We start from the raw sequence: 54,170 nt of genomic DNA on the forward strand, positions 1-54,170 counted from the left end.
GGGGTGGGGGGGGTGCTGGGCTCCCCCGGGGGGCGGGGGGGGGGCGCGCGCGCGGGGGGGGGGGGCCCCGCCCCCCCCCCCCCGCGGGGCGGGGGGGGGGGGGGGGGGCGGGGGGGGGGGGGGGGGGGGGCGGCCCCCCCCACGCCCCTTCGTCATGCCGGGCACCCCCGTGTCAGGGGCGCAACGCCCCCGACTCCTCCGGCAGATGCGAGGTGACGACCCGCCCCGCCGACGCCGGCGCGGACTGGCGGCGGCGGTCGACCGCGTGGGCCACGCCCGCCACGCCCAGGCCCAGGACGGCCAGCACGGCGCCCGCGAGGGCCGGCGAGGTGACGTCGAAGCCGGCCGCGAGGGCGAGGCCGCCGATCCAGGCGCCGCCGGCGTTCGCGAGGTTGAAGGCGGCCTGGTTGGCGGAGGAGGCGAGGGACGGAGCCGCGGCGGCCTTCTCCATCACCGTCAGCTGCAACGGCGAACCGGTGACGAACGCCGCCGTGCCGAGGAGGGTCACGGCGACGGCCGCGCTCCACTCCGCGCGCATCAGCAGCGGGAAGAGGGCCAGGACCGCGGCCAGGGAGACCAGGCCGCCGAAGAGCGTGCCCCGCAGGGAGTGGTCGGCGAGACGGCCGCCCAGGAGGTTGCCCGCGGTGGCCCCCACGCCGAAGAGCGCGAGGAGCAGCGTCACATTCCCCTCCGCGAAGCCGGCGGAGTCCGTCAGCATCGGGGCGACGTAGCTGTAGGCGGCGAAGAGCGCGCCGAAGCCCGCCACGGTGGTGCCGAGGGCCAGCCAGACCGGCAAGGAGGTGAGGGCCGCCAGTTCGCCGCGCAGGCCGGTCGCGGGGGCCTGGGTGTGGTCGTGCGGAATGAGCAGGGCGAGCGAGGCGATCGCGGCGAGCCCGATCACGCTCACGCCGAGGAACGTGGCCCGCCAGCCGAGGTGCTGGCCCATCAGGGTGGCGGCGGGCACTCCCGCAATGTTGGCGACGGTCAGGCCGAGGAACATCAGGGACACCGAGCGGGCCTTGCGCTCCGGCGGCACCATCGCGGTCGCGACGACCGCGCCCACGCCGAAGAAGGCGCCGTGGGGCAGGCCGCTGAGGAAGCGGGCGGCCAGCAGGGAGCCGTTGCCGGGGGCGAACGCCGAGAGCGCGTTGCCGACGACGAACAGGACCATCAGGCCGATGAGGACCGTGCGGCGGGGCATGCGGGCCGTGACCGCGGCCAGCAGCGGGGCGCCGATGACGACGCCCAGTGCGTAGGCCGAGACGAGGTGCCCGGCGGCGGGGATCGAGATGTGCAGGTCGTCCGCGACATCGGGCAGCAGGCCCATCATCACGAACTCGGTGGTACCGATGCCGAAGGCGCCCACGGCGAGGGCGAGCAGGGCCAGGGGCATGAAGGGACCTCTCAGAGCGACAGTGCCGTACGGGGTGCGAGACGCGGTTCGAGTCTCGCAGTAAGTTCCCCGACGGAACAAATGCGCGCAGGCCCGGTATTCCAGCGGGTTACGAGCCTGTGTCCAGCTTCACACGGGCAGCCACCGGCAAGTGGTCGCTGCCCGTGCGCGGAAGCGTCCAGGAGCTCTCCGGCTCCACGCCCTTGACCATGATCTGGTCGATCCGCGCCATCGGGAACGAGGCCGGCCAGCTGAACCCGAAGCCGCTGCCCGCCGCGCCCTGCGTGGAGCGCAGCTGGGAGGTGACGGCGTTGAGCGAGCGGTCGTTCATCGTGCCGTTGAGGTCGCCGAGCAGGACGACCCGCGGCAGCCGCTCGTCGGCGATGGCCTCACCGAGCGCGTCGGCGCTCTTGTCGCGCTGCCGCGCCGTGAACCCGGCCTTCATCTTCACCCGCACCGAGGGCATGTGCGCCACGTAGACCGCGACCGGGCCCCGCGGGGTGGCGACGGTGGCACGCATCGCGCGCTTCCAGCCGAGCTTGATGTCCACGGCCCGTACGTCGGTCATCGGGTACTTGCTCCACAGCCCGACCGTGCCGACGACCGCGTGGTGCCGGTAGGTCCCCGCGAGCGCCTTCTCGTAGACGGGCAGGGCGGAGGCGGGCAGCTCCTCCAGGGCGAGGAGGTCGGCGCCGGACGCGGCCACGTCGGTGGCGGTCGCGGCCGGATCGGGGTTGTCCGCGTTGACGTTGTGGGTGGCCACCATGAGGTCGCCGCCGCTCGCCGTCTTGCCGGTGAGCAGCCCGCCGAAGAGGTTCAGCCACACGATCGCCGGGAGCAGGAGCGCGATGAGGGCGGTCGCCGACTTCCGGACCAGGGCCAGCACCAGCAGCACCGGCACGGCCACGCCGAGCCAGGGCAGGAAGGTCTCGGTGAGGGAGCCGAGGTTCCCCACCCGGTTGGGGATGCGGGAGTGCACCAGCATCACGAGGGCGAGCAGCAGGGCGAGCACGGCGAGGACGATGCCCCGCCGCCAGATCCGTGGATCGCCGCGCCACCCGTGCAGCAGCCTGTGCGCGAGGCGCCGAAGCCGGGATCCTGGTCGCTCGGGCCCCGAGCCGCCGTTGTCCGTCTCCGTCATGTACGCCTGCTGCGCCATACCGTCTGCCTCACTGCCTGCCGTGCACACCGTCCGCCCCCGTGCTCTTCCGACCCTAGGGGATGATCGGCTCCGTTCCGCCGTCCCGTGACGGCCGTACGGAAGACGATGACGAACGAAGCGGGGCCGGGAGTTCCGGTCACCCCCGTGGCACGCGTGGTCTGTGACGAAACGCGCACATTGATGCTACGAGGCTGTCGAGCTGACGGGTCGTAGGCCCGCGAGGACCGTGTCGACGATCCGCTCCGCGAGATCCTCGGGGAGTTCGCCGTCGGGACGCATGATGGTGCGCACCAGCATGGGGCCGCTGAACAGGTCGTTGGCCAGTTCCAGGTCGATGTCCGGCCGCAGTTCGCCGTTCTCCTGCCCGCGGCGCAGCACTTGCAGAGAGAGCGCGCGCCGGGGCGCGACGACACCGGCGTGATAGGCGGCCCAGATCTTCGGGCTGGACTTCATCTGGGCGTACACGTTGTGCAGGATGGCCGACGTGCGGCTCCTGAGTCCGCGCTGGCGCAGCGACTCCAAGAGGACGACGAGGTCGTCGCGCATGGAGGTGCCGGGCAGTTCGGGGTCGGGGGGTTCGGCGGCGCGCAGGACGTCGACGAACAGCTCCTCCTTGCCGCTCCAGCGGCGGTAGATGGTGGCCTTGCCGACGCCGGCCGTGCGGGCGACGCGCTCGATGGAGACCTCGGCGAGGGGCACGCCCTCCTCCAGGAGCTTCATCACGCCTTCCAGGATGGCGTGTTCCACGGCCTCACTGCGCGGTCGGCCCCGCGCGGGTGTGACCGGTCGCGTCCGGCCGTCGGCAAGGCTCACTCGATCCGTCCTCTCGATGGGCTGCGGGAATTGTCCCGCAGCCTCCTCCTTCCCCCGTGGAACCGCACCGGTGCTCAGTCCGCTGCGGCGACCAACTCCGATTCCTTCTCGCCCTTCTGACCGGCCGGCGGCTTGCCCGGCAGGAACAGGGCGGTCACCACGGCGCCGATCAGCGCGACGCCCGTGCCGCACAGGGCGGTGATGTGCATGGCGTGCAGGAAGGCGTCGTTGGCGGGGGTGATCAGGGCCCTGCCCTGCGGGCCGAGCCTGGCGGCGACGCCGAGGGTGGCCTCGATGGACTCGCCGGCGGTGTCGCGCAGGCCGGCCGGCAGCGCGCCGAGCTTGCCCTCGATGCCGTTGCGGTACGCGGTGGCGAGCACCGAGCCGAGGACGGCGATGCCGAGGGCGCCGCCGACCTGGCGGAAGGTGTTGCTGAGCGCGGAGGCGGAGCCGGCCTTCTCGCGCGGCAGGGCCTGCATGATGACGACCGAGGTCGGCGTCATGATGTGCGCCATGCCGGTGCCCATGAGGAAGAAGACGACCTCCAGCAGCCAGATCGGGGTGTCCGCCTCGAAGGTGGCGAACACGGCCAGGGTGGCCGCGATCAGCAGCAGGCCCGCCGTGGTGGTGGCCTTGTTGCCGAACCGCTCGACCAGCAGCCGGGCGCGCGGTGCGAAGATCAGCTGGGCGAGGGCGAGCGGCAGCATCAGCACGCCGGACTCCAGCGGGGAGTAGCCGCGCACGCTCTGGGTGTAGAAGACGCCGAAGAACGTGACGCCCATCAGCGCGAAGAAGACCAGCGCGATGGCGCTCATGGCGGCCGAGAAGACCTTGTTCTTGAAGTAGGTGACGTCCAGCGACGGGTGGTCGCTGCGCTTCTCGTAGACCACGAACGCGGCCAGGACGAGGAGTCCGGCGACGATCGTGGCGAGCACCTTGGCGTCGGTGAAGTCGGCCAGCTCGCCGCCCTTGATGATGCCGTAGACCAGCAGCACCAGGCCGACGACGGAGAGGACCACGCCGATCGGGTCCAGGCGGCCGGGGCTGGGGTCGCGGGAGTCGGGCACCAGCCAGGTCATCAGCACCAGCGCGACGATCACGATCGGCACGTTGACGAAGAAGACCGAGCCCCACCAGAAGTGGTCGAGGAGCGCACCGCCGGTGATCGGGCCGATGGCGATGGCGAGGCCGACACCGCCGGCCCAGATGCCGATGGCCTTGGGCTGCTCGTCGCGCTCGAAGACGTTCATGAGCACGGCGAGGGTGGCGGGCATGACGAAGGCGGCGCCGAGCGCCATCAGCGCACGGAAGGCGATCAGCTGCCCCGGGGAGCCGGACTCGGCGGCGAGCGCGGAGCCGATGCCGAACACGGCGATGCCGCCGAGCAGCACCTTCTTGCGGCCGACACGGTCGCCGACGAGTCCGGCGGTGAACAGCAGGCCGGCGAAGACGAGGGTGTAGGCGTTGATCGCCCACTCGATCTCGCTCTGGGTGGCGCCGAGGCCGATCGGCGCGGGGGTGGAGATGGTCTTGATGGCGACGTTCAGGATGGAGTTGTCGAGCACCACGATCAGCAGGCTCAGCATCAACACGCCGAGGATCGCCCAGCGGCGCCGGTGCACCGCTTCCGGTATCCGGGAGGCAGGGACGGGACTTGTCATGCGTCCGAGCCTAGGACCATTTCGATACGGAACCGTCTCGTATCTTATTTTCTTTACCAAGGTCTTACACGATTCCGGCCATGGGCGGGGATCACAGGGCCCCCTCTGGTCGTGACTGGCACGAGGTGCCACCATGGAGAGGATCCGGGGACGCCGTGAGGGCGCCTCGAGATGACTGAAGGAGCCGTTGCCATGACGCAGCTTTCGGCTGCCCAGAACAAGCCTTCCGACGGCAGCAAGGCGCTGTACGGGGGGAAGGGCACTCGCCGCATCACCGTCCGCGACATCGCCCTCGCCAAGGAACGTGGCGAGAAGTGGCCCATGCTCACCGCCTACGACGCGATGACCGCGTCCGTCTTCGACGAGTCCGGGATCCCGGTGATCCTCGTCGGTGACTCGGCGGGCAACTGTCACCTCGGGTACGAGACCACCGTGCCCGTCACCCTCGACGAGATGACCATGCTCTCGGCCGCCGTCGTACGCGGCACGACCCGCTCGCTGATCGTCGGCGACCTGCCCTTCGGCTCCTACCAGGAGGGCCCGGTGCAGGCGCTGCGCTCGGCGACCCGGCTGGTGAAGGAGGCCGGCGTCGGGGCGGTCAAGCTGGAGGGCGGCGAGCGCTCGCACGAGCAGATCCGGCTGCTGGTGGAGTCCGGCATCCCGGTGATGGCCCACATCGGCCTGACCCCGCAGTCCGTCAACGCGATGGGCTACCGCGTGCAGGGCCGGGGCGAGGAGGCGGCGCAGCAGCTGCTGCGCGACGCCAAGGCCGTGCAGGACGCGGGCGCGTTCGCGGTCGTGCTGGAGCTGGTGCCGGCGGAGCTGGCCGCCGAGGTGACGCGCGTGCTGCACATCCCGACGGTGGGCATCGGCGCCGGTTCCGAGACGGACGCGCAGGTCCTCGTGTGGACCGACATGCTGGGGCTGACCTCCGGCCGGGTGCCGAAGTTCGTCAAGAAGTACGCGAACCTGCGCGAGGTCATGGGGAACGCGGTCAAGGAGTTCGCCGAGGACGTCGTCGGCGGCACGTTCCCGCTGGAGGAGCACTCCGTCCACTAGACCACTGCGGCAACACCGCCGGCAGCCCGTCGATCTTCCCCCGTCGACGGGCTGCCGCCTTTTCCGGGGCGGGTCCGCGGGCCCGTCCGCAACCCTGTCGGCGGGCTGTCGGTGGGGTGTCGGCCGGCTGTCGGCGGTTTGTCGGCGGGCCCTGGCACCGTCTTCGGCATGACGCGAATCGATGACAACCCCGCCGGCGAGCGCCCCGCCGTGACCGTACGGGGGCTGGTCAAGCACTACGGCGAGACCAAGGCGCTGGACGGAGTCGACCTGGACGTCCGGCAGGGCACCGTGATGGGTGTGCTCGGACCGAACGGCGCCGGCAAGACCACCCTCGTGCGCATCCTGTCCACCCTGATCACCCCCGACGCCGGAGAGGCCGTCGTGGCCGGCTACGACGTCGTACGCCAGCCCCGGCAGCTGCGCCGGGTGATAGGCCTGACCGGCCAGTACGCCTCCGTGGACGAGAAGCTGCCCGGCTGGGAGAACCTCTACCTGATCGGCCGGCTGCTGGACCTGTCCCGCAAGGACGCCCGGCTGCGCGCCGACGAACTGCTGGAGCGGTTCTCCCTCACCGAGGCCGCCAGGCGCCCGGCGAGCACGTACTCCGGCGGTATGCGGCGGCGGCTGGACCTCGCCGCCTCCATGATCGGCCGGCCCGCCGTGCTGTACCTGGACGAGCCGACCACCGGGCTCGACCCCCGCACCCGCAACGAGGTGTGGGACGAGGTGAAGGCGATGGTCGGCGACGGCGTCACCGTGCTGCTCACCACCCAGTACATGGAGGAGGCCGAGCAGCTCGCCTCCGAACTCACCGTCGTGGACCGCGGCAAGGTCATCGCCAAGGGCGGCATCGAGGAGCTGAAGGCCCGCGTCGGCGGCCGCACCCTCAGGGTGCGCCCGGTGGACCCGCTCCAGCTGCGGCCGCTCGCCGGGATGCTGGACGAGCTGGGCATCACCGGCCTCGCGACCACCACCGTGGACAACGAGACCGGGACGCTGCTGGTGCCGATCCTCAGCGACGAGCAACTGACCGCCGTGGTCGGCGCGGTCACCGCGCGCGGCATCACGCTCTCCTCCATCACCACCGAACTGCCCAGCCTGGACGAGGTGTTCCTGTCCCTCACCGGCCACCGCGCCAGTGCCCCGCAGGACGCCGCGCCCGCCGAAGACCGCCAGGAGGTCGCCGTATGAGCACCGCCACCCTGTCCCCGGCCGCCGCGGCCACCGCGAAGGCCGACACGCCGATCCCGCTGCGGGCCCATCTGCGGCACACCGGCGCGCTGATCCGCCGCAACCTGCTGTGGATCCGGCAGGACCCGGAGTCGATGTTCGACGCCATCCTGTTCCCGGTCGTCTTCACCCTGCTGTTCGTGTACGTCTTCGGCGGCTCCATCGGGCAGTCGCTGGGCGGCGGCCAGGAGCGGTACGTCCAGTACGTCATCCCCGGCCTCATGGCCATGATGGGCATGAACATGGCCCAGGGCGTGGGCACCGGCTTCAACCAGGACTTCAACTCCGGTGTCATGGACCGCTTCCGCTCGCTGCCCATCGGGCGCGGCTCCGTCCTCTTCGCGAAGATCGCGGTGGAGATGATGCGGATGCTGTTCGCGACCTGCGTGCTGATGCTGGTCGCCGTCCTCGTGGGCTACGACATCAAGCACTGGGCCGGTCTGCTGGCCTCGATCGGCCTGTCCGCGGTGTTCGGCTCGGCGCTGATGTGGGTGTTCCTGACCCTCGGCGTGATGATGAAGAGCGCGCAGTCGGTGCAGGCCATGGGCTTCCTCGTGCTGATGCCGCTCCAGTTCGGCTCGTCGATCTTCGCGCCGACCGCGTCGATGCCGGGCTGGCTCCAGTCGTTCACCGACTACAACCCGCTGTCCGCCCTGGCCGACACCGCGCGCGGACTGATGGAGGGCGGCCCGGTCGCCCACGACCTCTGGGTCACCCTCATCTGGTCGGTGGGACTCACCGCGGTCATGGCTCCGGTCGCGATCCACAAGTTCCGCACCAAGGCCTGACCGGCCGGGACGGTCAGATCAGGGCGGTGGCCTCCGCGAGGGAGAGGCCACCGCCCTCGGCGTACGCGGCCTCGTACGCGGGGCCGTCGAGTTCCTCCCGGATCCGGGCCTCGGTCATGTCGTACAGCCGGCGCTCGACCCCGGACAGCCCGTGGCCGGGCGGCAGGAAACGCTCGGCGGCGGCCAGGCAGCGGGCCGCGTCGGCGGCCCGGACGCCCCCGTCGACGCGGGCCAGGGCCATCGCGGCGATCGTGAGGCAGATGGAGTTCATGTGCGGGGTGATGGCCTCGGACAGCGGGTCGGTGGCGAGCCGGAGCGCCTTGCGCACCCGGGGCAGCGCCTCCTCGCTCCGGTCGTCGAGGGCGTCCAGCCAGGCCTCCTGACCGAGGATGATCGCGTCGAACACGACGAAGTGCGCGATCTTGAACTCCTCGCGCATCAACCGGAGTTGCTCCCGCCCTTCGTCGATCCGCCCGGTCAGGCCGAGCCAGCAGGCGAGGAACAACCGAGCGGCGGGCATCGCCTCGTTGTGGATGCTGTCCTGGCTGGCGATGACCTCGCGCAGCAGGCGCTCGCCGCGCTCCAGCTCGCCCGACTCCATGAGCACGCTGCCCAGGCGGGAGCGCAGCACGGCCATCTGGGCGCGCGCGCCGAGGCGTTCGGCGTGGTCGATGGCCTCCTGGTAGTCGGCGGCGGCCTCGCGGAAGGCACCCTTGCGTTCGCGGGCCTCCCCGCGGGCGGACAGCGCCTCCGCGGTGCCCCAGTCGTCGCCGAGGCGGCGGTACATCCGCAGGGCCTCGTCCGCGTCCCGGGTGGCGTCGCCGGCCCAGGCGGTGCGGTTGGCGAGGAGGTTGGCCCGCATCTGCAGGGCGCCGGCCAGCTCCCACTCGTAGCCCGCGGTGTCCCGGCAGGTCCGCACGGCGGCGTCGATGATGACCCGCAGCCGTTCCAGGCCGTTGGTCAGCATCTCGGCGAAGAACCACAGCATGCCCGGGGCCCGGCAGGTCTGCGGCAGGCCCGGCTCGTAGACCTGGGTGATGACGCGGAGCCTGGCCTTCGCCTCGGGGGTCTGCCAGGCCTCCATCTCGGTGTCCATCATGGCGAGATGGGCCAGGTGGACACCGCGCCGGGCCTCCAGCAGGACCTCGCCCTCGTAGGGCGGCGGGGTGTCGGTGACGCGCCGCCACACCGGGCGGGCGCGCCGGACGGGTTCGGTGAACGGGTCCGGGCCGAGCGGCATCACCTCCTTGCACCAGGCGCGCACTTCGAGGCGCTGGTCGCGCATCTGCCAGAACCACTGGAGGGACAGTGTCAGGCACAGCGCCTCCTGCTCGTCGCGCAGGGCGACGGCGTGCCGCAGGGCGGTGCGCAGGTTCTCGTACTCCGTCTGGATCCGGTCGATGGCGGTGCGCTGCTCGGGGCCGCGCAGCAACGGGTCGGTGGTGCGGGCGAGTTCGCGGTAGTACGTGAGGTGGGCGCGCTCGGCACCGGTGCGCTGCCCGGCCTCGTCGAGCCGTTCGGAGGCGTACTCGGCGACGGTCTCCAGGAGCCGGTAGCGCATCCCGCCCCGGGCCATGGGGGCGGCCACCACGAGGGACTTGTCGACCAGGGAGCCGAGCGCGTCCAGGGCGACCGGGCCGCACACGGCCTCGGCGGCGGCGAGGTCGCAGCCACCGGCGAAGACGGACAGCCGGGCGAGCACCTCGCGTTCGTCCGCGTCCAGCAGGTCCCAGGACCAGTCCACGACGGCGCGGAGGGTCTGCTGGCGGGGCAGCAGGGTGCGGCTGCCGGAGGTGAGGAGCCGGAAGCGGTCGTCGAGCCGGTCGGCTATCTGCCGGGGGGTGAGCATGCGGAAGCGGGCCGCCGCGAGTTCGATGGCGAGGGGCAGTCCGTCGAGGCGCCGGCAGATCTCGGCGCACGCCTCGGGGTCGTCCTCGACGAGGAATCCGGGCCGGGCAGCCGCTCCGCGCTCGGCGAGCAGCCGCAGCGCGACGGGCTCGGGCAGCGGCTCCACGGGGCGCACCAGCTCACCGGGTACCCCGAGGGGTTCGCGGCTGGTGGCGAGGACGGTCAGGTCGGGGCAGCGGGCCAGCAGCCGCTCGGTCAGCCGCGCGGCGGCCTCGACGACGTGCTCGCAGTTGTCGAGGATGATCAGCATCCGGCGGCGGGCGCAGTGCTCCACGAGCCGTTCGAGGGGGTCGTCGTGCCGGTCGGAGACGGCGCGCATGGTGTCGGCGCCCGCGCCGTGCAGCACGGTCTCGCGGGCGCCGATCGCGGTGAGCACGGCCTGCGCCACGGCCTCCGGATCGTCCACGGGCGCGAGCTCGGCCAGCCACACGCCGTCCCGGACGGTGTGCCGCACCGCCTCGGCGGCCTCCTGGGAGAGCCGGGTCTTCCCGGCGCCGCCGGGCCCGAGCAGGGTGACGAGGCGGGCCGCGGCGAGGTCGGCGCCGATGGCCTCGATGTCGGCTTCCCGGCCGACGAAGGAGGTGAGGCGGGCGGGCAGGTTGCCGGGCCGCGCACCCGGTGCCGCGGCCGGCTCGGGGGGCGTCTCGTTCAGCAACTCGGTGTGCAGCGCGCGCAGTTCGGGTCCGGGGTCGGAGCCGAGCCGGTCCGCGAGCAGCCGTCGTACGTCCTCGTAGCCGGCGAGTGCCTGGGCCGGGCGGCCGGCGTCCCGCAGGGCGCGCAGCCGCAGCGCCTGCAGCGGCTCGTCCAGCGGGTGGCCGTCGCACAGGGCGGTCAGCTCGGGCAGTGACTGTTCGGCCTGCCCGAGGGCGAGGGCGGCCGTGTGCCGGGCGCGCAGGGCGTCGAGGCGGCGGGTCTCCCAGCGGGCCGCCTCGGCGGTGTGGCCGGGCAGGTCGGCGAGGACCGGGCCCTGCCACAGGGCGAGGGCGTCGTCGAGGACGACGGCGGCCTTGGCGGGGTCGTCGTCGGCGAGGGCGCGCAGGCCGTCGCCGGTCAGCCGGTCGAAGCGGGTGAGGTCGACGTCGTCGGGCGCGGCGGTGAGCCGGTAGCCGCCGTCCACGGAGGCGACGGCGTCCGCGCCGAGGACCCGCCGCAGCCGGCCGACGAGCGCCTGGAGCGCGCCGCCGGCGTCGGCGGGCGGGTCGGTGTCCCACACCTCGTCGACCAGGACGGTGACCGGGACGGTCCGTCCGGCCCGCAGCGCGAGCACGCTCAGCAGGGCACGCAGACGTGCCCCGCCGACCGGGACGGGCGTGCCGTCGGGGCGGACGGCCTGGGTGGTGCCGAGCAGGCGATAGCGCACGGGGTCCATTGTCTCCGGAGCGGTCAGGGGCGGTCACCGGGTTCGACCGGCGTGGCGTCGGGTGCCGGCCGGGGGAGGTCCACGGATCCCGTGGCGTCGAGTGTGACGAGGGCGCCCACGGTACGGCGGACCCGGTACGGCACCTGCCGCGGCGGCGGCTCCTCGTCCTCCTCGAACCACGTGGGGCAGGCGTCGACGGGCTCCAGCGTCCGGCCGTCGGGGACCTCCTCCAGGCGGCGCCCGGCGGGCCGCAGGACCAGCGTGCCGGGTTCCGGCTCGGGGTGGTCGACGGCGAGCGGATCGTGCCGGGCCAGGAACTCCTGGTGCACCAGCTCGATGGCGTGCACGCGGCCGGTGGTCGCCCGGTCGGGGCCGCCGTGGTTCTCCACCCACGCCTCGGCGCCGTGCCCGGCGTTCCGGCGGCGGTCCCTCCTGCCGTAGGGCACCAGCCGCCACGCGACCTCGTCGCCCACCGCGAACGGTGTGCCGCAGCATTCCATCTGCCAGTCCTCGTAGAACACCCTCATCCGTGGCATCCCTTCACCTTCCAGGAACCGGGCGGCCACCGCGAGACGTTTTCCCCATGTGTCCGCGGCCGGTACGGTCGCAGTCCCCGATCGTCCCCGCCCGGACAGGAGCTCCCATGACCACCGCCACCACCCGCCACGGCGAGCGACGGGTCAGCCCCGTGTTCGTGGGGATCCTGGCCGTGACGGCGGTGACCGGCTGGGCCACGTGGACGGGGTTCGCCGCGCAGCCGGGCATCGCGGTGTTCCTGTTCGTGACCGCGGCCTGGATCGTCTCCCTGTGCCTGCACGAGTACGCGCACGCGCGCACGGCCCTGCACAGCGGGGACATCACGGTCGGCGCGAAGGGCTACCTCACGCTGAACCCGCTGAAGTACACGCACGCGCTGCTGAGCATCGTGCTGCCGGTGCTGTTCGTGATCATGGGCGGTATCGGTCTGCCGGGCGGTGCGGTGTTCATCGAGCGCGGCCGCATCCGGGGCCGCTGGCGGCACAGCCTGATCTCGGCGGCGGGCCCGCTGACGAACGTCCTGTTCGCGGTGGTGTGCACGGCGCCGTTCTGGCTGCACGCGCTGGACGGCGTCCCGCGCGAGTTCCGGTACGCGCTGGCGTTCCTCGCGCTGCTCCAGGTGACGGCGGCGATCCTGAACTTCCTGCCGGTCCCGGGCCTGGACGGCTACGGCGTGATCGAGCCGTGGCTCTCGTACCAGGTGAAGCGGCAGGTGGAGCCGTTCGCGCCGTTCGGTCTGCTGTTCGTGTTCGCGCTGCTGTGGGTGCCGTCGGTCAACAGCGCGTTCTTCGACGTGATCGACACGATCCTGCGCGGGCTGGGCATCGACGTGCTCGACCAGTACTGCGGGCAGGAGCTCTACCGCTTCTGGCAGGGCACCCCGGAGATCTGCACGCTCAGCGGGTGACCGAGCCGCCCTGCCCACCGGCCCGGCCCCGCTTCACGTAGTACCAGGTCATGTTGGACGACAGGCCCGCCAGCAGCACCCAGACGATCCCCAGCCAGCTGCCCTGGACGAACGAGACGACCGCCGCGGCCACGGCCAGGACGCAGACGGCGAGGGTGTAGAGGGCGATGCGGGGCATGGGGCTCGGCTCCTTGCGGGGGACACTGCTTCGACGACCAGTGTCCCCCATGCCCCCCGATGCCCCGCCCGTGGCTCACACGTCGGTGACGCGGAGCCCGGCGTGCGCCTTGTACCGGCGGTTGACGGAGATCAGGTTGGCCACCAGCGACTCGACCTGGTGGGCGTTGCGCAGCCGGCCCGCGAAGACGCCGCGCATGCCGGGGACGCGCCCGGCGAGCGCCTGCACGATCTCCACGTCGGCGCGCTCCTCGCCGAGCACCATCACGTCGGTGTCGATCCGCTCGATCTCCGGGTCCTGGAGCAGGACGGCCGACAGGTGGTGGAAGGCGGCGGCGACCCGCGAGTCCGGCAGCAGGGCCGCGGCCTGCTCGGCGGCGCTGCCCTCCTCCGGCTTGAGCGCGTAGGCGCCCTTCTTGTCGAAGCCGAGCGGGTTGACGCAGTCCACGACGAGCTTGCCGGCCAGCTCCTCGCGCAGCGACTTCAGGGTGTCGCCGTGGCCGTCCCACGGCACGGCGACGATCACGATGTCGCTGCGGCGCGCGGTCTCGGCGTTGTCGGCGCCCTCGACACCGTGGCCGAGCTCGTCGGCGGCGGCCCGGGCGCGCTCGGCGGCCCGGGAGCCGATGATCACCTTCTGGCCGGCCCGGGCGAGCCGGAACGCGAGGCCCTTGCCCTGCGGTCCGGTGCCGCCCAGCACGCCGACGACGTACCCGGAGACGTCGGGCAGGTCCCAGGGGTCCTTGGCGGGGGCCTTCTGTGCGCTGTCGCTAGAGGTCATGGGCCCGACTCTACGTCCGCGTCCGGGCCCGTACCGGGTCAGGTCAGCCGGTGCACGGGGACCCGGCGGAAGGTGATCGTCTCGTAGGCGCCGAAGTCTCCCGTCTCGTACAGGAGCCCGACCGTGTCCCGGTCGACGCGGACCAGGTCGGAGTAGGCGGCGGGCAGCCCGTCGACGGTGAGCGCCGGGCGCCAGGTGGTGCCGCCGTCGGTGGAGGCGCGCAGGGTCATCAGGGCGCGGGCGGCGGGGTCGGCCGGGCCGGAGAACAGCAGCAGGTCGGGGTCGCGGAGCTGGAGGACGGAGGCCTCGCAGACCGGGGCGGCGAGGCCGGCCTGCGGACGGAAGGGCTTGACGAGGGTCCTGCCGCCGTCCCGGGAGTGGGCGTCGGCGCGGTTGCCGGGCGCGGGAGAGTCGTTGCGGGTGTTGAAGTAGACACGGCCGTCGGGGAGTTCGGCGGCGGTGGTCTCGTTGACGTTGACGTAGCCGTCGGTGTTCTCGTCCAGGTAGCCGAGGTACCAGCTCGCGCCGCGGTCGTCGCTGAGCAGGCAGTGGCCGCTGTTGTACTTCGCCTCCGCGCCGGTGTCGGTGCCGGTGGGCGGCAGGGTGTGGTTGGCCGGGACGAGGACGCGGCCGGAACGCAGCTGGAGCGCGTGCCCGGGGGTGGTGGCGTACCAGCGCCAGCCGGGCTTCTTCACACGGGCGGTGATCTCCCTGGGCGCGGACCAGGTGACGCCGTCGTCGTCGCTGTGCCGCACCCAGACCCGGCGTCCGTCGGCGTCCTTCACCTGTCCGCGCAGGATGGCGGCCTCGGTGGCGCCGGCCGCGGCCCGGACGTGCACGAGCAGGACGCGGCCGGTGTCCAGGACGACCGGAGCGGGGTTGCCGGCGAGGTTCCGGCCGTTGCTCGCGGCGACCCGCAACGGGCCCCAGGTGCGGCCGCCGTCGGTGGAGCGCTTCAGCACGATGTCGATGTGCCCGTGGTCGGCGGCGGAGTCCACACGGCCCTCGCAGAAGGCGAGGAGGGTCCCGGCGCCGGTGGCGACGACCGCGGGGATGCGGAAGCTCGCGTATCCCTCGCGGCCCGCGCGGAAGGGGACGGTCACGTCGGTCATCGGACGGCTCCTCATAGGTACGGCAACGGTCCGTCCCCCATCCCCGGGTCGGGCGAATTCGGGGTGAACTCCGCGTCACGAATGGCCGGTTGCGGCAGTATGCGGTCACATGGACGCCGTACGGGTCGCGTTGCTGCGGGAAGTGCTGGCCGGAACCGAGTGGCTGGGCGCCACCCGGCGGTTCGCGGGGGTGCTGCGCGGATCGGTGGTCGCGCACGGCGGTGGGCTGCTGCTGGTGGGCACGCCCGACCACGAGCCCTGGCACCTGGCGGCGCACCTGGTGGACGAGGCGGCCTGGTCGGGCACGCCCGAGCTGGCGCCCACGCTCGTGCGCCAGCGCGCACGTCCGTCGGACCCCGCGCACCTGGCGGTCGGGCCGGGCCGGATCGCGGCGGCGCGGCGCGGGGAGACCCTGCTGGTCGTGGCACCCGAGGAGCCGGCCGCGCTGCTGGAGCGGGTGCACGACGCCCGGCGGGCCGGGGTGACGGTGCTGGCGCTGGGCGCGGGCGGCGGCGAGCTCGCGGCGATGGCGCACGACACGCTGGCCGTGCCGGAGGGCGCGGAACTGGACCTGGACACCGTGCAGCACCTGGTCAGCGCGGCGGCGGGCGAGAACGCGGGCTCCCCGCGGCCCGGCCGGGGCCTGCGCGACCGGCTGTCGCGGTTGGCGGAGATCCTGACGGCCCCGCCGCCCGCCCCCTGGTGACGGTCCCGGGCCCCGGTGCGGGGAAAAAGCGGTTGCCCGGCGGTCCCGGTCGGCCGAGCATGCACCGGTGACCCGAGCTCTCCTCCCCGATCTGTCCCCCTGGAAGGCCTCCGCGGACTTCCGGCGGCTCTGGAAGTCCGGGCTGATCAGCAATTTCGGCAGTTTCCTGACCTTCGTCGCGCTCCCCGTCCAGTTGAAGGAGCTCACGGGGTCCGCGGCGGCCGTGGGTGCGGTCGGCGCCGTGGAACTGCTGCCGCTCGTCGTGTGCGGGCTCTACGGCGGCGCGCTCGCCGACGCCCTCGACAAGCGCGGGCTCATCGTGTGGACGGAGCTGGGCCAGGGCCTGCTCAGCGCGGTCCTGCTGGTCAACGCCCTGCTCCCGGGGCCCGCGGTGTGGCCGCTGTACGCGGTCGCCGCGCTCTCCTCCGCGCTGGTCTCCGTCCAGCGCCCCGCCCTGGACTCGCTGTGGCCCCGGATCGTCGCCCACGACGACATGCCGGCCGCCGCCTCGCTGAACTCGCTGCGCTGGACCGTCGGCGGGGTCGCCGGACCGGCGCTCGCGGGTGTGGTCGTCGCCTACGCGGGCCTGGGCTGGGCGTACGCGGCCGATCTCCTGACGTTCGCCGTGTCGCTGGCGTTCATCCTGCGGATCGCGCCCTCCCCCGCCTCCCACGAGGCGGCGAAGCCGAATCTGCGGGCCGTCGCGGAGGGCGCCCGGTACGCGTGGAGCCGCAAGGAACTCCTCGGCACCTACGTCGTCGACCTGGCGGCGATGTTCCTGGCCATGCCGCTCGCCGTGCTGCCGTTCCTCGCCGACGAACTGCACGCCGAGTGGTCGCTCGGGCTGATGTACGCCGCCCTGCCGGCCGGGGCCCTGGTGGTCAGCCTGACCAGCGGCTGGACCTCACGGGTGCACCGGCACGGGCGCATGGTGGTGCTCTCGGCGGCCGGCTGGGGGCTGGCGGTCGCCGCGGCCGGGGTCTGCGGCAACGTCTGGCTCGTCCTGCTCCTCCTCACCGTGGGCGGCGGCTTCGACATGGTGAGCGGGGTCTTCCGGGCGGCCATGTGGAACCAGACGATCCCGGACGAGCTGCGCGGCCGGCTCGCCGGGATCGAACTGCTCTCGTACTCGGTCGGCCCGCAGCTGGGTCAGGTGCGGGCGGGTGGGCTCGCCGCCTGGGCCGGGGTGCGGGCGTCGGTGTGGTCCGGCGGACTGGCCTGCGCGGGCGTGATGGGCCTGCTGGCGCTCGGCCTGCCCGGCCTCATGTCCTACGACGCGCGGACCAACGCCCACGCCGTACGGATGCGCGAGCGGCGCGCCGCCGCCGAGGTGTGATCGGCGCCCGTCCGCCACCCCGGACGGGCGGGCGGACGGGCGGCCCGGGATCAGCTCTCGTCGGCGTTCCCCCCGGCGGAGGCGTCGTGCCACCGCGGGTCGTTCTCCCACTGCAGGTTGCGCTCGGCGGCGGTCTCCATCGCGTGCCGCGCCTCCTCCGGGCTGGTGTACGGCCCGAAGCGGTCCTTGCCCGGGCAGTCCGGGCCCTCCTCGACCTTCTTGTGCTCCAGGCAGTAGTACCACTCGCCCGGCTTGCCGGCGGTGCGCTTCTTGAACAGGGCCATGGACAGCTCCTCTCGCCACCGACATGTTCCCCCATGTCCGCTGGATAGACTCGCTGGCATGTCTGGCCAGTCGCTGCTCGTACCAGGGGAGCTGTCCCCCACCCGTTCCGTGCCCGGAAACATCCGCCGGCCCGAGTACGTCGGCAAGCCCGCGCCGACGCCGTACACCGGGCCGGAGGTGCAGACCCCGGAGACCGTGGAGGCCATGCGGACCGCGGGCCGCATCGCCGCGCGGGCGATGGAGGAGGCCGCCAGGATCATCGCGCCGGGCGTCACCACGGACCAGCTGGACAAGGTCGCCCACGACTACATGTGCGACCACGGGGCCTACCCGTCCACGCTCGGCTACCGCGGTTTCCCGAAGTCGCTGTGCACCTCGGTGAACGAGGTCATCTGCCACGGCATCCCGGACTCGACGGTCCTGCGGGACGGTGACATCGTCAACCTGGACGTGACCGCGTACATCGGCGGTGTGCACGGCGACAACAACGCCACCTATCTCGTCGGCGACGTGGACGACGAGTCCCGGCTGCTGGTGGAGCGCACCCGCGAGTCCCTCGACCGCGCGATCAAGGCCGTGAAGCCCGGCCGGCAGATCAACATCATCGGCCGGGTCATCGAGTCGTACGCCAAGCGTTTCGGTTACGGCGTCGTCCGTGACTTCACCGGTCACGGCATCAACTCGTCCTTCCACTCGGGGCTGATCGTCCCGCACTACGACAGCCCGCACGCCACGACGGTCATGCAGCCGGGCATGACGTTCACGATCGAGCCGATGCTCACCCTGGGCTCCTACGAGTACGACATGTGGGACGACGGCTGGACGGTCGTGACGAAGGACCGCAGGCGGACGGCCCAGTTCGAGCACACGCTGGTGGTGACGGAGACGGGCGCGGAGATCCTGACCCTCCCCTGACCCGACCCGGTCCCCGGCCCGGCCCGACCCGGGCGGAGCCCGCTCCCTGCCGGGGGCGGGCCTTCTCTTGTACGCTTTTACCGACACACTGTCGGCAAAGTTACCGACACGAGGTCGGGAACGATTGACTTAGGTAAGCCTTACCTTAGAGGATGTGCTCATGGACTCCTTCTCGTCCCTCATCCGCACCGCGTCGCACGCACAGCACGTGGAGGCGGAGAACTCGACGTTCATGAGCGACCTGCTGGGCGGCCGGCTCGGCGTGGACGCGTACGCCCGCTACACCGAGCAGCTCTGGTTCGTCTACGAGGCGCTGGAGAGCGCGGCCGAGCACCTGACGGCCGACGCGGTGGCCGGGCCGTTCGTCCGGCCGGAACTGCTGCGGCTGCCCGCGCTGGAGCGGGACCTGGCGCATCTGCGCGGCCCCGGGTGGCGGGCGGGCCTGAGCGCCCTGCCGGCGACGCGGGCGTACGCGGACCGGGTGCGCGAGTGCGCGGAGCGCTGGCCCGGCGGTTACGTCGCCCACCACTACACGCGCTACCTGGGCGACCTGTCGGGCGGTCAGATCATCCGTGACCGGGCGGAGAAGACCTGGGGGTTCGCCAGAAAGGGCGACGGCGTCCGCTTCTACGTCTTCGAGGAGATCGCCAACCCGGCGGCGTTCAAGCGCGGTTACCGGGAGCTGCTGGACGCGATAGGGGTGGACGACCTGGAGCGGCAGCGGGTCGTGGGCGAGTGCAGGCGGGCGTTCGCGCTGAACACCGCCGTCTTCCGGGCCCTGGGCGAGGAGTTCACGCTGTCCGCGTGAGCCGCCGTCCGGCCGGGAGCGACCGGGCCCCCCTCGGCGCGAAGGGCGCGTGGGAGGGGGGGCCGGGCCCGGGTCAGCGCAGGTAGTCGCTGCAGTGGGCGCCGCTCCAGGCCACGTGGTTGGTGGCGGAGGTGAGTTCGCCGGCGTACGGGCTGCAGACGGCGTCGTCGTCTTCCGGGGTGTCGAGGCCGGCGGCGCCGGCGGCCGTCGCGCCGGTGGCGGCAAGGGCGGCGGCGAGGACGGTCGCGGCCAGGACAGAACGGATGCGCATGGTGCTCCTCTCGGGGAGGCTATGTGGTCAAGCCCAGAGGTCCCCGTTCGACACGGCGCGCACACGCTGGTCCACCCGAACGGAGCCCCGCACGATCACCCGGGCGCCGGCGCCGGTCAGCGCTCCAGGTGGACCCGGCCGCCGACCTCGATCCAGCCGTGCGGCTGGGGAGCGGTGAGGATCTGCGAGCCCCTGCCCTGGGTGATGTTCAGCGCCCGGCCGAGCCGGTCGGTGAGCAGCAGGGCGGCGGCGCCGGTCGCCTCGTCCTCGTCGATGCCGTCGTCCCGGCCGGGGAAGGCGCGGGCGCGGACCCGGCCGGCCGCCTCGTCCTCCCAGGCCCAGGCGTAGAGCCACTCCCCCGGTGGCGGCACGTCGAGCGCGTCGACCTCGGCGGCGCTCGCGTACCGGCGCAGGGTGCGCGGCGGGGCCCACTCCGCGCGGGCCTCGATCCAGCTGAACTCGCCGTCGAGACGGGCCCCGACCACTCCCGCGGGGGTGACCAGTTCGGGCACGTCGAGCAGCCAGGCGGTGCCGACGCAGGGGTGACCGGCGAAGGGCAGGCGCAGCGTGGGGGTGTAGATGTCGATCAGCCCGCGCTCGGGGTCGTCCACGAACACGGTCTCGCTGAAGCCGAGCTTGGCGGCCAGCTCCTGCCGGTCCCCCCGCTCGGGCAGCACCGAGCCGTCGCGGACGACGCCCAGCTCGTTGCCGTAGCCGCCGTTCGGTCCGCAGAAGACGCGGAGTACGTCGTAGTCAGTCACCGGTGCATTCAAACATCGTGGCCCGCGGGCGCCGTGTCGGTGATTTTTCCGTGAGAGCTGAATCACCACCCGCATGGGTAGTGGTGAGGTAAGCCTCATGTAAGTTAGGGCAGCCTCACCGAATCAGATCCTCTTGGAGCCTGCATGCGAGCCGTCCGACTGACCGTCACCGCCGCCGTCACCACGGCCGCTCTGACCGCCCTCTCGGCCTGCACCGCCAAGAGCGACGCCAAGGACGGCGACGCCATCCAGGTCACCGCCGCGGACAGCAAGTGCGAGACCTCCAGCAAGACCGTGCCGGCCGGGCACGTCACGCTGAAGATAGAGAACAAGGGGTCCAAGGCCACCGAGGTCGAGATCGTCTTCCCCGACGACCGGATCGTCTCCGAGAAGGAGAACATCGGCCCCGGCACCAAGTACACGCTGACCGCCGAGGTGAAGGCCGGTTCGTACAAGATCGCCTGCCGCCCCGGCATGAAGGGCCACGGCGTCCGGCAGAAGCTGACCGTGACCGGCTCCGGCAAGACCGCGAAGCGCGACCCCAAGCTCGACCAGGCCGTCGCCGGCTACCGCCAGTACGCCCAGGACCAGGCCGACCAGACCGTGCCGCTCGCCGAGAAGTTCGCCGAGGCGATCAAGGCCGGCGACCTGGAGGCCGCCAAGAAGGCCTACGCCCCCTCGCGTCTGGGCTGGGAGCGCACCGAGCCGGTCGCCGAGTCCTTCGGTGACATCGACCCGAAGACCGACACCCGCGCCGACGGCCTGGAGAAGGGCCAGAAGTGGACCGGCTGGCACCGGCTGGAGAAGGCCCTCTGGCAGGACAAGAAGATCGGCGCCGAGGAGAAGACCGTCGCCGACCAGCTCGTGACCGACCTCAAGGACTGGCAGAAGCGGGTCGGCAAGGCCGAGATCACCCCGACCTCCATGGCCAACGGTGCCAAGGAGCTGCTGGACGAGGTCGCCACCGGCAAGGTCACCGGCGAGGAGGACCGCTACTCGCACACCGACCTGGTCGACTTCAAGGGCAACGTCGAGGGCGCGCAGAAGGCCTACGAGCTGCTGAAGCCCGTCGTCGCCAAGAACGACCCGGCGCTGACCGGCGAGCTGGACAAGCAGTTCACGGCGCTGAACGGCCTGCTGGACAAGTACCGCGCGGACAAGACCTCGTACGACTTCGTCTCCTACGACAAGGTCACCGGGGCACAGCGCAAGGAGCTGCAGGACTCGGTGAACGCGCTCGCGGAGCCGCTGTCCAAGCTCGCCGCGGCGGTCGTGAAGTAACCGGGTCAGGGAGGGCGAAGCGATGACGGAGAACCAGGGCGGCAGCCCTTCGCGCCGGGCACTGCTCGGCTGGGGCGGGGCCGGGCTCGCGCTCGGCGCCGCCGTGGCCGGCGGTGCGGTCGCGATGGCCGAAGCCGGCAACGACATGGACCCGGCGGCGGCCGAGGCCGGCGGCGCGGTGGAGTTCCACGGCGCCCACCAGGCGGGCATCGCCACCCCCGTCCAGGACCGGCTGCACTTCGCCACGTTCGACGTGAAGACCGACGACCGCGACGCCTTCGTCCAGCTGCTGAAGGACTGGACGGCGGCGGCCCGGCGGATGACCGCGGGCAAGGCGGTCGGCGACGGCGCCTACGGCGGGCTCGCCGAGGCGCCCCCGGACGACACCGGCGAGGCCCTGGGCCTCAAGCCCAGCCGGCTGACCCTCACCATCGGCTTCGGGCCCTCCTTCTTCGAGAAGTTCGGTCTGCACGACCGGCGCCCCGAGGCCCTGGTGGACCTGCCGCAGTTCCCCGGCGACAACCTGGACAGGTCCCGCACCGGCGGCGACCTGTGCGTCCAGGCCTGCGCCGACGACCCGCAGGTCGCCGTGCACGCCATCCGCAACCTCGCCCGCATCGGCTTCGGCAAGGTCGCCGTCCGCTGGTCGCAGCTGGGCTTCGGCAAGACCTCCTCGACCACCCCCGACGCGCAGACCCCGCGCAACCTGATGGGCTTCAAGGACGGCACCCGCAACATCGCGGGCACCGAGACCGACCGGCTCAAGAAGTTCGTGTGGGTCGGCGAGGGTGACGGCGCGGACTGGATGACCGGCGGCTCGTACCTGGTCGCCCGCCGTATCCGGATGAACATCGAGACCTGGGACCGCACCTCGCTGCAGGAGCAGGAGGACGTCTTCGGGCGGGACAAGCGCGAGGGCGCCGCCGTCGGCAAGGCCAAGGAGCACGACGAGCCGTTCCTGAAGGCGATGAAGCCGGACGCGCACGTGCGGCTCGCCCACCCCGACTCCAACGACGGGGCCACGATCCTGCGCCGGGGCTACTCCTTCACCGACGGCACCGACGGCCTCGGCCGGCTCGACGCGGGCCTGTTCTTCCTCGCCTACCAGCGCGACGTGCGCAAGGGCTTCATCCCCGTGCAGCGCAGGCTGTCGGCGACGGACGCGCTCAACGAGTACATCCAGCACGTGGGTTCGGCGGTCTTCGCGGTTCCCCCCGGCGTCCGGGACTCCGGCGACTGGTGGGGCCGCACGCTGTTCTCGAAGGAGGCGTAGCCCGTGTTCTCCAACTACCTGATCGGTCTGCGCGAGGGGCTGGAGGCCTCGCTCGTCGTCTGCATCCTGATCGCCTATCTGGTCAAGACCGGCCGCAAGGACGCCCTGCGGCCGATCTGGATCGGCATCGGCATCGCGATCGCCATCGCGATGGGCTTCGGCTGCGCCCTCGAATTCGGCTCGCAGGAACTGACGTTCCAGGCGCAGGAGGCGCTCGGCGGCTCGCTGTCCGTGATCGCCGTCGGCCTGGTGACCTGGATGGTGTTCTGGATGCGGCGCACCGCCCGGCACCTGAAGTCGGAGCTGCACGGCAAGCTGGACGCGGCCCTCGCCATGGGGACGGGCGCGCTCGTCGCCACCGCGTTCCTCGCCGTCGGCCGGGAGGGCCTGGAGACCGCCCTGTTCGTGTGGGCGTCGGTGCACGCGGCCTCCGACGGCACCCCGCGCCCGCTGGTCGGCGTGGCCCTCGGCCTCGCCACCGCGGTGCTCCTCGGCTGGCTGTTCTACCGCGGCGCCCTGAAGATCAACCTGGCCAAGTTCTTCACCTGGACCGGCGCCATGCTGGTCGTGGTCGCCGCGGGCGTGCTGGCGTACGGCTTCCACGACCTCCAGGAGGCCGGCTGGATCCCGGGCATCAACAAGCTGGCCTTCGACATCAGCGGCACGATCCCGCCGGACAGCTGGTACGGCACACTGCTCAAGGGCGTCCTCAACTTCCAGCCCGACCCGACCGTCGTCCAGGTCACGGTGTGGCTGCTGTACCTGGTCCCGACGCTCGCGATCTTCTTCGCCCCGGTAGGGTTCGCCTCCGGGAAGGGGAAGGTGAAGGAGCCCGATGACCAGGGAACGCAGCCGTCGACGGCTTCGCAGGCGTAGCCGGAACGCACTCATAGCGGCCTCGCTGACCGCTTTGTCGCTGACGGCGAGTGGATGTGTCGTGGTGCACGGGGAGCGGGTGAGGCTTCCCGCCGCCACCCGCGCCGAGGCCGCCAAGGCGCTCGCCGCTTTCACCGACGCCTACAACAAGGCCGACAAGGCCTACGACAGCTCCCTGGACGCGCCCTACGTCACCGGCCCCCTGGCCGACATCGACGCCGCGCGGCTCAAGGCGGGCCACGCCAACAGCCCTTCGGGCAACGCGAACCACACGCCGCTGAAACTGACCGACGCGAAGTTCACGATTCCCCGGAAGGCCGGCTGGCCCCGCTGGTTCGTCGCCGACGCCCGCGGCAACAAGGGCGGCGACTTCCGCTGGTTGCTGGTGTTCACCCGGGACGGCCTCGGCGAGCGCTGGCGGGTGGCGTATCTGACGCTGGCCGCACCCGGTTCCGTGCCGAAGTTCACGACGGACGGGGACGGCTGGGCCGAGGCCGTGCCGGCGGACGCCGCGCGGCTGGCCGTCCCGCCGCAGGAATTGAGCCGGACGTACACGGCGTTCCTGCAGACCGGCGGGAAGGGTTTCGCGGACGGCCGCAACACCAGCGGACTGCGCGCGGACCGCAGGAAGGCGGCCAAGAGGCCCGGCCTGGTACGGCAGTTCATCGACGAGCCGCTCACCCACGGCGCCTACGCGCCGCTCGCGCTGCGCACCGCGGACGGCGGGGCGCTGGTGTTCTTCAGCACCCACCACTACGAGAAGCAGACCGCCGCCGCGGGGGCCGCGGTGCCCGCCCCGAACAAGGACGTGCGAGCCCTGACCAAGGGCGAGGTGAAGCAGTCCCTGACGCTGGAGTCCATCGCCAACCAGGTCGCCGTGGACCCGGTCGGCAGCGCTCCGGTGCAGGTGCTGGGGCGGGTGCAGGGGCTGACGGCCGCCGAGGGCGAGTGACCCGGCGGCCGTGCCTCAGTGGCGCAGCGGCCAGGCCGCGCCCGGCTGGTCGGCAGCCGCGCCGGCGTACCGGGCGCCGACGTCGGTGAGCACCTCCAGCAGGCTCAGCGGGTCGGGCAGCGGATGCTCCGGACCGCGCACCCAGCGCACCTCCCGGTCGTCACCGGGCAGCCGCGCGGGCGGTACGAGGACGTAGGAGCCGCGGCAGTGCCAGCGCAGCCCGGGGTGCTCGTCCATGGTCTCCGGGTGGCAGTCCAGCTCGCAGGGCCACCACTCGTCCTCGTCCTCGGGGGTGCCGCGGGTGAGGGTGAAGAACAGCATGCGGCCGTCGTCGCTCTCGGCGACCGGGCCGACCTCGACACCGGCGCCCAGCAGCCGCTCCAGGGCCTCGCGGCCGGCCTCCAGGGGGACGTCCAGGACGTCGTGCACCATGCCGGTGGCGGTGATGAAGTTGGCCTGCGGCTGGTGCCGGGCCCAGCGCTCGATCTGGCCGCGGTCGGTCGTGGACTGGGTCTGCCAGGCGAACGACACCGGGTGCCGGGCCGGGGTGGGGCAGCCTACGCGGTCGCAGGAGCAGCGGTAGCCCGGTGCGGGGTACGCGGCGGGCGCCAGGGGCAGTCCCGCCGCCGCAGCGGCGAGCAGCAGGGCCTCACGGCCGCCGTCGCCGGTGGCGTCGTCCTTCGTGCGCCGGCCGAGCAGCCACTGGGAGAGTCTGCCCTGCCGGCCGGGCCGGCCGCCGAACGTCGCGCTCATCTATCCCCTCGGTCTCGTCGTCGCCTCGCTGGTGTGCGGACAGCATGCCTCATGGTCCCACCTTTGTGTGCTTCGGGGGGTGGGTGGGCGGATAAGGGGGATGCGGGCGAGACGTGCCTCACAGGGCGGTGGGAGAGGTCAGCGCGCCGCGATGCCGTGCAGGGCGTACTCGACCAGGGTGTCCGTGTAGGCGTGGGTGATGGGCCCGGTGCGCTGCAGCCAGCGCTGCGCGAGGGGCGAGACGAACAGCTCCAGTGCGATCCGGGGATCGACGTCGGCCCGTACCTGCCCCGCGTCCCGGGCGGAGCGCAGCCGGGCGACGTACAGCTGGAGCTGGGGTTCGAGGAGCCGGGCCACGTACTCGCGGCCGAGCTGCTCGTTGACGAGCCCCTCGGCGGCCAGCGCACGCGCCGGGGTGTCGAAGCGGGGGTCGAGGAGCTCGTCCACCGTGGCCCGCAGCACCGCCTTGAGGTCGGCGGCGAGGTCACCGGTGTCCGGGACGGCGTCCGCGTCCTGGCCCGCCGCCCGTGCCGCCTGCTCGCCGAGGTCCAGGAACGCCTCCAGCAGCACGTCCGCCTTCGAGGCCCACCAGCGGTAGATGGTCTGCTTGCCGACGCCGGCCCGGGCGGCGATGCCCTCGACGGTGGTCCTGGGGTAGCCGACCTCGCCGACCAGGGCGAGGGCGGCGGCGTAGATCGCCCGGCGGGACTTCTCGCTGCGGCGGGTGGCGTCGGGGGCGGGCTTCTTGACCATGGGGTCGAAAGTAACAAGGAGCCGGGAGGGTCTACGACGCGGAACCGGCGGGCGGCCAGGCGTCGCCCCACTCGGCGTCCCGGGCCGCCTTGTACAGGTCCCCGTGGCGTTTGGTGACCGTGGCACGGCGCAGCTGTTCCTCGGCCTCGCACAGGTCGAGCAGCACCTGGCCCTTGCGGATCTGCGGGCGCCGGACCACCCGGGCGGGGGCAGGCTCGGCGGGCAGCCGGGTCGCGGCGACGTAGGAGAACTTCTCGTCCTCGTAGGCCAGCGAGCCGCCCTTGACCTGGCGGTGCAGGGAGGAGCGGCCGACCCGGGCGGAGAAGTGGCACCAGTCCCGGCCGGGCTCGATCGGGCAGGCGGCGCTGTGCGGGCAGGGGGCGGCGATCCGGAACCCGGCCTGGATCAGCCGGTCGCGGGCCTCGATCACGCGGGCGTACCCGGCGGGGGTGCCCGCCTCGACGATCACGACGGACTGCGCGGCGCCGGCGGCGGCGTCGACGAGGGCGGTGCGGTCGGCGGCGGACAGCTCGTTGAGGACGTACGACACGGTGACCAGGTCGGCGGGGTCCAGGGTGAGGCCGGCGCCGATGCGGGCGCGCTGCCAGCGGGCGTTCCCCAGGGCCGGGTTGGCGGCGGCGATCTCCCGGCCGAGGGCGAGCGCGGGCTCGGCCCAGTCCAGCACGGTGACGTCACGCTCGCCGGGCCAGGTGGCGGCGACGGCCCAGGTGGCGGCGCCGGTGCCGCCGCCGACGTCGAGGTGGCTTCCGGGTGTCCCGCCCGGCACCGTGTCCGCGAACGCGGCCAGCGCCGAGCGCACCGCCTCGAAGGTGGCGGGCATCCGGTAGGCGGCGTACGCGGCCACGTCGGCGCGGTCGCGCAGGATCGGCGCGTCGGTGGGGGTGTCGCCCCGGTAGTTGGCGATCAGCCGTTCCACGGCGGCGGCCACCTCCTTGGACGGCAGACCGTCGAGCAGCTCGGCCAGTGCGGTGCGGAGGGGGTCGTTCACCCGGCGATTCTAGGTCCTGCCGGGGGTCGCGTTCCCCGGCCCGGGCATCCGCCCGCCCCGGTGCGGACGGCGGACGGGGCGCGTGGTTCACGGGCCGCTCGCGCCGCACGGCGGCTTGGCGATCACCGCCCTCGCCAGCCGCGTGGCCAGCGCCGCCCGCGGCCCGCTGTCCGCCGGCCGGCGTCTGGGGTGGACGGTGTTGGCCAGCAGCACCAGGAACGTGTCGGTCTCCGGGTCCAGGACCAGGGAGGTGCCGGTGAAGCCGGTGTGGCCGGCCGCGCCCCGGCCGGCGAGCTCCCCCATGAACCACGGCTGGTCCACGGCGAAGCCCAGCCCCGGCGGGGTGAGGAGCAGCTCCACGAAGTCGGGGCCGAGGATGCGGGCGGGGCCGTAGGAGCCGCCCGCGAGCAGGGCCCGGCAGAACACGGCCAGGTCGCGGGCGGTGGAGAACAGCCCGGCGTGCCCGGCGACCCCGCCGAGCGCCCAGGCGTTCTCGTCGTGGACGACACCCCGCAGCATGCCCCGGTCGGCCTTGGCCCACGGGGTGCGCTGGTCCTCGGTGGCCGCCGCGCCCGGGCAGGGCCCGAAGGTGGTGGCGGTCATGCCGAGGGGCCGGGTGATGCCGTCCTGGATCAGGACGTCGAGGGCGCGGCCGGTGATGCGCTCCAGGACGAACTGGAGCAGGAGCATGTTCAGGTCGGAGTACAGGTAGGTGCCCGGTCGCGCGGACGGTGCCTCCGCGCGCAGCATGTCCAGCCTGGCCCCGTCGTCCGCGCCGTCGTACAGCGGGAGTTCGGGGCACAGCCCGGAGGTGTGGGTGAGCAGCTGCCGGACGGTGACGCCGTGGGCGGCGGCGGCCCGGAAGTCGGGCAGGTAGTCGCCGACCCGGGCGTCCATGCCGAGCGTGCCGCGCTCGATCTGCTGCACGGCGGCGACGGACGTGAAGAGTTTGGTGAGGGAGGCCAGGTCGAAGGGCGTGCCGACGGTGACGGGGACCCGGGCGGCGGCCGGCAGTTCGACGCCGGTGTCGGTCTCGGGGTCGTAGGCGGAGTAGCGGACCGCCCAGCCCGCGGCCTCGGCCACGGCGATCACGGGGCCGCGGCCGGCCAGCACGACGGCGCCGGCCGCCCAGGGGCGCTCTCCGGAGGTGAGGGCGTGCGCCTCGCCGACCAGGTGCCCGAGTTCCACGGGATCGAGCCCGGCCCGTTCCGCTGTGTCGGCGCGCAGTCTCGGTGCGCTCAGTTCTCGTCTCCCTCCGACCCCGCACGGGTGTTCCCACGCGTGCCCCAGGGACGGCACATTCCCACGAAGCAGGCCGCCGCGACCAGTGCTCCCGAAAGCTGGACCACCGCCATGGGTACGGCGGTGTGCTCACCGGCCACGCCGACGAGGGGGGAGGCGACCGCGCCGACGAGGAAGGAGGAGGTGCCGAGCAGCGCGGAGGCGGAGCCGGCGGCGTGCCGGGTGCGCAGCAGGGCGAGGGACTGGGCGTTGGGCAGGGTGATGCCCATCGCGGACATCAGGACGAAGAGCGCGGTGGCGACGGGGACCAGGCCGGCCCGCCCGAAGACACCGGCGGACATCAGCAGCAGGGCGGTCGCGGCCAGCACGATCACCGTGAGGCCGACGGCGAGCACCTTGTCCAGGCTGACCCGGCCGACCAGCACCTTGCCGTTGATCTGCCCGGCGATCACCAGGCCGACCGAGTTGAGGCCGAACAGCAGGCTGAAGGTCTGCGGGGAGGCGCCGTAGATCTCCTGGATCACGAACGGGGAGGCGCTTATGTAGGCGAACAGGGCGGCGAAGGCGAAGCCGCCGGCGAGCATGTAGCCGGTGAAGGGCAGGTCGGCGAGCAGGGTGCGCATGGCGCGCAGGGCCTCCCCCACTCCCCCGCGGTGGCGTTCGCCGGGCGGCAGCGTCTCGGGCAGCCGCAGCCGGACCAGTACCGCGAGCAGCACCCCGACCACGGTGAGGACGACGAACACGCCCCGCCAGTCGGTCACCCGCAGGATCTGGCCGCCGATCAGCGGGGCCACGATCGGCGCGGCCCCGGAGATCAGCATCAGGGTGGAGAAGAAGCGTGCCATGGCCGCGCCGTCGTGGAGATCGCGTACGACGGCCCGCGCTATGACGATGCCGGCCGCACCGGCGAGGCCCTGGGCCAGCCGGAACGCGACCAGCGTCTCGACGTTCGGGGCGAGGGCGCACAGCGCGGTGGCGAGGACGTAGACGGCGAGGCCGGTGAGCAGCGGGCGGCGGCGGCCCCAGCGGTCGCTCATCGGGCCGACGACGAGCTGCCCGAGCGCCATGCCGGCCAGGCAGGCGGTGAGGGTGAGCTGGACGGTGGCGGCGGGCGCGTGCAGGGAGCGGGTGACCTCCGGCAGCGACGGGAGGTACATGTCCATCGCGAGCGGGGGTGTCGCGGTGAGTCCGCCGAGGACCAGGGTGACGAGCAGACCGGTGCGGCGGGTGGTGGTGGCCGGCCGCGGTGCGGGGGTGGGTGGGTGCTCCGTCTCCGGCGTGGGTGCCGCCGCGTGCTCGGGCATCTGCCCCTCCCTCTCCGAGGTGTCCGGAACGATGGGCACCTATGCTCTCAGCTCGCACACACTGACGAGGCACACAGGAGTGGGGGCGGGGCCATGCTGGAGCGGAGCGTGCGCTGGGGGATCCTGGCGACGGGCGGGATCGCGGCGGCGTTCGCGGCGGACCTGGTGGATCTGCCGGACGCGGAGATCGTGGCGGTGGCCTCGCGCAGCCGGGAGTCGGCGGAGGCGTTCGCGGACCGGTTCGGGGTCGCCCGGGCGTACGGCGACTGGGCGTCCCTCGCCGCGGACGGGGACATCGACGTGGTGTACGTCGCCACCCCGCACGTGGCGCACCGGGCGGCGGCCGGGCTCTGCCTGGAGGCCGGGCGGAACGTGCTGTGCGAGAAGCCGTTCACGCTGAACCTGCGCGAGGCGGAGGAACTCGCCGCGCTGGCGCGGGAGCACGACCGCTTCCTGATGGAGGCGATGTGGATGTACTGCCATCCGCTGGTGCGGCGGCTGAAGGCGCTGGTGGACGACGGGGCGATCGGCGAGGTGCGCACCGTGCAGGCGGACTTCGGGCTGGCGGGGCCCTTCCCTCCGGCCCACCGGCTGCGGGACCTGGCGCTGGGGGGCGGGGCACTGCTGGATCTCGGCGTGTACCCGGTGTCGTTCGCGCAGTTGCTGCTGGGCGAGCCGGACGCGGTGACGGCGAGCGCGGTGCTGTCGGCGGAGGGCGTCGACCTGCAGACCGGTGCGCTGCTGTCCTGGGAGAGCGGCGCGCTGGCCACGCTGCACTGCTCGATCACCGGCGGTACGGGGGTCACGGCGTCGGTGACCGGCTCCCGGGGCCGGATCGACGTGCCGTCCGGCTTCTTCCATCCCGACCGCTTCGTACTGCACCGGGACGGCCGGGAGCCGGAGGAGTTCACCGCCGATCCGGCCGACGGGCCGCGCACCAGCCTGCGGCACGAGGCGAGGGAGGTCATGCGGGCTCTGCGGGCGGGTGAGAAGGAGTCCCCGCTGGTGCCGCTGGAGGGCACGCTGGCCGTGCTGCGGACGCTGGACGCGGTGCGGGAGCGGATCGGGGTGCGCTACCCGGGGGAAGCGGTGGCGGCCGTCCTGTCGTGAGGGGGGCGCCGGACGACCGTCGCCGTCGGTGAGCCGCCCACCGTCCATCCGTATGGCGGACGCCTGATTCCGCATGGCGGACTCGGCGCCTACGCTGCGGTGCCATGACTGACAGGCAATCGAAGATCGCGGTGGTGACCGGCGCCGGTTCGGGCATCGGGCGGGCCGTCGCCGTGGAACTGCTGCGCGCCGGCTGGTCGGTGGCCCTGGCCGGCCGGCGCACCGAGCCGCTGGCGGAGACGGCCGCGTCGGCACCCGGGGGCGCCTCGCTCGCCGTGCGCACGGACGTGTCCCGGCCCGAGGACGTGGAGGCGCTGTTCACGGCCACCGTGGAGCGGTTCGGGCGGGTGGATCTGCTGTTCAACAACGCGGGGACCTTCGGGCCGGGCGGGGTCCCGGTCGAGGACCTCCCCTACGAGGCCTGGCGACACGTCGTGGACACCAACCTCAACGGCGCGTTCCTGTGCGCGCAGGCGGCGTACCGGCGGATGAAGGAGCAGGACCCGCGGGGCGGCCGGATCATCAACAACGGTTCCGTCTCCGCCCACACACCGCGCCCCCACTCGGTCGCCTACACCGCGACCAAGCACGCGCTGACCGGGCTGACCAAGTCGCTGTCGCTGGACGGGAGGCCGTACGGCATCGCGGTCGGCCAGATCGACATCGGCAACGCCGCCACCGACATGACGGCCCGGATGCAGACCGGCGCGCTCCAGGCGAACGGGCGGACGGCACCCGAACCCGTGATGGACGTGGCCGACGTGGCGCGCACCGTGCGGCACATGGCGGAGCTGCCGCTGGAGGCGAACGTGCAGTTCGCGACGGTTCTGGCGACGGCGATGCCCTACATCGGGCGGGGCTGAGCCCACTTACACAAACGGAGTTTCAACATCCGCGGTATTGCGGCCGGTCGACCACATATGCTCAACTTTCCTCCACAAGAGCTTCACACTTGGAGCACGAGCATTCCGTGGCCACACCGAGGGGGGAAGGCGGCGGTCGTTCCACCGGGCCGGAGTTGGGGGTGGACCTCGCAAGGGACAGCGGGGTACACACCGGCCGGTGGAACGGCCGCCGCGAAAATCACCGGCGGTGCCTGCCCCCGCCCTCCTCGACGTCGGGCGCCGGCTCCGGAGCCGGCGCGACCGCCCCGGCCGCTCTGCGGCGTCGGCGCAGGGCCCAGACGCCGGCCCCCAGCAGCGCGAACGTTCCCGCCGCGCCCTCGGCGAGATGCAGGGGTGAGTCCTTGCCGGACGCCGAACCGGGGGCTCCGGCCGCCGCCCGGACCGTCCTGTGCCGTGGTGCCGGGCTCGCGCTCGCGCCGCCCTCGCTGAGCGGATCGACCAGCGCGCCGACGGCCCGTGCCGAACGCCCGTGACCGAAGCCCCAGTCGAGCAGCGCGGCCGTCTGCTCGTACACGCCGTTGCCGCCGGCGTCCGGGTGCATGACCGTGACCAGCAGCGTGCGCCCGCCGCGCGTGGCCGCGCCGGTGAAGGTGTTGCCGGCGTGGCTGGTGTAGCCGTTCTTGACGCCGATGAGGCCGTCGTACGTCTTCAGGCCCCACGCCCCCGTCAGCAGGCGGTCGGTGTTCTGGATCTGGAAGGTCTTCTTGCCGCCCGCCGGGAAGTCGGCCGTCCGCGTGCCGCAGTAGGCGCGGAAGTCGTCGTTCCTGAGGCCGTGGCGGGCGAACAGGGTGAGGTCGTAGGCCGAGGAGAGCTGGCCCTTGTGGTCGAAGCCGTCGGGGCTGACCACATGGGTGTCCAGGGCCTGCAGGTCCTCGGCCCTGGCCTGCATCTCGGCGACCGTCTTGGCGACGCCGCCGTTCATGTGGGAGAGCACGTGCACGGCGTCGTTGCCGGAGCGCAGGAACACGCCCTGCCACAACTGCTCGACGCTGTAGGTGATGCCGGGCTTGATGCCGACGAGGCTGGAACCGGCCGGGATGTCGGCCAGATCGGCGTCCGTGACCTTGTACCGCCCGTTGCGGTCGAACTTCTTCAGCACGGTGTCGGCGAACAGCATCTTCAGCGTGGACGCGGGTGCGAGGCGCCGGTGCGCGTTGAACGAGGCGAGGATCTCCCCGCTCGCGCAGTCGGCGATCATCCAGGAGCGGGCGGTGAGCTTCTTGGGCAGTCCGGTGGCACCGCGCACCTGCACACCGGCGCGGGCCAGACGGTCGCCGCCGACGACCGTCGCCGCGGCGGCCTCGGTGGCCGTGGACAGAGGAAGGGCGGCGGCCGTCAGTCCGAGGACGGCACGTCGACTGAGCCGGGAACTTTCACGCACCCCGGGACCGTACACCGCGTCGAGCAGGGGCTTCGCGCCCCGGGGCCGGTACGGCTCGGAATTTGCCGCGTTATGAAAATCCCATGAGTTACCCCGGTTTCTCGGCCCTTACACATCTTTTACCCAGGGCCCCTCAAAGGTTCCTCCCTAGTTTGTGGCCGCGCCCACAGCGGGCGCCAAGAACCTTCGAGGAAGGGGATGTTCGGCATCTATCTCAAGCGCGAGCTCAGCCGGCGCAAGAAGGCCGCGCTGGTCGTCGCGATGGGTCTGGCGCTCGGAATCGCGCTGGTCATCACCGTCAACTCGGTGTCGGCCGGCATGACGCAGGCACAGGACAAGGTCCTGAAATCGCTCTACGGCCTCGGCACGGACATGACCGTCACCAAGGCGCGGTCCGCCCCGAAGGCGGGCGCTTCGCAGGGCCCGAACTTCCGGTTCGACGCCAGGTCGAGCGTAACGAGCAGCCAGAGCTCGGACCGGGTGACGACCCAGGGCGGTCAGGCCCTGAAGTCCTCGCTCGTCGAGCGGGTCGGCGCGCAGAAGGGCGTGTCGGCGGCGGTCGGCGCCCTCTCCCTCGACGTCACCAAGGTCGACGGGTCCTTCACCCAGGGCAAGGCCCGGTCGTCCGGCACCGCCGGCGGACAGGGCGGCCCCGGAGGCGGCGGCGGACAGCCCCAGGTGCAGGGCGGCGGCGCCGACTTCGACGTCAACAGCTACTCGGTGGCCGGCGTCGACGTCACCGACCAGGCCCTCGGACCCCTGGCCGCCATGAAGATCACCGCCGGCCGGACCTTCACCGCGGCGCAGACGAACGCCCGGGCCGCGGTGGTCGCCCGCTCCTACGCCAAGGAGAAGAAGTACGAGGTCGGATCGGTCCTCACGATCTCCGGCCGAAAGTACACGGTCATCGGCATCGCCACCCCCGACAGCGGCGATTCCACCACCGACGTCTACCTGCCCCTGAAGCAGGCGCAGTCGCTCGGCGACACCGGGAGCAAGGTCACCACGATCTATGTCAGGGCGACCGGCTCCCGGGAGATCGCGGCGGTCAAGAAGCGGATCCAGGCGAACATCTCGGGTACGACCGTCACCACCTCCGCCGATCTGGCCTCCACGGTCTCCGGTTCACTGTCCACGGCGTCGAACCTCGCCACGAGCGTCGGCACGTGGCTGTCCGTCACCGTCCTCGCCGCCGCCTTCCTGGTGGCCGCCCTGCTCACCTCCGCGGCCGTGTCCCGGCGGGTGCGGGAGTTCGGCACGCTGAAGGCGCTCGGCTGGCCGAGCGGTCGGGTGACCCGCCAGGTCGTCGGCGAGTCCATGGTCAACGGCCTCGTCGGCGGCGGCCTCGGCATCGTCCTGGGTTTGGCGGCGGCCCGGGCGGTCACCGCGGCCGCCCCGAAACTGACCGCGCAGCTCGCCGGCACGGGCGGCGGCCCGGGCGCGGCCGGGCCCGGCGGGGGCGGCCCCGGACGGCAGACCACGAGCACGCTCGAGATCGCGCTCAGCGCGCCGGTCTCCGCCACCACCATCGCGCTCGCCGTCGGTCTCGCGGTCGCCGGCGGCCTCGTCGCGGGCGCGACGGGCGGCTGGCGCGCCTCCCGGATGCGTCCGGCGGACGCCCTGCGCAGCGTGTCGTAGCACCCGCCCCGCGTCCTTCCCTCACGACCTCGCTCACGGAGAACCCATGTACCAACTCACCGGCGTCACCAAGCGCTACACGCGCGGCAAGGAGACGGTGGAGGCGCTGCGCGCCGTCGACCTCACCATCGCCGACGGCGACCAGCTCGTCATCCAGGGCCCCACGGGCGGCGGCAAGTCCACGCTGCTCCAGATGATCGGCGGACTGGACCGCCCCTCCTCGGGCGGTGTCGAGCTGGACGGCGTCGATCTGGCGGCCGTCGGCGAGGCCCGGCTGACCCGGCTGCGCGCCGAGAAGATCGGCATCATCTTCCAGGCGTTCAACCTCATCCCGACGCTCACCGCCCAGGAGAACGTCGAGACGGCCCTGGTCCCCCTCGGGGTGAAGCCGGCCGAGCGCCGCGAGCGCGCGGCCGGGGCCCTGCGCTCGGTCGGCCTCGGCGAACGCCTCGGCCACGTCCCCTCGGAGCTGTCCGGCGGCCAGCAGCAGCGGGTGGCCATCGCCCGCGCGCTGGTGAAGAAGCCCAGGGTGCTGCTCGCCGACGAGCCCACCGGCAACCTCGACGAGGGCACGCGGGACGACATCATGGCCCTGTTGGAGGGGCTGTGGCGGGAGCACGGCCTGACGTTCGTCATGGTCACCCACGACTCCGCCATCGCCCGCCGCGCCCCCCGCCTGGCCACGATCGAGGCGGGGCGGATCACCCTGACCGAACGGGGCGGCCGGGGCGCCGCACGGGAGCCGTACGCATCGGAGCCGTACGCATCGGAGCGGTACGCGCAGGCGCCGTACGGCGGTCGCGGCCGCTGATCGACCCCGGCGGGACGCTCACCTCCCCGGGATCCGGTCGATGTCGGCCATCCGCGCCGGGGTGTCCCAGGGCCCTCTTCGTCAGGTTCGTCATGCCCGGGGACGCCAGGAGTTGAAGCGCACGCGAAGGCAAGCCCTCCCCCGCGCGGCTCTCCTCGGTCGTTCAGGGCGCGGGGCGCGGTCGCGTCACGCCTGCCCGGTCTCGAAGCGGGAGATCCGGCCGTCGTCCTCGACGATGAACGTCCACCTGGTGCGCATCTCGCCCCAGGTGTCGTTGCGGTAGCGGGCGACGAGGGTGCGGCCGCCGCCGGACTCGTTGTCGACCTCCATGTGCCCGTGGGACGTGAAGATCTCCCGGTCGATCCAGTCGGCGAGGTCACGGTCTGAGCCGTCGTCGGCCATGGTCGCGTCGGGGGCGAGGAGGGACATGAAGCCGTCGCGGTCCTGGGCGTTGACGGCGTTGACGAAGGCCCGGACGGCCGGGTCGCGGAGTTTGGCTGGCTGAATCGTCATGGCGCCAGGCTCACATCGGTCCCCGGGCCCCGCCACCCGAGCACCACCCGAACGCCGTCCAGGGCGGGCCGACGGGGGTCGGACCTGCCACGGTGGACACGCGGCACCCGTCCGTTTCCGTCCGCACGTCTTCGCATGGGAGTCACCGTGAGCTGTTTCGACCGGCGTGACCTCGGCCTGCTCCTCCTCCGGATCGGCACCGGCGGTGTGCTGGCCGCGCACGGCGCGCAGAAGCTGTTCGGCTGGTTCGGCGGACACGGGCTGGAGGGCACGGGCCAGTTCATGGAGTCCGTCGGCTACGCGCCGGGCAGGGCGAGCGCCACGGCGGCGGGCCTCGCCGAGACCGGCGGCGGCACGCTGCTGGCCCTGGGCCTGGCCACACCGGCGGCGGGCGCGGCGGCGGCCGGCGCGATGGCAGGGGCGGCGGCGCTCCACATGCCCAACGGCTTCTTCGCCCAGGAGGGCGGCTACGAGTACGCGGCGAGCCTGGGCCTCGCGGCGGCGGGCCTGGCGATCACGGGTCCCGGCCGGCTCTCCCTGGACCACGCCCTCGGCCATGTCGTCGACCGCGGCTGGATGGTCCCGGCCGCCCTGGGCGTCACGGCCGCGGCGACGGCGGTGGTGGTGGGCGCCCGGACCAGGCGCCTCCGCGCCCGGAAGACGGGCGAACAGGAAACGCTGTTCGAGGGGTTCGAGGAGTAACCGGTACGACCACGCCGGTACGGCGGGCTTGGGGGGGCGGGGAGCGGACGACGGGCCGGCGTGCCGGGCGGGCCGCGGGCACCGACACCCCGCGGCCGGACGCCGAGAAGCGGCCCCGAAGGACCATGGGCGGGCCCGTCGGCATGGCAGGCTGCCGGGCATGACGGACGACCGTGACTCCACTCCCCTCTGGCCGACGATCGACGCGCTCTGGTCGCGTCTGGAGGCGACGCGCGTGCACGCCGGCCAGGAGGGCGTCCTGCTGCGCATCCTCAAACTCTCGGCGGAGGTCGGCGAGGTCGCGGAGGCGGTGATCGGCGCGACGGGCCAGAACCCGCGCAAGGGGACCACTCACACCTGGGACGACGTCCGGTCCGAACTCTGCGACGTGGCGATCACCGCCCTGGTGGCCCTGCGCACCCTGACCCCGGACGCGGAAGAAGTCTTCGAGACCCACCTGAAGGGGGTCCACGACCGCCCGCTCCGCCCGGCGGAGTGAACACGCTCTCGCTCCGCAAAGTGATCGTTTCTGCAGGTCAGAGGACCGTTTCTTGATCACTCAATAGGGGCCGATCAAGCCCGGACCTGCAACCGCCGGCCCCCGCCCCGGGTTGTCCCAGGTGCTCGACAGGAGACAACCGGGAGGGACCACCTTGGCCATGCACTACCTCACGCGCCTCACCACGACTCTGGCGGCAGCGGGAGCCCTCGTCTTCACGGCGTCCACGGGCGCCCACGCCACTGCGGTCGGGTCGGCGCCCGTGCGTACCTTCGAGTACAGCGTGGGCGGAATGACGATGAAGATCCCGACGGGCTGCATGTTCACGCACATCGTCCGCGGCAGCGGCAGGAACATCACCTACCAGAACGCCGGCGTGGACTGTGCCTTCGTCGCGGCCCTCAGCAGCGGCTTCTGCAATTGGCGCATCGACTTCACCTACGCCGACACCGACAACCGTACGTACCGCACCTCACGCGGAAAGACGCACAGCGAGTGCAAGATCGACCCGATGCGGAGCAACGCTCCGCAGAAGCTGCGTCGTTATGGCAAGGCGTGCGCTCATCTCTTCGTCAACGGGGTGCGCCGCGTGAGTCAGTGCCACCACATCACGAAGTGAGTCCGTCATGACCGACCAGCAGCAGACCGAGGTTCTGGACCAGGTGTGGGAGGCGCGGCGGCGGCGGGCCGGGGTCGCCGCGTTTCTGCTCGGGGCCGGGGTCGTGCTCGGATTCTTCGCCTTCTGGCCCGGGCTTCCGCACGTCGTCGACTGGGGGGCCGTGCTCGTCGCCGTCCTCGTCGGCGCGGTCGCCCGGTGGGCCGCTCAGGGCTGGGTGGGCCGGCTGGCGCGGCGGAAGCCGTAGGCGGCAGACGAGTCGGGCTGTACGCCGGGTTCTGTTCCTCGGGTCCCTCGCGGGGCCCGGGGCGACGGCCATCCATCTAGGACCGACGTTGCCGTCGGCCTCGTGCGGTCTACCCGCGGACTCGGGCGGGCAGCCCTCGAACGTCCGCGCAGAGACACCGAGGTGTCTCCTCTTGACCTTGCTCCGGGTGGGGTTTACCTAGCTGCCCAGGTCACCCTGGGCACTGGTGGTCTCTTACACCACCGTTTCACCCTTACCGAGGACCGAGGTCCCCGGCGGTCTGCTTTCTGTGGCACTGTCCCGCGGGTCACCCCGGGTGGCCGTTGGCCACCACCCTGCCCTGTGGAGCCCGGACGTTCCTCGGGAAGCCCCCTAGGGGGACTCCACGCGGCCGCCCGCCCGGCTCGTCTGCCGTGTCGACCATGGTACCGGGCGCCCGGCGCGCCGCGGACCGGCGGCGGCCGTCGCCAGGACCGAGCCCGTCAGGATCAGGGCGAAGGCCGCGAGGACCGTCGGCGTCAGCGACTCGCTCAGGAACAGCGCACCGGCCGCCACCGCCACCGCCGGGTTGACGTACGTGATGACCGTCGACCGCGTCGGGCCGACCTCCCTGATCAGCTCCAGGAAGGCCACGAAGGCCACCGCCGTGCAGACCACGCCCAGCCCGGCCAGCGCGGCCAGCGCCTGCGCGGACGGGACGGAGGCGGGGCGGGTGACCGCGGCCACGGGGGCGTAGACCAGGGCCGCCAGGGTCAGGCAGGCCGCGGTCAGGTGCAGCGAGGGGACGTCCCTGAGCCGGCGGGCGGCGATCAGCGGCGCCGTCGCGTAGCCGACGACCGTCAGCAGGACCTCGGCGAGGGAGCGGGCGTCGCCGCCGGTCAGATGCGGCAGGGTCAGGACCGTCACACCGGCGAGGCCGAGGGCGAGTCCGGTGACGCGGCGCGCCCCCAGGTGCTCCGTGTCGCCCAGCAGGCGGGCCGCGATCACCCCCACGATCGGCACCCCCGCGATCAGCAGGCCGGCCGTCGAGCTGGACAGATGCCGTGCGGCGTCGGTGAGGGTGAACCAGGGCACGACGATCTCCAGACCCGCGAAGGCGAGCAGGGGACGCCAGTGGGCGCGTACGGACTCCCGCAGACCGCCCTGGCGCAGGGCGAACGGGAGCAGGAGCGCCGCGCCCAGCGCGCAGCGCGTGAACACCACCACCGGCGGGGAGACCTCACCCACCGCCACCTTGATCATCAGATAGGGGATGCCCCACACCACTCCCATCAGGGAGAAGAGGAACCAGCCGCGTGCAGTCATGCGCCGAGTTTCGGCCGCCGCCTCAGCGGGTGTCTTGAACGCTGTTGCGGTAGGCCGCGGGGGTCACCCCGAGCACGCGGCGGAACCAGCGGGTCAGATGGGCCTGGTCGGCGAAGCCCACGAGCGGCGCCACGTCGGCGGGGCGCAGCCCGGCGGCGAGCAGCGCGCGGGCCCGGGTCACCCGGTGCTGCGCGAGCCAGGCGTACGGCGGTATCCCCATCGTCGTGCGGAAGGCCCGCAGCAGCTGGTAGCGGGACAGGCCCAGGTCGGTGGCGAGGGAGGCCAGCGTGGGCGGCGCGGTGAGTTCGTCGGCCAGGCGGTCGCGGACGGTGAGGGCGATCGTGCTCGCGCCGGGGATCAGGTCGGAGACGGGCCGTGCCGTGGAGTGCCGGCGGGCCAGCGCGGTCAGCAGCCAGGGCAGGCGGGACTCGGCCTCCAGCGGGTCGGGGCAGGCACTGAGCTCGGTGTGGGCCAGGCGCAGCGCGGCGGCGAGTTCGGGGTCGTTCAGGAGCGGTTCACGGAAGTACGGCAGGCCGCACAGGGTGCCGTCGGCCAGCAGCGACGGCTCGGCGTAGAGCGCGCGGTAGGCGTAGCCGTCGGTGCTGTTTCCGGGGCCGCCGGTGTGCATCTCGCCGGGGTCGAGCACGACGACGGTGCCGGGGCCGGTGCGGATGTGGCCGCCCCGGTAGTCGATCACCTCGGAGCCGCCGACGCAGACGCCGACGGTGTACTCCTCGTGGGCGTGCGGGGCGTAGACGTGCTGCCGGAAACTCGCGGTCAGGAGGTCGAGCGGGGGGCCGCAGCGGCCCAGCCGCGCTCTCGTCCACCGCGCCTGTTCCGCCATCGGACTCCCCCTCGCCTCGTGCGGCCCTAGGGGTGCAACGCCTTCAGGCCCCGTTTCCATGCCGCGCCCAGGTCGGCGTCGTCGGGAAACCGGCCGTGGATCTCCAGGATCACCATCCCGTGGGCGAACGCCCAGGTGGCCCGGGCCAGGTCGATGTCGCCGCCGCAGGCGCGGAGCAGGGGCAGCGCGGCCCGGTCCTCCAGGCCCGCGGGGAGTGCGGCGCGGGGCAGCGGGCGTTCGGTGGCGAGGCGGTACAGGTGGGGGTGGGCGAGGGCGTGGTCGCGGTAGGCGTCGGCGAGTGCGTCGAGGGAGCCGGGGGTGCGGGCCTCGACGGCCTCCAGCGCCTCGGCGGTCTCGGTGAGCAGTTGCGCGGTGAGCTCCACCTCGACGGCGTGCTTGTCGGGGAAGTGCTTGTAGAGGGACGGCGCCTTGATGCCGAGGCGGTCGGCGAGGGTGCGCATGGTGAGCCGGTCGGGCCCGGACTCCTCCAGGAGTTCGCGGGCGGCCGCCGCGATCTCCCGCGCCCTCGGGGTGAGCCGCGGGACCGTCGCCCCGTCGGCCGTCGCCCGCTCGGTCACGCCGGAAGCCCTCCTCGGCTCCCGCCCGGATTCTCGCTCGGCCACCTTGGAAGCCCTCCTCGTCTCTCGCCCGGGTTCCGGGTCGACCACTGCGGAAGCCCTCCCCGGTCCTCGCTCAGCCACGCTGGAAGCCCGCCTCGGTGCGCAGTCCGTAGCCGAAGGCGCGATCGTACGAGATGTGGGCGATCCAGCCGCCCAGGGCCGCGAAGGCGGGCGGCCAGTCGATCGGCAGGACCGTGTAGGCGACCATCAGCGCGAACGGGACCAGGGCGCGGTGCATCGCGTTGTAGTACGGCACCGCGCGCGGCGGCAGCTGGCCCTTGGCCATGCGGGGGGCGTCGCCCAGGCCGACCAGGAACGTCAGGTCCGGCGCCACGAGGAAGAGCAGGGCGAGTCCGCCGGCGAGCCAGCCGTGGTTCACGCCCTCCAGCACGGCGAAGGCCGACCAGAACAGCGCGCCGGACAGCCACGCGGCGCGGCGCAGGACGGTGCGGGTGGAACGGGGTGCGGTGGTGGTGACCGCTGCCGTCATGGCTGCCTCCCAGGTCGTACGGCGTCCACCCGACTGGCTAACGCCGTTAGCCACGACGGTACGGCTAACAGCGTTAGCCGTCAAGGGCCGGGCGAGGCACGGGCGGCGGGGCGCTCAGGCCGGGGCGAAGAGGATCTTCGACGTGCGGGGGTCGGCCTGGGTGAGGCGAACGCGCAGGCGTTCGCCGAGGGGGAGGCGCTCGCCCTCGATACGGCCGACGACCGCCGGGGACTCCAGCTGGACGGTCCCCACGGTCGGCCGGTGCTCCTCGACGTCCACCACACAGCCGTCGAAGACGTCCCCGACCCGGTCCTTCAGCAGGGCCGCCTCGACGATGTCGACGCACTCCCGCTCGACCGTGCCGGCGAGCTGCGCGCCCTCGGCCATCCGGCGGGGCAGGGCGTCGAGCGCGGCCAGCACCCAGTCCGGCGGGTCCTGGCCGGCCGCCGCGGCCAGGCAGATCTCGGCGGCGTGGCGGTCGGCGAGGCGGCGCAGCGGGGCGGTGCAGTGGGCATAGGGAGCGGCGACGGCGGAGTGCGTGGTGATCGGGGGCAGTACGCCGTCGCGGAAGGGGGTGTAGCGGGCGCCGCGCAGGAGCGTCGTGCATTCCTGGAGGAAGGCCGCGTGGCGCGGTTCGCGCGGGTCGAGGGTGCGGATCAGGGCCGCGTACGAGACGTGGTGCGGCCAGTCGATGTGCAGGGCGGTCGCGGTGCGGCGCAGGCGGGCCACGGCGCCGTCGGGGGCGGCGGGCAGGGTGCGCAGGATGCCGGTGCCGTGGGCGAGCATCAGCTCGGCGGCCGCCATGCCGGTGAGCAGGGAGAGCTGGGCGTTCCAGCCGTCGGCGGGCAGCGGGGCGCGGTAGCCGAGTTCGTAGGTGTGGTCGTGCTCGGTGATCTCCTGCTCGGGCACGTTGAGGGAGATCCCTCCGCGTTCGACCTCCAGCCGCTCCCGCGCCGTGCCGACCTCCCGGAGCAGCGCGACGGGCTCCTCGGCCGTCCCGGCGTCGATCGCCCGCTGCACGCCCGCGTAGTCGAGCTTGGCGCGGCTGCGCACGAGGGCCCGGCGTACGTCGACGGCGAGGGTGCGGCCCTCGCCGTCGAGGTCGATCGTCCACAGCACGGCGGGGCGGGTCCGGTCCGGCAGCAGGCTGGCGGCGCCCTCGCTGAGTACGACGGGGTGCAGGGGGACCTTCTCGTCCGGGAAGTAGAGGGTGTTCACCCGCCGGTGCGCCTCCGCGTCCAGGGCACCGCCGGGCGCGACGAAGGCGGCGACGTCGGCGATGGCGTAGCGCACCCGGTGGCCGGTGCCCCGCCGGGAGAGGTGGGTGGCCTGGTCGAGGTCGGTGGAGGTCGGCGGGTCGAGGGTGAAGAAGGGGATGTCCGTGGCGTCGCACGGCGGCGGCGCGGGCGCCTTCGCCGCGCGTTCGGCCTCCGCCAGGACCTCCGGCGGGAAGTCCTCGGGAACGCCGAGCCCGGCGCGCAGCGCGGCGAGAGCCGCCCGGAGGGGTGCCTCGGGGGCGCCGGTCACGCGGATCCTGCGGCAGGGCATACAGCGAGCGTAGGTCGGGGTGGGACCCCCGGCACGCCGTACGCTGGCGCGGAGGTCTACGTGAGGAGTACGTGTTGCTGGTCCTGCTGCCGCCCTCGGAAGGCAAGGCGAGTGCGGGCGGGGGCGCCCCGCTGAAGATCGGGTCGCTGTCCCTGCCGGGGCTCTCCGCCGCGCGGGAGGCCGTGTTCACGGAACTGGTCGAACTCTGCTCCGGCGACGAGGAGAAGGCGCGCGAGGTGCTCGGGCTGAGCGAGGGCCTGCGCGGCGAGGTCGCGAAGAACGCCGGGCTTCCGGCGGCCGGCGCCCGCCCCGCCGGGGAGGTCTACACCGGGGTCCTCTACGACGCCCTGGGCCTCGCCACGCTGGACGCGAAGGCGCGGCGGCGCGCGGCGGCCTCGCTGCTGGTCTTCTCGGGTCTGTGGGGCGCGGTGCGGGTGACGGACCGGATCCCCTCCTACCGCTGCTCGATGGGGGTGAAGCTGCCCGGGCTCGGCGCGCTGGCCGGGCACTGGCGGGCGCCGATGGCCGAGGTGCTGCCCGAGGCGGCGGGCGACGGCCTGGTGCTGGACCTGCGGTCCTCGGCGTACGCGGCGGCCTGGCGGCCCAAGGGCGAGGTGGCGGGGCGGACGGCGACCGTACGGGTGCTGCACGCGCCGACCCGGAAGGTGGTCAGCCACTTCAACAAGGCGACCAAGGGGCGGATGGTACGGAGCCTGCTGACGGCCGGGGCCGCGCCCCGGGACCCCGCCGAGCTGGTGGAGACGCTGCGGGGGCTCGGATACGTCGTGGAGGCGGAAGCGCCCGGGAAGGCGGGCAAGGCGTGGGCCCTGGACGTGCTGGTGGAGGAGATCCACTGAGCCGACCGCAGAGGCGTTGCAACATGCGCAACGCTCGTTGCGAGTAGTGCAGCCGGTGGGCACGATGAGGGCATGACCTCGCCGTTGCCCTCCCCCTCCCCTGCCTCCGTGCTCGATCTCGCGCCCGTCGTGCCCGTCGTGGTGCTCTCCGACCCCACCGACGCAGTACCGCTCGCGCGGGCCCTGGTGGCGGGCGGGCTGCCCGCGATCGAGGTGACGCTGCGGACCCCGGCGGCGCCCGAGGCCATCCGGGCCGTCGCCGCCGAGGTGCCGGACGCGGTGGTCGGGGCGGGCACGGTGATCACGCCGGAACAGGTGGACGCGTGCGTGGCCGCCGGGGCGCGGTTCCTGGTGAGCCCGGGGTGGACCGAGGCGCTGCTGACGGCGATGCGCGGGTCCGGGGTGCCGTTCCTGCCGGGGGTGTCGACCACCTCGGAGGTGGTGGCACTGCTGGAGCGCGGGGTGCGGGAGATGAAGTTCTTCCCCGCGCAGGCGGCGGGCGGCACGGCCTACCTGAAGTCGCTGGCGGGACCCCTGCCGCAGGCCCGCTTCTGCCCGACCGGCGGGATCGGTGCGGCGACCGCGCCGGAGTACCTGGCCCTGCCCAACGTCGGCTGCGTGGGCGGCAGCTGGATGGTACCGGCGGACGCGGTGGCCGCCCGGGACTGGGCTCGGATCGAGGAGCTGGCGCGGGCCGCGGCCGGGCTCAGGGGCGCAGGTGGGACGTCTCGTTGAACAGCCGTACGCTCGCGTTGCCGTCCGCGTAGTACGCCACCGCCGACAGGGACGCCGCCGAGAGCTCCATCCGGAAGAGTGACTCGGGCGGTGCGCCCAGGGCGAGGCGGACGAACGTCTTGATCGGCGTGACGTGGGTGACCAGCAGGACCGTGCGGCCGGCGTGGGCCGCGACCAGCTTGTCCCGGGTGGCGGCGATCCGGCCGGCCGTCTCGGCGAAGCTCTCGCCGCCGCCGGTGGGGTGCGCTTCCGGGTCGGCGAGCCAGGCGTTCAGGTCCTCCGGGTGGCGCTCGCGGACCTCGCCGAAGGTCAGGCCCTCCCAGGCGCCGAAGTCGGTCTCGCGCAGGCCGTCGTCGACCGTGACGTCCAGGCCCAGGCGGGCCGCGACGATACCGGCGGTCTCCCGGGTGCGGGCGAGCGGGGACGCCACGACGGCCTGGACGGTGCCGCGCCGCGCGAGGGCCTCGGCGACGCGCCGTGCCTGCTCGCGGCCCGCGTCGGAGAGGGAGGGGTCGGTGCCGCCGCTGCCGGAGAAGCGCTTCTGGGGGGTGAGCGGGGTCTCGCCGTGCCGGAGCAGCACGAAGGTGGCGGGGGCGCCGAGATCGGGAGCACTGCTCCACCCCGGCGCGGACGGCCGCCGCCCACTGTCGGCGAGCGCCTCGGCGGCTCCCCCGCTCGCGGCCGCGGCGGACGCCGGCTGCCGGGCGGTCGTCGCCGTATCGGAGGAACCGCTGCCCGTGGAGGCGGCGGAAGCCGGCTGCCGGGTGGCGGTCGGCGCCGGTTGGGACGGACCGCTGCCCGCCGTCGCGGCGGACTCGGCAGGGCCCCCGCTCGCGGCCGCGGCGGACGCCGGCTGGGAGGCGCCGCTGCCCGCTGTCGCGGTGGACGACGGTCGTCCGGCGGACGACGCCGGGCCGCTGCCGGCTGTCTCGGCGGGCGCCGGCTGTGCCGGAGTCGCGGGGCCGGTGGTCCGGCCCTCCGCCAGGGCCGCCCGGGCCCTCGCCGCGCCCGCGGTCGCGTCTCCGGGCGGGCCCGCCGGCTCCGGGGCCGCCGGTGGGGTGTCCAGGGCGGCCCGGGACGAGGACGGGGACCACTGTCCGCCCCTGGCGCCCGCGTCCATCGCCTCGTTGGCCAGCCGGTCGGCGTGCTTGTTGCGCTCCCGCGGGATCCACTCGTAGGCGACCTGGTCCGGCGGGAAGACGGATCTCGCCTCGGTCGCCAGCGGCTTCATGGCGGGGTGCTTGATCTTCCAGCGGCCCGACATCTGCTCGATGACGAGCTTGGAGTCCATCCGGACGTGCACCGTCGCGGTGGGGTCGAGGGCGTGGGCGGCGCGCAGTCCCGCGAGGAGACCGCGGTACTCGGCGACGTTGTTGGTGGCGACGCCGATGTACTCGGCCGTCTCCGTCAGGGTCTCCCCCGTCGCCGCGTCGCTCACCACGGCGCCGTAACCGGCCGGCCCCGGGTTGCCCCGCGAACCGCCGTCGGCCTCGACGATGAACTCCCGCACGCCCAACGCCCCCAACGCCCCTACAGACCCGACTCGGCCGTGCGCACCAGGATGCGGCGGCAGTTCTCGCAGCGGACCACCGTGTCCGGCGCCGCCGAGCGGACCTCGTTCAGCTCGGTGATGGCCAGCTCCTGGCGGCAGCCCTGGCAGGTGCGGGCGTACAGCTTCGCCGCGCCGATGCCGCCCTGCTGCTCGCGCAGCTTGTCGTACAGCTTGAGCAGGTCCGCCGGGACGGAGGCCGCGACGACCTCGCGCTCCTTGGTCACGGACGCCGCCTCGCCGTCGATCTCCTCGAACGCGGCGTCCCGGCGGCCGGTCGCGTCGTCGATCTTCGCCTGCACGGAGGCGACCCGCCCGGTCAGCTCGGTCACCCGCTCCTGCGCGCTCTCGCGGCGCTCCATGACCTCCAGGACCACGTCCTCCAGGTCACCCTGCCGCTTGGCGAGGGAGGCGATCTCGTGCTGGAGGTTGGACAGGTCCTTCGGCGAGGTGACCGCGCCGGAGTCCAGCCGCTGCTGGTCGCGGGCGGCGCGCCGGCGCACCTGGTCCACGTCCTGCTCGGCCTTGGTCTGCTCGCGGGCGGTGTCGCTCTCCTCGGTCTGCGCGGCGACCAGCAGGTCGCGCAACTGCGTGAGGTCCTTGTTCAGCGACGTGATCTCGGTGTGCTCGGGCAGGGACTTCCGCTTGTGCGCCAGCTGCTGCAGGCGGACGTCGAGGGCCTGGACGTCGAGGAGTCGGATCTGGTCGGCGGGCGCGGCGTTCAGTTGGGGGCTCCCGGTTACTGGTTGGAGACGGAGGACGCCGCGTGGGCGGTCCAGGGGTCGGTGACCGTCTTGGAGACGTGGACCCTGAGGTCCCAGCCGTGACGGTCGGAGATCTCGTCGAGCTGGCTCGCGGCCAGCTCGCACCAGGGCCACTCGGTGGCCCAGTGCGCCGCGTCGAGCAGCGCGAGAGGACTGTGGGCGACGGCCTCGCTCACCGGGTGGTGGCGCAGGTCGGCGGTGAGGAAGGCGTCCACACCGGCCGCGCGGACCTGGTCGAAGAGGCTGTCGCCGGAACCGCCGCTGACGGCGATCGCGCGGACGACGGCCTCGGGGTCACCGGCCACCCGGATGCCCTGCGCGGTGGCGGGCAACCGCTCGGCGGCGCGGGCGGCCAGTTCGCGGAGGGTGAGCGGGTGGTCGAGTTCGCAGACGCGGCCGAGGCCCCGGCGGCCCTCCGGGTCCGTCGGGTCCGGCACGAGGGGCCGTACGACGCGGAGGTCGAGGGCGCCGGCGAGGGCGTCGGAGACGCCCGGGTCGGCGGTGTCGGCGTTGGTGTGGGCCACGTGCAGCGCGATGTCGTTCTTGATCAGCGTGTGCACGACCCGGCCCTTGAAGTGCGTGGCCGCGACCGTGGTCGTCCCGCGCAGATAGAGCGGGTGGTGGGTGACCAGCAGGTCGGCGCCGAGCTTCACCGCCTCGTCGACGATCTCCCGGACGGGGTCGACGGCGAACAGGACCCGGGTGACCTCCTGGTCGGGGTCGCCCACGACCGTGCCGACCGCGTCCCAGGACTCGGCCCGCTCGGCGGGCCACAGGTTCTCCAGCGCGGCGATGACTTCAGACAGACGGGGCACGGGAAAAGGCTACCTGGCTGTTCGGCGCGGCCGTACCGCATGCGCCGGGTCCGGCCCCTCTCAGCACAGCGTCCCCGGTTCCCTCAGGCGAATCGCTTCTGCACCACCCGTATGTGTGAAGGGGGGACGGCCCGTCCCACGTCTGTGCGTGCGAAAACTAGCTTCGTCGCCGGAGGTGACCGAACCATGACGGCCTGTGCGATCGAAACCCCGTCGACCGGCGCGGAAGACGGTGGGACGGGATGCGCTCTCACGGCGGACGGCGCGTACGCCGCCCGTCTCGCGCTGGACGGTGACTCCTGGTTCCCCGAGCGCTGGACGCTGGACGGCCCGGAGCCGTACGCCGTCCCGCTGCCCGGCAACCAGCCGGAGGAGCCCGGCACCCGGGTGCAGCCCATGGGCGACGGCCGGGTGCTGATCCACCGGCTGGTGGAGCGGCGGCACGACTTCGCGCTGCTGTACCCGACCGGGCCCGGCACGGGCGAGCTGCCGCTGGGCGCGGTGGAGTGCCCCGAGCCCGGCACCCGGTTCACGCTGCTGCCGCCGGCGCCGGGGGGCGCGCGGGCGTACGCCTTGGCCGTCGGCGCGCGTTCCAGCGTGGTGTGGCTGGTGGCGGGCGGGGCGTTCGGTCCCGAGCGGCTCGCCGAGGTGCCGGGTCGCTGCTCGGGCGGGGTGTGGCTGGACGGCGCCGGGCGGATGCTGGCGCTGGACCGGGAGCTGGGCGGGCGCACCAAGACGGTCGTGGTCGACCTGGAGCGCGCGGAGGTCTCCCCCCTGCTGCAGATCGCGGAGGACAGCGACGACCGGCTGCTGCTCGCCGACCTCGACAGCGGGCTGTTGCTGATCTCCTCCGACGCGCCCTCGCCGGGGCGGCCCCGGTTGGGCTGGGGGGTGCTCGGCAGCACGCTGCCGGTGCGCTTCCCGGAGTGCCTGCGGGTGCCGGACTGCACGGTGACGCCGTTCGCGATCCAGCCGGGGCAGGTGCTGATGCCGGAGAACTGCGCGGTGGCGCTGCGCATCGACGGGGAGTTCGGCGGCTGGGTGTGCGTCTGGCGGCCGGCCGAGCGGCGGATGTGTCACCTCCCGGCCCCCGAGGGGTGGCTGGCCGGCGCCGGGGTGTGGACGCGGGACGGGGTGCTGCGGCTGCCGTACGTCACGGCGGAGACTCCGTGCGGTGTCGCGGAGTTGACGGTGCCCAGGGGGGAAGCGGAGGGACCGGGGGACACGGGTCCGGCGGGTCCGGACCGGGACGGCACGGTCGGCGGGGCTCCCGAGGCGTCCCGCCAGGCGCCGGAACCGGGCCCTCCGGATCCGGTGACGGCCCGTCCGGTTCCGTTGCAGCAGGCACCCCTGGGGCGTCTTGTAACGAAGTAGTGCCGGTCGGCGTGTGCGCCTGGATTCGGCCCGTGGTGTGCCGGTTACACTCGCCCGGCTGTACGAAAGATCATGTTGACGGGGTGAATACGTCCGATGAGCGACACCAGCACGACGGAGCAGCTGTCCGCCGATTCTCAGGGGACCGGCCACGGCCGGCACCGCGGCCCGGTCGCGGCCCAGGAGAACGAGACGGCTCCGCACGGCCGGCACCGCAAGCCGGTCCAGGAGAAGGCCGAGGCGGCTGCCTGACGGTCGTACCAGTGAGGAGGGGGGTGCCCGCCGGGCGCCCCCCTCGTCTTTTTCCCTCCGCGCCGTCAGGTCCGCTTGAGACCCAGCACCTCGGCCGCCGCGAAGGTCTCGCCCGGCGGCCGCCCCGCGTAGTGCGGGGTGAGCAGCGCGTCGAGTTCGTCGTACGTGAACGTCTCCTGCTTGCTGTCGAACTTGGCCTGCACCCGCGGCCGTTCCATGGCGGCGATCATTCCGCCGTGCACGACGAGCAGCTGGCCGTTGATCCGCGCGGCGGCCGGTGAGGCCAGGTAGCCGACGAGCGGGGCCACGTGCTCGGGGGCCAGCGGGTCCAGGCCCTCGTCCGGCCGCCCGAACCCGGCGAAGACGTCCTCGGTCATCCGGGTCCGGGCGCGCGGGCAGATCGCGTTGGCCGTGACGCCGTACCTGGCGAGGGCGAGGGCGGTGGAGGTGGTCAGGCCGACGATCCCGCCCTTGGCCGCCGCGTAGTTGGGCTGTCCGGCGGATCCGGCGAGGAACGCCTCCGAGGAGGTGTTCACGATCCGCCCGTACACCGGCCCGCCGGCCGCCTTAGACCGCTCCCGCCAGTGCGCGGCGGCGAACCGGGTGGTGTTGAAGTGTCCTTTGAGGTGGACGCGGATCACCGAGTCCCACTCGTCCTCGGTCATGGAGAAGACCATGCGGTCGCGCAGGATGCCGGCGTTGTTGACGAGCACGTCCAGGGCGCCGAACTCGGCGACCGCCAGCCCGACCAGTTCGCCGGCCTGCCGGAGGTCGGCGACGTCCCCGGTGTGCGCGACGGCCCGGCCGCCCCGCTCGCGGATCTCGGCGGCGACCTCCTCGGCGGGGCCCGCGGAGGCCTCGCCGGTGCCGTCGCGCCCGGGCTGTCCGTAGTCGTTGACGACGACGGCCGCGCCGAGCCGGGCGAGTTCCAGTGCCTCGGCCCGGCCGAGCCCGCGCCCGGCACCGGTGACGATCGCGGAGAGCCCCTGAAGTGGCAGTGACATGCGCGGCGTCCTCAGATCTCGATGCAGGTACGCAGGGCGGTCCCGGTACGCATCTGGTCGAGTGCCTCGTTGATCTCCGCCAGCTGCACACGGTGGGTGATCAGGCCGGCCAGGTCGACGCGGCCGGCCCGCCACAGGGCGATCGTGCGCTCGTAGGCGCGCAGGACGTCGCCGCCGCCGTACATGGACGGCAGGATGCGCTTCTCGTCGAAGAACAGCTCGAACATGTTGAGCTGGAGGAAGTCGTCCATGGCGCCCGCGCCGACCACGACGAGGGTGCCGCCGCGCCGGGTGTTCTCGTAGGCGGTGCGGGCGGTGGCGGACCTGCCGACGACCTCGAAGACGTAGTCGAAGCCCTCGCCGCCGGTGACCTCCTGCTTGGCGCCGGCCAGCTCCTCCGGGGAGACCGCCCGGGTGGCGCCGAACCGCAGGGCCGACTCGCGCCGGGAGGCGACCGGGTCGACGGCGACGATCTCGGCGGCGCCCTTCAGCCGGGCGCCCTGCACCGCGGAGATGCCGACGCCTCCGCAGCCGATGACGGCGACCGACGAACCGGCCTCCACGTCCGCGGTGTTGAGCGCGGCACCGAGTCCGGTCGTGACGCCGCAGCCGATCAGCGCGGCGATGTCGAAGGGCACGTCGTCCGGGATCGGGACGGCGCAGCCGGCGTCGACCACGACCTCCTCGGCGAAGATGCCGGTGCCGGCGAAGCCGAAGACGTCACCGCCGGAGCGCCGGAAGTTGGGGGTGCCCGCGTTCATGAAGCCGGCCAGGCACAGCTCGGTCTGTCCGCGCTTGCAGGCCGGGCAGGCGCCGCAGGCGGGCAGCCAGCAGATGACGACCCGGTCACCGGGCTTCAGGTGCCGTACGCCCTCGCCCACTTCGAGGACCTCGCCGGCGCCCTCGTGGCCGGGGACGAAGGGGGCCGGCTGGGGCAGCACTCCGTTCATCGCGGACAGGTCCGAGTGGCACAGTCCGGCGGCGCGGACCCGGACCCTGACCCTGCCGGGGCCGAAGCCCGTCGCCTCGACGTCGTCGAGGACCTCCAGCTTTTCCTGGCCGATCTCGTGCAGTACGGCTGCGCGCATGGTGCGGCTCCCCTCTGGCGGTGGGCTGGCTCAGGAGTGTTCGACGACGGTGTCGGCGAGGACGGGCGCGTCGTCCCGCTCGACGGCGCTCACGGCCACCCGGACGCTCCCGTCCTGCCGCCACATGCGGATCCGCAGGGTCTCCCCCGGGTACACGACACCGGCGAACCGGGTGGTGTACGACCGCACACGGCTGACGTCCCCGCCCAGCAGCGTGTCCACGACCGCCTTGAGCGTGACGCCGTAGGTGCACAGCCCGTGCAGGATGGGCCGTTCGAACCCGGCGACCTTCGCGAACTCGGGGTCGGCGTGCAGCGGGTTCCAGTCGCCGGAGAGGCGGTAGAGCAGGGCCTGGTCGGGGCGGATCCGCCGCTCCACGGTCCGCTCCGGCTCGCCGGTGGGCGCGTCGAGGCGGGCGCTCGGGCCGCGGTCGCCGCCGAAGCCGCCCTCTCCGCGCAGGAAGATCTGGGCGTCGTTGCGCCACAGCGGCCCGTCGGCGTCGGCGACGTCGGTGCGCAGCACGAGCACGGCCGCCTTGCCCTTGTCGTGGACGGCGGCGACGCGGTGGGTGATGGTGGCGGCGCCCTGTGCCGGGATCGGGCGGTGGACGGTCAGCGTCTGGCCGCCGTGCAGGACGCGCGCGAGGTCGACCTCGATGCCCGGCATGGACAGCCCGCTGATCACACCGGGTGCCCCGGCGCCCGCGACGGTCGCGAAGCTCGGCAGGACGTGCAGCCGGGATTCCAGGGTGTAGCGCAGCTCGTCGGGGTCGGTGGCGGGGGTGCCGGCGCCGATGCCGAGGTGGTAGAGCAGCACGTCCTTCTGGTTCCAGCTGATCTCGCCGGTCCGGGGTTCGGCGGCGAGGGCCTTGGCTGCGTCGATGGGCATGGGGCTCCTGACAGGTCTCAAGACCCCGGCACGGCCGTCCGCACCGTCGGCCGCACCGAGGTCGCCACGGGCCGATCTAGAACGCGTTCCAGTCCGGCGCCCCCTGTATAGCCGAGCGCTCCACAGTTGTGAAGGCTCCTGACGCTGTGTCAGGCGACGCGGACGGTGACATTCGTACTGCCGGGATCCGTACAACCGCCTCTGCCCGGGACGGGCCCGGTTCCGTACCGTCGACTCCGTACGCAGTGCCGTCGCCGCGCCGTGGTGCGGGGCGACCGACCGGGGGAGACGAAGATGACGAGGTGGCGGGCGATGAGGTGCCGGATGGCGGCCTGGCAGGCCGAGGGGAAGCAGTGGCGCACCGAGCACCGGCGGTTCGAGGCCGCCCGGCGGGCCGCCCGGAAGGGCGGCGGGGCGCCGGACGCCGACCATCCGGGACCGCCGCCCACCGGCTTCTCCCTGCTGCCCTGGCTGCTGCTGGGCCTCGGGTCCTTCTCCAACCTGCTCCAGGGCAGGACGCCCAACCCGTGGATCGGCGGCATGGGCCTGCTGGCCTTCAACTCGCTGTACATCTACGTCACCTTCCGGTCCTTCGACCGCTGCCGGCGCGAGGCGACCTCCACCCGGGTGGCGCTCGGCCTGATGGGCCTGCTCACCACCGGTCTGGCCCTCGGGTACGGCGGTGACTGGCTGACGTTCTTCCCGCTGCTGGGCCTCGCGGCGGGCGCCTGTCTGCGCGGTCCCTGGCTGGGACGCACCGGCCTGCTGCTCGCCGTGTACGCGGGCGCCGTCTCCTATGTGCGCGGCGGCTGGGGCGACGCGTCGACCATCGGGTACGCCACCTTCATCTCCAGCATGGTGACCGCCGCGATCCTCGGTCTGTCCGAGGCCGTACGGGAGTTGCGCGCCGCCCGCGAGGAGCTGGCCCGGCGGGCGGTGGAGAAGGAGCGGCTGCGCTTCTCCCGCGATCTGCACGACCTGCTCGGGCACACCCTGTCGGTGATCGTGGTGAAGTCGGAGGCGGCCCGGCGGCTGGCTCCGGGGGACATGGACGCCGCGCTGACGCAGATCACGGACATCGAGTCGGTGGGCCGGCAGGCGCTCACCGAGATCCGCGAGGCGGTGACCGGCTACCGCGAGGGCAGTCTGGCCACCGAGCTGACCCGGGCCTGCTCGGCCCTGTCCGCGGCGGGCGTGGAGCCGGTGGTGCGGCGGAGCGGGGCGCCGCTCGCCCCGCAGGCCGAGGTGCTGCTCGGCTGGGTGGTGCGCGAGGCGGTCACCAACGTGGTCCGGCACAGCGACGCCGGCCGCTGCGAGATCACCGTCGAGGGCGCCGCGGAGCACGTACGGCTCCGGGTCACCGACGACGGCAGCGGCGAGGCCGCCGGCCGGCCCGCGGAGGGCATCGGCGGGGGCACCGGTCTGACGGGCCTCACCGAGCGCCTCGCGGCCGCGGGCGGCTCCCTCAGCGCCGGCCGGTCACCGCAGGGGGGTTTCACGGTGACCGCGGAACTGCCCGTCGGACCGGCCGAGTTGACGGCGGTGGCGGCCACCGCCTCCGCGGCGGGCTGACCGGCCGGTGGCGCCCCGGCCGCGCCGGGCCGGGGCGACTCCCCCACGGGCCCCGGCGCACCTGCGCGGAAGCCTTCGGCGCGGCAGGATCCCCCTTCCTCCCCCGGCCCTAGGCTGAGCCCATGAACGAGTCGCCCCGGGACCACCGGCCCGGCAAGTGCATCCGGGTACTGCTCGCCGAGGACCAGGGCATGATGCGTGGCGCGCTCGCCCTGCTGCTCGGCATGGAGGCGGACATCGAGGTCGTGGCCCAGCTCTCCTCGGGCGACGTCATCGTGGACTCCGTGCTCACCCACCGCCCGGACGTGGCCCTGCTGGACATCGAACTGCCGGGCATGAGCGGGCTGGACGCCGCGGCGGAGCTGCGGACCGAGGCGCCCGACTGCCGGGTGCTGATCCTCACCACCTTCGGCCGGCCCGGCTATCTGCGGCGGGCCATGGAGGCCGGGGCGGCCGGGTTCCTCGTGAAGGACGGGCCGGTGGAGGAACTGGCCGCGGCGATCCGGCGTGTGCTCACCGGGGAGACGGTGGTCGATCCGGCGCTGGCCGCCGCCGCGCTCAGTGCCGGGCCGAATCCGCTGACGGCCCGCGAGCGGGAGGTGCTGACGGCGTCGGTGGACGGGGCGA

General features: G+C 73.3%; 55 protein-coding genes, 1 other RNA gene and 1 pseudogene (1 of these 57 running past the window's edge). 26 read left to right on the forward strand and 31 right to left on the reverse strand.

The window, feature by feature from the left end; genetic code table 11:
• Positions 1–172: 172 nt before the first annotated feature.
• The 4 genes from ACF08B_RS08750 to ACF08B_RS08765 form a co-directional block, all read right to left on the reverse strand.
• A complete protein-coding gene (locus ACF08B_RS08750) occupies positions 173–1,393 on the reverse strand; it encodes an MFS transporter (protein ID WP_392316707.1) in 1,221 nt (406 codons plus the stop codon).
• A 109-nt stretch (positions 1,394–1,502) separates the two neighbouring features.
• Positions 1,503–2,552: an endonuclease/exonuclease/phosphatase family protein gene (locus ACF08B_RS08755; protein WP_392316708.1), complete on the reverse strand. Its 1,050-nt coding sequence runs from the start codon at positions 2,550–2,552 to the stop codon at positions 1,503–1,505.
• Between the two features lie 186 nt (positions 2,553–2,738).
• On the reverse strand, positions 2,739–3,368 hold the full coding sequence (locus ACF08B_RS08760) for a TetR/AcrR family transcriptional regulator (protein ID WP_392316709.1): 630 nt from the start codon (positions 3,366–3,368) through the stop codon (positions 2,739–2,741).
• Positions 3,369–3,442: 74 nt separating this feature from the next.
• Positions 3,443–5,029: an MFS transporter gene (locus ACF08B_RS08765; RefSeq protein ID WP_392316710.1), complete on the reverse strand. Its 1,587-nt coding sequence runs from the start codon at positions 5,027–5,029 to the stop codon at positions 3,443–3,445.
• A 192-nt stretch (positions 5,030–5,221) separates the two neighbouring features.
• On the opposite strand from ACF08B_RS08765, the gene panB reads away from it, so the two are divergent.
• The 3 genes from panB (at position 5,222) to ACF08B_RS08780 (ending at position 8,109) form a co-directional block, all read left to right on the forward strand.
• On the forward strand, positions 5,222–6,088 hold the full coding sequence (gene panB, locus ACF08B_RS08770; RefSeq protein WP_093478119.1) for a 3-methyl-2-oxobutanoate hydroxymethyltransferase: 867 nt from the start codon (positions 5,222–5,224) through the stop codon (positions 6,086–6,088).
• A gap of 168 nt (positions 6,089–6,256) precedes the next feature.
• Positions 6,257–7,282 (forward strand): ATP-binding cassette domain-containing protein, encoded by a 1,026-nt coding sequence (locus ACF08B_RS08775; protein WP_176985741.1) that lies wholly within the window; start codon positions 6,257–6,259, stop codon positions 7,280–7,282.
• Positions 7,279–8,109 (forward strand): ABC transporter permease, encoded by an 831-nt coding sequence (locus tag ACF08B_RS08780; RefSeq protein ID WP_392316711.1) that lies wholly within the window; start codon positions 7,279–7,281, stop codon positions 8,107–8,109. The genes ACF08B_RS08775 and ACF08B_RS08780 overlap by 4 nt, the downstream gene beginning before the upstream one ends.
• A 13-nt stretch (positions 8,110–8,122) precedes the next feature.
• Here ACF08B_RS08780 and ACF08B_RS08785 read toward each other — a convergent pair whose 3' ends face one another.
• On the reverse strand, positions 8,123–11,386 hold the full coding sequence (locus ACF08B_RS08785; protein WP_392316712.1) for a BTAD domain-containing putative transcriptional regulator: 3,264 nt from the start codon (positions 11,384–11,386) through the stop codon (positions 8,123–8,125).
• A gap of 14 nt (positions 11,387–11,400) precedes the next feature.
• The gene (locus tag ACF08B_RS08790) at positions 11,401–11,913 is read right to left on the reverse strand and encodes a DUF6578 domain-containing protein (protein WP_392316713.1); all 513 of its coding nucleotides are present in this window, start codon (positions 11,911–11,913) and stop codon (positions 11,401–11,403) included.
• 107 nt (positions 11,914–12,020) lie between these two features.
• On the opposite strand from ACF08B_RS08790, the gene ACF08B_RS08795 reads away from it, so the two are divergent.
• Positions 12,021–12,821, forward strand: a complete 801-nt coding sequence (locus ACF08B_RS08795; protein WP_392316714.1) for a site-2 protease family protein — start codon at positions 12,021–12,023, stop codon at positions 12,819–12,821.
• Here ACF08B_RS08795 and ACF08B_RS08800 read toward each other — a convergent pair.
• Genes ACF08B_RS08800 through ACF08B_RS08810 form a run of 3 tightly spaced genes read right to left on the reverse strand, consistent with a single transcriptional unit; the run spans position 12,811 to position 14,891 of the window.
• On the reverse strand, positions 12,811–13,050 hold the full coding sequence (locus ACF08B_RS08800) for a hypothetical protein (protein ID WP_392316715.1): 240 nt from the start codon (positions 13,048–13,050) through the stop codon (positions 12,811–12,813). The genes ACF08B_RS08795 and ACF08B_RS08800 overlap by 11 nt on opposite strands.
• Before the next feature lie 24 nt (positions 13,051–13,074).
• The gene (npdG, locus tag ACF08B_RS08805; protein ID WP_392316716.1) at positions 13,075–13,779 is read right to left on the reverse strand and encodes an NADPH-dependent F420 reductase; all 705 of its coding nucleotides are present in this window, start codon (positions 13,777–13,779) and stop codon (positions 13,075–13,077) included.
• Between the two features lie 38 nt (positions 13,780–13,817).
• Entirely contained in the window at positions 13,818–14,891 is a 1,074-nt protein-coding gene (locus tag ACF08B_RS08810; protein WP_392316717.1) for an exo-alpha-sialidase, read from the reverse strand.
• 109 nt (positions 14,892–15,000) lie between these two features.
• On the opposite strand from ACF08B_RS08810, the gene ACF08B_RS08815 reads away from it, so the two are divergent.
• Together ACF08B_RS08815 and ACF08B_RS08820 are read left to right on the forward strand one after the other, a co-directional pair.
• Positions 15,001–15,597 (forward strand): hypothetical protein, encoded by a 597-nt coding sequence (locus tag ACF08B_RS08815; protein ID WP_392316718.1) that lies wholly within the window; start codon positions 15,001–15,003, stop codon positions 15,595–15,597.
• A 67-nt stretch (positions 15,598–15,664) separates the two neighbouring features.
• A complete protein-coding gene (locus tag ACF08B_RS08820) occupies positions 15,665–16,933 on the forward strand; it encodes an MFS transporter (protein WP_392316719.1) in 1,269 nt (422 codons plus the stop codon).
• A gap of 50 nt (positions 16,934–16,983) precedes the next feature.
• On the opposite strand, the gene ACF08B_RS08825 is transcribed toward ACF08B_RS08820, so the two are convergent.
• The gene (locus ACF08B_RS08825) at positions 16,984–17,217 is read right to left on the reverse strand and encodes a hypothetical protein (protein ID WP_392316720.1); all 234 of its coding nucleotides are present in this window, start codon (positions 17,215–17,217) and stop codon (positions 16,984–16,986) included.
• Between the two features lie 58 nt (positions 17,218–17,275).
• Here ACF08B_RS08825 and map point away from each other — a divergent pair, with 58 nt between their 5' ends.
• On the forward strand, positions 17,276–18,133 hold the full coding sequence (gene map, locus ACF08B_RS08830; RefSeq protein ID WP_392316721.1) for a type I methionyl aminopeptidase: 858 nt from the start codon (positions 17,276–17,278) through the stop codon (positions 18,131–18,133).
• A 160-nt stretch (positions 18,134–18,293) separates the two neighbouring features.
• Positions 18,294–18,941, forward strand: coding sequence for a heme oxygenase (biliverdin-producing) (locus ACF08B_RS08835; protein WP_392316722.1), 648 nt, complete (start codon positions 18,294–18,296; stop codon positions 18,939–18,941).
• Between the two features lie 73 nt (positions 18,942–19,014).
• Here ACF08B_RS08835 and ACF08B_RS08840 read toward each other — a convergent pair whose 3' ends face one another.
• Both ACF08B_RS08840 and ACF08B_RS08845 read right to left on the reverse strand, forming a co-directional pair.
• Complete coding sequence (locus tag ACF08B_RS08840; protein WP_392316723.1) at positions 19,015–19,212, reverse strand: hypothetical protein; 198 nt, start codon at positions 19,210–19,212, stop codon at positions 19,015–19,017.
• Between the two features lie 116 nt (positions 19,213–19,328).
• Positions 19,329–19,973, reverse strand: a complete 645-nt coding sequence (locus ACF08B_RS08845; RefSeq protein ID WP_093478101.1) for a PhzF family phenazine biosynthesis protein — start codon at positions 19,971–19,973, stop codon at positions 19,329–19,331.
• Positions 19,974–20,117: 144 nt separating this feature from the next.
• Here ACF08B_RS08845 and efeO point away from each other — a divergent pair, with 144 nt between their 5' ends.
• The 4 genes from efeO to ACF08B_RS08865 are packed head-to-tail and all read left to right on the forward strand — an operon-like array spanning position 20,118 to position 24,355.
• On the forward strand, positions 20,118–21,254 hold the full coding sequence (gene efeO, locus ACF08B_RS08850; RefSeq protein WP_392316724.1) for an iron uptake system protein EfeO: 1,137 nt from the start codon (positions 20,118–20,120) through the stop codon (positions 21,252–21,254).
• A gap of 22 nt (positions 21,255–21,276) precedes the next feature.
• Complete coding sequence (gene efeB, locus ACF08B_RS08855) at positions 21,277–22,527, forward strand: iron uptake transporter deferrochelatase/peroxidase subunit (protein ID WP_392316725.1); 1,251 nt, start codon at positions 21,277–21,279, stop codon at positions 22,525–22,527.
• A 3-nt stretch (positions 22,528–22,530) separates the two neighbouring features.
• Positions 22,531–23,403 carry an iron uptake transporter permease EfeU gene (gene efeU, locus ACF08B_RS08860; protein WP_392161935.1) on the forward strand — a complete coding sequence of 291 codons (873 nt, stop codon included), beginning with the start codon at positions 22,531–22,533 and terminating at the stop codon, positions 23,401–23,403.
• Positions 23,363–24,355: a hypothetical protein gene (locus tag ACF08B_RS08865; protein ID WP_392316726.1), complete on the forward strand. Its 993-nt coding sequence runs from the start codon at positions 23,363–23,365 to the stop codon at positions 24,353–24,355. Before efeU ends, ACF08B_RS08865 begins: the two co-directional genes overlap by 41 nt.
• A 15-nt stretch (positions 24,356–24,370) precedes the next feature.
• Here the strand turns inward: ACF08B_RS08865 and ACF08B_RS08870 are convergent, their stop codons facing one another.
• From ACF08B_RS08870 to ACF08B_RS08890, 5 genes are all read right to left on the reverse strand, one after another.
• Entirely contained in the window at positions 24,371–25,108 is a 738-nt protein-coding gene (locus ACF08B_RS08870) for a bifunctional DNA primase/polymerase (RefSeq protein ID WP_392316727.1), read from the reverse strand.
• A 138-nt stretch (positions 25,109–25,246) separates the two neighbouring features.
• A complete protein-coding gene (locus ACF08B_RS08875; RefSeq protein WP_392316728.1) occupies positions 25,247–25,861 on the reverse strand; it encodes a TetR/AcrR family transcriptional regulator in 615 nt (204 codons plus the stop codon).
• Between the two features lie 31 nt (positions 25,862–25,892).
• Entirely contained in the window at positions 25,893–26,870 is a 978-nt protein-coding gene (locus ACF08B_RS08880) for a small ribosomal subunit Rsm22 family protein (RefSeq protein WP_392316729.1), read from the reverse strand.
• 87 nt (positions 26,871–26,957) lie between these two features.
• Positions 26,958–28,169, reverse strand: a complete 1,212-nt coding sequence (locus ACF08B_RS08885; protein WP_392316730.1) for a serine hydrolase domain-containing protein — start codon at positions 28,167–28,169, stop codon at positions 26,958–26,960.
• The gene (locus ACF08B_RS08890; RefSeq protein ID WP_392316731.1) at positions 28,109–29,416 is read right to left on the reverse strand and encodes a multidrug effflux MFS transporter; all 1,308 of its coding nucleotides are present in this window, start codon (positions 29,414–29,416) and stop codon (positions 28,109–28,111) included. Before ACF08B_RS08890 ends, ACF08B_RS08885 begins: the two co-directional genes overlap by 61 nt.
• 93 nt (positions 29,417–29,509) lie before the next feature.
• Here ACF08B_RS08890 and ACF08B_RS08895 point away from each other — a divergent pair, with 93 nt between their 5' ends.
• Complete coding sequence (locus ACF08B_RS08895; protein WP_392316732.1) at positions 29,510–30,526, forward strand: Gfo/Idh/MocA family protein; 1,017 nt, start codon at positions 29,510–29,512, stop codon at positions 30,524–30,526.
• A gap of 104 nt (positions 30,527–30,630) precedes the next feature.
• On the forward strand, positions 30,631–31,389 hold the full coding sequence (locus ACF08B_RS08900; protein WP_392316733.1) for an SDR family oxidoreductase: 759 nt from the start codon (positions 30,631–30,633) through the stop codon (positions 31,387–31,389).
• A 220-nt stretch (positions 31,390–31,609) separates the two neighbouring features.
• Here ACF08B_RS08900 and ACF08B_RS08905 read toward each other — a convergent pair whose 3' ends face one another.
• The gene (locus tag ACF08B_RS08905) at positions 31,610–32,812 is read right to left on the reverse strand and encodes a D-alanyl-D-alanine carboxypeptidase family protein (protein ID WP_392316734.1); all 1,203 of its coding nucleotides are present in this window, start codon (positions 32,810–32,812) and stop codon (positions 31,610–31,612) included.
• A 198-nt stretch (positions 32,813–33,010) separates the two neighbouring features.
• Here ACF08B_RS08905 and ACF08B_RS08910 point away from each other — a divergent pair, with 198 nt between their 5' ends.
• Entirely contained in the window at positions 33,011–34,450 is a 1,440-nt protein-coding gene (locus ACF08B_RS08910) for an ABC transporter permease (RefSeq protein ID WP_392316735.1), read from the forward strand.
• 46 nt (positions 34,451–34,496) lie between these two features.
• Positions 34,497–35,261 carry an ABC transporter ATP-binding protein gene (locus ACF08B_RS08915; protein ID WP_392316736.1) on the forward strand — a complete coding sequence of 255 codons (765 nt, stop codon included), beginning with the start codon at positions 34,497–34,499 and terminating at the stop codon, positions 35,259–35,261.
• Between the two features lie 186 nt (positions 35,262–35,447).
• Here the strand turns inward: ACF08B_RS08915 and ACF08B_RS08920 are convergent, their stop codons facing one another.
• On the reverse strand, positions 35,448–35,774 hold the full coding sequence (locus ACF08B_RS08920; protein ID WP_093478086.1) for a nuclear transport factor 2 family protein: 327 nt from the start codon (positions 35,772–35,774) through the stop codon (positions 35,448–35,450).
• 147 nt (positions 35,775–35,921) lie between these two features.
• Between ACF08B_RS08920 and ACF08B_RS08925 the strand changes: the two genes are divergently transcribed.
• The 4 genes from ACF08B_RS08925 to ACF08B_RS08940 all read left to right on the forward strand — a co-directional run bounded on the left by ACF08B_RS08925 (position 35,922) and on the right by ACF08B_RS08940 (position 37,838).
• Positions 35,922–36,476 (forward strand): DoxX family membrane protein, encoded by a 555-nt coding sequence (locus ACF08B_RS08925; RefSeq protein ID WP_392316737.1) that lies wholly within the window; start codon positions 35,922–35,924, stop codon positions 36,474–36,476.
• Positions 36,477–36,636: 160 nt separating this feature from the next.
• Positions 36,637–36,975: a MazG-like family protein gene (locus ACF08B_RS08930; protein ID WP_392316738.1), complete on the forward strand. Its 339-nt coding sequence runs from the start codon at positions 36,637–36,639 to the stop codon at positions 36,973–36,975.
• A gap of 160 nt (positions 36,976–37,135) precedes the next feature.
• Positions 37,136–37,594 carry a hypothetical protein gene (locus tag ACF08B_RS08935; protein ID WP_392316739.1) on the forward strand — a complete coding sequence of 153 codons (459 nt, stop codon included), beginning with the start codon at positions 37,136–37,138 and terminating at the stop codon, positions 37,592–37,594.
• 7 nt (positions 37,595–37,601) lie between these two features.
• Positions 37,602–37,838, forward strand: a complete 237-nt coding sequence (locus ACF08B_RS08940; RefSeq protein WP_392316740.1) for a hypothetical protein — start codon at positions 37,602–37,604, stop codon at positions 37,836–37,838.
• Positions 37,839–37,842: 4 nt separating this feature from the next.
• On the opposite strand, the gene rnpB is transcribed toward ACF08B_RS08940, so the two are convergent.
• From rnpB to ACF08B_RS08970, 6 genes and pseudogenes are all read right to left on the reverse strand, one after another.
• Positions 37,843–38,245, reverse strand: an RNA gene (gene rnpB / locus ACF08B_RS08945) — RNase P RNA component class A.
• A 118-nt stretch (positions 38,246–38,363) separates the two neighbouring features.
• A pseudogene (locus tag ACF08B_RS08950) lies at positions 38,364–39,143 on the reverse strand (DMT family transporter); the annotation flags it as partial.
• 22 nt (positions 39,144–39,165) lie between these two features.
• Complete coding sequence (locus ACF08B_RS08955) at positions 39,166–39,987, reverse strand: AraC family transcriptional regulator (RefSeq protein ID WP_392316741.1); 822 nt, start codon at positions 39,985–39,987, stop codon at positions 39,166–39,168.
• Between the two features lie 26 nt (positions 39,988–40,013).
• On the reverse strand, positions 40,014–40,565 hold the full coding sequence (locus tag ACF08B_RS08960) for a TetR/AcrR family transcriptional regulator (protein ID WP_392316742.1): 552 nt from the start codon (positions 40,563–40,565) through the stop codon (positions 40,014–40,016).
• A 115-nt stretch (positions 40,566–40,680) separates the two neighbouring features.
• Positions 40,681–41,097, reverse strand: coding sequence for a DUF4260 family protein (locus ACF08B_RS08965; RefSeq protein WP_392316743.1), 417 nt, complete (start codon positions 41,095–41,097; stop codon positions 40,681–40,683).
• A gap of 114 nt (positions 41,098–41,211) precedes the next feature.
• Positions 41,212–42,645, reverse strand: coding sequence for an RNB domain-containing ribonuclease (locus tag ACF08B_RS08970; RefSeq protein WP_392316744.1), 1,434 nt, complete (start codon positions 42,643–42,645; stop codon positions 41,212–41,214).
• Positions 42,646–42,719: 74 nt separating this feature from the next.
• Here ACF08B_RS08970 and yaaA point away from each other — a divergent pair, with 74 nt between their 5' ends.
• The gene (gene yaaA, locus ACF08B_RS08975) at positions 42,720–43,502 is read left to right on the forward strand and encodes a peroxide stress protein YaaA (protein ID WP_392317273.1); all 783 of its coding nucleotides are present in this window, start codon (positions 42,720–42,722) and stop codon (positions 43,500–43,502) included.
• Between the two features lie 72 nt (positions 43,503–43,574).
• Entirely contained in the window at positions 43,575–44,237 is a 663-nt protein-coding gene (eda, locus tag ACF08B_RS08980) for a bifunctional 4-hydroxy-2-oxoglutarate aldolase/2-dehydro-3-deoxy-phosphogluconate aldolase (protein WP_392316745.1), read from the forward strand.
• Here eda and ACF08B_RS08985 read toward each other — a convergent pair.
• From ACF08B_RS08985 to ACF08B_RS08995, 3 genes are read right to left on the reverse strand one after another with little or no spacing between them, the layout of a single operon-like run.
• Positions 44,209–45,747 (reverse strand): bifunctional RNase H/acid phosphatase, encoded by a 1,539-nt coding sequence (locus ACF08B_RS08985; RefSeq protein WP_392316746.1) that lies wholly within the window; start codon positions 45,745–45,747, stop codon positions 44,209–44,211. The genes eda and ACF08B_RS08985 overlap by 29 nt on opposite strands.
• A gap of 20 nt (positions 45,748–45,767) precedes the next feature.
• Positions 45,768–46,511: a zinc ribbon domain-containing protein gene (locus tag ACF08B_RS08990; RefSeq protein WP_392317274.1), complete on the reverse strand. Its 744-nt coding sequence runs from the start codon at positions 46,509–46,511 to the stop codon at positions 45,768–45,770.
• A gap of 14 nt (positions 46,512–46,525) precedes the next feature.
• Positions 46,526–47,365, reverse strand: coding sequence for a Nif3-like dinuclear metal center hexameric protein (locus ACF08B_RS08995; RefSeq protein WP_392316747.1), 840 nt, complete (start codon positions 47,363–47,365; stop codon positions 46,526–46,528).
• 186 nt (positions 47,366–47,551) lie between these two features.
• On the opposite strand from ACF08B_RS08995, the gene ACF08B_RS09000 reads away from it, so the two are divergent.
• Together ACF08B_RS09000 and ACF08B_RS09005 are read left to right on the forward strand one after the other, a co-directional pair.
• Entirely contained in the window at positions 47,552–48,739 is a 1,188-nt protein-coding gene (locus ACF08B_RS09000) for a hypothetical protein (RefSeq protein WP_392316748.1), read from the forward strand.
• Between the two features lie 96 nt (positions 48,740–48,835).
• A complete protein-coding gene (locus tag ACF08B_RS09005; protein WP_392316749.1) occupies positions 48,836–48,991 on the forward strand; it encodes a hypothetical protein in 156 nt (51 codons plus the stop codon).
• A 65-nt stretch (positions 48,992–49,056) separates the two neighbouring features.
• On the opposite strand, the gene ACF08B_RS09010 is transcribed toward ACF08B_RS09005, so the two are convergent.
• Genes ACF08B_RS09010 through ACF08B_RS09020 form a run of 3 tightly spaced genes read right to left on the reverse strand, consistent with a single transcriptional unit; the run spans position 49,057 to position 51,971 of the window.
• Positions 49,057–49,995 (reverse strand): 3-oxoacyl-ACP reductase, encoded by a 939-nt coding sequence (locus tag ACF08B_RS09010; RefSeq protein WP_392316750.1) that lies wholly within the window; start codon positions 49,993–49,995, stop codon positions 49,057–49,059.
• An 11-nt stretch (positions 49,996–50,006) separates the two neighbouring features.
• Positions 50,007–51,083 carry a Zn-dependent alcohol dehydrogenase gene (locus ACF08B_RS09015; RefSeq protein ID WP_392316751.1) on the reverse strand — a complete coding sequence of 359 codons (1,077 nt, stop codon included), beginning with the start codon at positions 51,081–51,083 and terminating at the stop codon, positions 50,007–50,009.
• A gap of 30 nt (positions 51,084–51,113) precedes the next feature.
• Positions 51,114–51,971, reverse strand: a complete 858-nt coding sequence (locus ACF08B_RS09020) for a MaoC/PaaZ C-terminal domain-containing protein (RefSeq protein WP_392316752.1) — start codon at positions 51,969–51,971, stop codon at positions 51,114–51,116.
• A gap of 324 nt (positions 51,972–52,295) precedes the next feature.
• Between ACF08B_RS09020 and ACF08B_RS09025 the strand changes: the two genes are divergently transcribed.
• Together ACF08B_RS09025 and ACF08B_RS09030 are read left to right on the forward strand one after the other, a co-directional pair.
• Entirely contained in the window at positions 52,296–53,543 is a 1,248-nt protein-coding gene (locus ACF08B_RS09025; protein WP_392316753.1) for a sensor histidine kinase, read from the forward strand.
• Between the two features lie 122 nt (positions 53,544–53,665).
• On the forward strand, positions 53,666–54,170 hold the 5' portion of the coding sequence (locus tag ACF08B_RS09030; RefSeq protein WP_093478043.1) for a response regulator transcription factor. It continues 137 nt past the right edge of the window; 505 of the gene's 642 nt are visible here — the first part of the coding sequence; it begins with the start codon at positions 53,666–53,668; its stop codon lies off the right edge, out of view.

The sequence above is a fragment of the Streptomyces sp. NPDC015139 genome (genome assembly GCF_043079785.1).
Lineage (GTDB): Bacteria > Actinomycetota > Actinomycetes > Streptomycetales > Streptomycetaceae > Streptomyces > Streptomyces albidocamelliae.

Bases quoted from the DNA above. Each gene is read 5' to 3' on its own strand.
- ACF08B_RS08750 (WP_392316707.1), bottom strand. From the start codon at position 1,393: ATGCCCCTGGCCCTGCTCGCCCTCGCCGTGGGCGCCTTCGGCATCGGT.
- ACF08B_RS08755 (WP_392316708.1), bottom strand. From the start codon at position 2,552: ATGGCGCAGCAGGCGTACATGACGGAGACGGACAACGGCGGCTCGGGG.
- ACF08B_RS08765 (WP_392316710.1), bottom strand. From the start codon at position 5,029: ATGACAAGTCCCGTCCCTGCCTCCCGGATACCGGAAGCGGTGCACCGG.
- panB (WP_093478119.1), top strand. From the start codon at position 5,222: ATGACGCAGCTTTCGGCTGCCCAGAACAAGCCTTCCGACGGCAGCAAG.
- ACF08B_RS08775 (WP_176985741.1), top strand. From the start codon at position 6,257: ATGACGCGAATCGATGACAACCCCGCCGGCGAGCGCCCCGCCGTGACC.
- ACF08B_RS08780 (WP_392316711.1), top strand. From the start codon at position 7,279: ATGAGCACCGCCACCCTGTCCCCGGCCGCCGCGGCCACCGCGAAGGCC.
- ACF08B_RS08785 (WP_392316712.1), bottom strand. From the start codon at position 11,386: ATGGACCCCGTGCGCTATCGCCTGCTCGGCACCACCCAGGCCGTCCGC.
- ACF08B_RS08790 (WP_392316713.1), bottom strand. From the start codon at position 11,913: ATGCCACGGATGAGGGTGTTCTACGAGGACTGGCAGATGGAATGCTGC.
- ACF08B_RS08795 (WP_392316714.1), top strand. From the start codon at position 12,021: ATGACCACCGCCACCACCCGCCACGGCGAGCGACGGGTCAGCCCCGTG.
- ACF08B_RS08800 (WP_392316715.1), bottom strand. From the start codon at position 13,050: ATGGGGGACACTGGTCGTCGAAGCAGTGTCCCCCGCAAGGAGCCGAGC.
- npdG (WP_392316716.1), bottom strand. From the start codon at position 13,779: ATGACCTCTAGCGACAGCGCACAGAAGGCCCCCGCCAAGGACCCCTGG.
- ACF08B_RS08810 (WP_392316717.1), bottom strand. From the start codon at position 14,891: ATGACCGACGTGACCGTCCCCTTCCGCGCGGGCCGCGAGGGATACGCG.
- ACF08B_RS08815 (WP_392316718.1), top strand. From the start codon at position 15,001: ATGGACGCCGTACGGGTCGCGTTGCTGCGGGAAGTGCTGGCCGGAACC.
- ACF08B_RS08825 (WP_392316720.1), bottom strand. From the start codon at position 17,217: ATGGCCCTGTTCAAGAAGCGCACCGCCGGCAAGCCGGGCGAGTGGTAC.
- map (WP_392316721.1), top strand. From the start codon at position 17,276: ATGTCTGGCCAGTCGCTGCTCGTACCAGGGGAGCTGTCCCCCACCCGT.
- ACF08B_RS08835 (WP_392316722.1), top strand. From the start codon at position 18,294: ATGGACTCCTTCTCGTCCCTCATCCGCACCGCGTCGCACGCACAGCAC.
- ACF08B_RS08840 (WP_392316723.1), bottom strand. From the start codon at position 19,212: ATGCGCATCCGTTCTGTCCTGGCCGCGACCGTCCTCGCCGCCGCCCTT.
- efeO (WP_392316724.1), top strand. From the start codon at position 20,118: ATGCGAGCCGTCCGACTGACCGTCACCGCCGCCGTCACCACGGCCGCT.
- efeB (WP_392316725.1), top strand. From the start codon at position 21,277: ATGACGGAGAACCAGGGCGGCAGCCCTTCGCGCCGGGCACTGCTCGGC.
- ACF08B_RS08865 (WP_392316726.1), top strand. From the start codon at position 23,363: ATGACCAGGGAACGCAGCCGTCGACGGCTTCGCAGGCGTAGCCGGAAC.
- ACF08B_RS08870 (WP_392316727.1), bottom strand. From the start codon at position 25,108: ATGAGCGCGACGTTCGGCGGCCGGCCCGGCCGGCAGGGCAGACTCTCC.
- ACF08B_RS08875 (WP_392316728.1), bottom strand. From the start codon at position 25,861: ATGGTCAAGAAGCCCGCCCCCGACGCCACCCGCCGCAGCGAGAAGTCC.
- ACF08B_RS08890 (WP_392316731.1), bottom strand. From the start codon at position 29,416: ATGCCCGAGCACGCGGCGGCACCCACGCCGGAGACGGAGCACCCACCC.
- ACF08B_RS08895 (WP_392316732.1), top strand. From the start codon at position 29,510: ATGCTGGAGCGGAGCGTGCGCTGGGGGATCCTGGCGACGGGCGGGATC.
- ACF08B_RS08900 (WP_392316733.1), top strand. From the start codon at position 30,631: ATGACTGACAGGCAATCGAAGATCGCGGTGGTGACCGGCGCCGGTTCG.
- ACF08B_RS08910 (WP_392316735.1), top strand. From the start codon at position 33,011: ATGTTCGGCATCTATCTCAAGCGCGAGCTCAGCCGGCGCAAGAAGGCC.
- ACF08B_RS08915 (WP_392316736.1), top strand. From the start codon at position 34,497: ATGTACCAACTCACCGGCGTCACCAAGCGCTACACGCGCGGCAAGGAG.
- ACF08B_RS08920 (WP_093478086.1), bottom strand. From the start codon at position 35,774: ATGACGATTCAGCCAGCCAAACTCCGCGACCCGGCCGTCCGGGCCTTC.
- ACF08B_RS08930 (WP_392316738.1), top strand. From the start codon at position 36,637: ATGACGGACGACCGTGACTCCACTCCCCTCTGGCCGACGATCGACGCG.
- ACF08B_RS08935 (WP_392316739.1), top strand. From the start codon at position 37,136: ATGCACTACCTCACGCGCCTCACCACGACTCTGGCGGCAGCGGGAGCC.
- ACF08B_RS08940 (WP_392316740.1), top strand. From the start codon at position 37,602: ATGACCGACCAGCAGCAGACCGAGGTTCTGGACCAGGTGTGGGAGGCG.
- ACF08B_RS08955 (WP_392316741.1), bottom strand. From the start codon at position 39,987: ATGGCGGAACAGGCGCGGTGGACGAGAGCGCGGCTGGGCCGCTGCGGC.
- ACF08B_RS08965 (WP_392316743.1), bottom strand. From the start codon at position 41,097: ATGACGGCAGCGGTCACCACCACCGCACCCCGTTCCACCCGCACCGTC.
- ACF08B_RS08970 (WP_392316744.1), bottom strand. From the start codon at position 42,645: ATGCCCTGCCGCAGGATCCGCGTGACCGGCGCCCCCGAGGCACCCCTC.
- eda (WP_392316745.1), top strand. From the start codon at position 43,575: ATGACCTCGCCGTTGCCCTCCCCCTCCCCTGCCTCCGTGCTCGATCTC.
- ACF08B_RS09000 (WP_392316748.1), top strand. From the start codon at position 47,552: ATGACGGCCTGTGCGATCGAAACCCCGTCGACCGGCGCGGAAGACGGT.
- ACF08B_RS09005 (WP_392316749.1), top strand. From the start codon at position 48,836: ATGAGCGACACCAGCACGACGGAGCAGCTGTCCGCCGATTCTCAGGGG.
- ACF08B_RS09010 (WP_392316750.1), bottom strand. From the start codon at position 49,995: ATGTCACTGCCACTTCAGGGGCTCTCCGCGATCGTCACCGGTGCCGGG.
- ACF08B_RS09015 (WP_392316751.1), bottom strand. From the start codon at position 51,083: ATGCGCGCAGCCGTACTGCACGAGATCGGCCAGGAAAAGCTGGAGGTC.
- ACF08B_RS09020 (WP_392316752.1), bottom strand. From the start codon at position 51,971: ATGCCCATCGACGCAGCCAAGGCCCTCGCCGCCGAACCCCGGACCGGC.
- ACF08B_RS09025 (WP_392316753.1), top strand. From the start codon at position 52,296: ATGGCGGCCTGGCAGGCCGAGGGGAAGCAGTGGCGCACCGAGCACCGG.